This window comes from Luteococcus sp. H101, from assembly GCF_038433155.1.
GTDB lineage: Bacteria > Actinomycetota > Actinomycetes > Propionibacteriales > Propionibacteriaceae > Luteococcus.
This window is the reverse complement of sequence record NZ_JBCDMW010000019.1, coordinates 115,344-171,358: the sequence shown is the minus strand read 5'-3', so window position 1 is coordinate 171,358 and position 56,015 is coordinate 115,344. Positions and strand designations below refer to the sequence as shown.

Genomic DNA, 56,015 nt, shown 5'->3' with positions numbered 1-56,015 from the left:
ATGCTCACCATCGCCGGCGGCACGGGGATCTGGCTGTCGGGTGTGACCTTCAACACGGGCGCTGCCACCTGGGGCAATGACTTCTCCGCGATCGACCTGATCAACATGGGAAACCGGGGAGTGCGCGGGCTGACCATCACCGGCTCCACCTTCGAGAACACCCAGTTCGGGCTGCTTAGCAGCAATGCGCGGACCGGGCGGGTGGACGACGTCCTGGTCACCGGCTCGACGTTCCGCAGGAACCATGCCGATGACCTGGAGTTCAACTCGCCCAATGGGGTCATGGCCACGGTCCACGTGGTGGGCAACTCCTTCGCGGACAACCTTTCGACCAGCTCGAACAGCGGCTTCGGCGTGGGGATGGCGCGGGTGACCGGCGGATCCATCGTGGGCAACAGCTTCACCAACTACGCCATGAACCCCGTGCACATCGAGGATCGCTCCTCGGGGATCACGGTCTCCCGGAACACCATGACCAAGGTTGCGCACCGGGCGACCGGCTACGCCTCCGGGGTGATCATCCTCAGCGGCGCGCGTGCCATCACCGTGGAGAAGAACACCTTCGACACCACCAAGCAGGGCAATGGCGTCGACTGCGTCTTCCTCGGGCCGGGCAGCAGCACCGCGCCGAAGCCCAGTGGGGTGACGCTCCAGGGCAACACCTACCGGTTGACCACCAAGTCCCGGGCCCTCGGGAACTACGGCGCCACCGGGGTGGTCGTCGGGACGGGTGAACGCCGGATCCAGGGCTGAGCGGTCCTCAGACGGTTTCCAGGCCCAGGCGCTGGCGCACCTCGGTGGGCCACTGCGCCACGTCCATCCCGTGCCGCACCAGCAGGGCGATGGTGGTGCGTTCCAGCCCAAGCCCGGCGCACGACGAGTGTGCCGGGCTGCCGTCCGGCAGCGTGATGGCGAAGTTCTCGCCGAAGTGGGAGCGGTGGGCATTGCCCGACGCGATGGCGGTGGGCTTGTCGTCGTAGATGCTGACCAGCACCTCGAACTTCAGCGCCTCGCTCTGCTGTCCGACGGCCAGGATCCGGCCCGCCCGCCCGAAGAAGGGGTCGTTGGCGATCTCGGTGGACACCTCGAGCCCCAGGCCTCCCAGCAGCTCGACGAAGTTCTCGAGCCAGCGGTCCCGATGCGCCAGGGCGCCCTGAGGGTTGCCCAGGTAGACCTCCTCCTGCATCCGGAAGCAGACCATCCGCAGCGGATCGGTCTCCGGCTCGTGCCGGAAGCACCAGGAGGTGGTCTCCACCCGGGCCGGCTCGGCCAGCTCGCCGGTGAAGCGCGGGTAGACATTGTGGCAGGTGGCCGGCACCATCATCAGTCCCGACGGCTCCAGCCGGTCCGCCCACTCGCCGCCCTCCTCGTACACCTTGAGCAGCGCCCTGTGGTCCTTGTCATTGCCGGTGAAGGTGTCCACCGCCCCGGTGAGCTGCGGGAAGCTGGCCAGGTAGTCCGTCTTCAGGTAGGCGGCCCGGGGTTCCAGCGGCGGGAAGTGGATCCGTTGCACCTGTTCGTCGGGCTCCTCTAGGGCGATCATCGCCCGGGACAGGCCGGCGACGACGGCCTCGAAATCGGCGCCCCGGCCGTGCACCCCGGGGGTGCCGCTGGGGACCTGGTGACCGGCCTCCTCCAGCCGTCGGGCCAGCTCTGCCCGGGCCCGCTCTCCGCTGCCGATGCTCATGGGTGGTCCTCTCAGTCCTGCAGGCCGTCGAGGGCCGCGGCGATCCGGGCGATGCTGCCGAAGGTCTCCTTGTTCAGCAGTTCGTCGGGGAACTCGATGTCCAGCTCGTCCTCCAGGGCGAGCATCACGTTCACGCTGGCGTGCGAGGTCATCCCGGCGGCGTAGAGGTCATCGTCGACCCCGAGCGTCGCCGCCTCGCACTCCAGCCGGGCATGCTCGGCGAGGATGGTGCGGATGGTCTGTTGTGTCGTCTCCAACATGTCTTCTCCTTCGGGGGATCAGTGGGCAATGGCGAAGGCCATGGCCACGCCGTCCCGCTGGCTGGTGGACAGGTCGATCCTGGTGATGCCCTGGCTGGCGGCCCAACGCCGGGCGTGGCCATGCAGGACCACGGACATCGCGGCGTCGGGGCCGCGGACCACCTCGATGTCCCTCCAGGGCAACGGTAGCCGGGGGTCACAGCGCAGCGCCTTGAAAATGGCCTCCTTCCCGGCGAAGTGCTCGGCCAGCCGGGCCGGATCCGTCACCTCCCCGGGCCGATAGACCCGACGCAGGTAGCGCGGTCCGAAGCGGTCCAGCGCGGCGGCCACCTCGGCCACCCGCACCAGATCCACCCCCGGCCGCACCGTTCAGACCTCGGCTCGGGTCTTCTCCGGGCTCAGCCGGGCCAGCCGGAGCGAGGCCCCGGCCAGGCCGTAGACCAGCATCACGCAGCCCGCCGACTGGGGGAAGCTGAAGGCGTCGAAGAAGAACAGCGAGACCGATCCGGCCACCACCGCGGCCAGGAGGGACCGGGCGGCCAGCGCATCGGCTGGGTCCCGGAAGAGACGCTGGGCCGTTCGTGCGCTGCGGGCCGCATTGAAGATCAGGTAGAACAGCGCCAGGGTCCCGACGATTCCCGTCCCGATCAGGATCTGCAGGTAGGCATTGTCCAGGATCCAGTAGCGCGGCAGGAAGGTGTTGTAGCCGCGCCCCAGCCAGGGGTGCCGCAGGATGTACTGCCAGGCCACGCCGTAGCTGTCGGTGCGGGAGTGGACGGATGTGTCGTCGCCCGCCCCCAGGAAGAGCCCGCGCAGGGTGCCCAGCAGGCCGGGCACCGCGACGCCGGCGGCCACCAGGCCCACGGGCGCGGCCAGCAGCACCTGCAGCTGCGCGCGCCGGCTCCAGGCCGGCACCAGGATGGCCATCCCGATCACGACGCAGATGATGGCGGTGCGGGACAGCGAGACCAGGGCCGCGAAGGCCATCAGCCCCACCGGTAGCCAGCGCCACAACCGGTGCCGGACCGCGGTCTGGGCATTGGTGAAGGCGATCGGCAGGAACATGGCGATCACGGCACCGAACTCGATCGCATTGGTGGCCGAGGCGCTGGGCCGGGTGAACATCCCCCGGGTGCCCACCGTCGCCCCGGTGGGCGGGGTCAGGCCCGGGATGCTCATCCGGTCGATCAGCAGGTCATTGGTGAAGAACTGCAGGATCGCCAGCAGGGCCACCGCGGCCCCGGCAATCGACAGCCGGTTCAGCATGACCCGCCACCGGTCGATGGAGTTGATCCCGTCGTTGAGCACCAGCATCAGCCCGATCAGGCCGAGGAGGCGCAGCAGCGAGGTGTCGGCATTGGTGAGCTCGAAGCCCGGGATGAAGGTGGTCATGGCATGGCCGTAGACCAGCAACATCACCAGCGCCAGCAGGATCCCGGCCCGGCGCACCGGCGAGGGACCGCCCTGCAGGGGCTCGGCCCGGTGCAGGTGGTGCCACGTGTACCAGCCCAGGGCCAGCAGCGACAGGATGGTCGCCGGGGCGCCCAGGGTGCCCAGGGCCTCGACCACCATCGTCGCCGGAATGGCGAACAGCAGGATGACGTAGCCAGTGAAGATGGCCGTCACGTCGAGGCCGGCCCGGCTACCCCAGCCGGAGGTCCGGGCTCGAGGATGTTGGACCGCGGTGCTCACGCCCGCCTGACCGCCTTGACCCGGCGAGTCCGACGCTGGTCGAGCAGGGCGATCAGGGACAGGCCGAGCATGCCCACGACGGTGGCGCCGGCCACCGTGGCCAGGAGCTGGGTCTTGACGTCCTTCTCCGGCTCGGTGTCCTCCGTCACGTTGAGGGAGGTGATCCGCTGCAGGTCGGCGATCTTCATCTCGTCCTGCAGGGTCTTCAGGGTGCCGGGCACCATCGCGTCCAGGGCCTTCATCCCCGCCAGCGCGTCCGCCGCGCTCGCGCCCTGGGATTCCACCAGGATCAGCGGGGAGCCAGAGGTGGCGTCACCCTCGACGGTGATCTTGGCGCCGGGGGCCTTGGCCTCCAGCTGCTTGGACACCTCCGTGCTGCTGAGATGGCGCACCAGCACGTCGCGTGCATCGCCCAGCGAGGCCAGGTAGAGCAGCGGGTTGTTGGGTGCGTAGTTGCGCCGGTCCTGCTGCGCATCGAGTAGCACCGCCTTGGGCGGCAGCAGCAGCACCGAACTGTTGGCGGTGTAGCTGGGCCCCACCTGCTTGTACATGCCCACCCCCGCGGCAATGGCCAGCAGCAGCGTGGCCAGAGCCAGGTACCACCAGCGAGCGAGCGTCGTTCCGAAGTCACGCAAGTCCATCGAGACGTTGCCTTTCACGTTGTTCTTCCCCGAGCTTCAATCATGTCTTATGCAAGGGGCATGCCATAATCGCTGTGTGTTCAGCGGGCCGCCGAGTGGCCCCGTCGGTGTTGTACAACTGACCTGAACAAAGACGACACTTGGGGATCTGGATGACTTCTGTCGAATTTCTGAAGCTCTGCGTACGACGCTGGTATGTCCTGCTATTGGGCCTAGTCATGACGACAGTCATAACTCTTCAGGCCACCGGGCCGAACACGGTGTATTTCGCTCAGACTACGGTGAATGTGCTCTCGCCCGATGGTGGCAAGGAGCGCATTGTGGGCTTCCATTCGGCTGATTCAATTGCCATTGCGCACCTGTTGGCAGCCCGGGTCAATAACGGGGTCCACACCCCATTGGCGTCGGATCCCGATGCCACTCTGTATTCCATGGGAATTCTTCAGGGAACGCATGCCCAGGTCCGCAATATCGGCGGGCAGTGGCTGAGTCAGGTGGAGGAGCCCGTCGTCGAGGTCCAGGTGGTGGATCCCGACCCCCAGATGGTGCGCACGAACCTGTCAGCCGAAGTTCAGCGTCTGGGCGTGGAGCTGGCCGGCATTGAGAAGGAGCTGAAGGTTCCCGCCGGGCAGACCGTGGAACTGCAGGCCACCCCAAAGGATCCCGTGGTGCATGAGGTGGTCACGCCCCGCAGCCGCGCCATGGCCGGTTACGGGCTGGCCGGCCTGGGCTTCAGCCTGTGCGCCACCTGGGCCGCGGACCGGCTGCTCTCCCGACGCCGTCCCGCCCACTCCCCCCGTCGCCCCGCATCCGTCAACCGTGAGGACCAGACCGTATGAGCACCGCACATGTCTTCCTGACCCGCTTCAACCTGCCCAGCGAGGGTGTGGAGAGCCTGATCCGCGCCAAGGAGGGTTGGCTGCGGGAGCGGATCGAGCTGTTCGAGCGCTACACCGTGCCCTCGGTGCGCGCCCAGCTGGGCGACGACATCTCCTGGGTGGTCTACCTGGACACCGAGAGCCCGCAGTGGCTGCTGGACAAGATGTACGCCTGGCGCGACGAGGGTCTGCTCACCCCGGTGCTGGCCACCAGCGTGGGCCCGGTGGAGCTCACTCGGGACATCCAGGCAGCGGCCGGGCGCCAGAACGGCCCGGTGATCACCTCGAACCTGGACAATGATGACGGCCTGGCCATCGACTTCGTGCAGCGGCTGCGCCAGGCGCCGGTGACCCAGGAGCGGACCGCGCTGTACCTCGCGCACGGCCTGATCACCAATGGCCGTCGGTGCTTCCTGCGCGAGGACCGGACCAATGCCTTCTGCGCCGTCCGGGAGGACCTGTCCGACCTGATGACCTGCTGGTCCGACTGGCACAACCGGCTGGGGCGGCACATGGACGTCGTCGAGGTGGAGGGTGAGCCCGGCTGGCTGCAGGTGATCCACGGGGCCAATGTCAGCAACCGGGTGCGCGGCACCATGACCGATCCGGCGCGCTACCGGGCGCTGTTCCCGGGGATGCTGGACGGGGTACAGGCCCCGACCGCCACCGAGCTGGCCAGGGACCGGTTGGTCGAGGCGCCCACCCGCTGGCTGCGTGACTCGGCCCGGGGCAATGCCCGGGCCGCCCTGGTCAAGGTGCTGGGCAAGGAGCGCTTCGACGCCGTGAAGTACCACGGCGGCAAGGCCGCTCGCGGGGCCGTCACCAAGGCCAAGGACCTGCGCGCCCGCAAGGGCTGAGGGTCAGCGGGTGGTGTCGTCCCGCTCCCAGTGCAGCTCCGAGCGGTGCCGGGCGGCGGGCTCCAGCCGGTCCTGGAGCCGCGCCGCCACCGCCAGGGCGCAGTAGCAGCCGGCGTCCAACAGCTGACGAGGGCTGCCCGAGTTGGCCTTGAGCAGGGACTTCAGCGTGCTTCCCGAGGAACCCGTGGTGGATTGACCCAGCTCCTGGACCTTCTGCGACGGGCGGTAGACCCGCTTCAGGGTGCGCACCAGCGCCCGGGTGGTGCGGGGCACCTCCACCGGCACCGGATCCGCGGCCACCACGCACTTCTCCTCGGGGGAGAACAGGGCATCGACGAACAGGTCGTCGGGGGCGTCGGCCGGGAACTCGGCCCAGCGCGCGCGTCCCTCGGCGCCCACCGCGAAGACCCCGGCACCCCACAGGGCGGACAACACCTCGGGGGTGCGCATCCGGGCATCGTAGTAGGCCTTGACCGGCGCCTCGACGCCCTCGGTGCGGTAGACCAGTGGCGGCCGGGCGGCCAGCACCCGGCCGCTCTCCAGCACCCGGAAGACCTCGTTCAGGGACTCGGCCGGGGCGGCGATGTCCGCATCCAGGAAGATCCGGGGAAAGTTGTCGGCCTCCCCGGTCTGGGCCAGGTGGGCCTCCGCGGCGTTCAGCGCGGACTGCTTGGAGGCGGCCGGCATCTCCAGCGTCTCCAGCCGCAGCCGGCCGTCGAAGCCCCGCACGATCTGCTCCGTGCCGTCGGTGCAGCCATTGCAGGCCACCACAACCAGCGTGTCCGGGCGCAGGGTGCCGTCCGCCAGCGATTCCAGCGTCCGCCCGATCACCGTGGCCTCGTTGTGGGCTGGGATGATGATGCTCGCCACCTCAGGCCTCCCGATGCTCGCGGCCGGGACGGGGATCGCCCGACGGCAGCTCGCCCCAGGCGTCGCGGTGCAGCAGGTAGTGCAGCGCGGCCCGGGAGGCGGGCTTGCGGGAACGCACCGCGTGCTGGGCGGTCAGGATGCCGCGGAACAGCAGCGAGTTGAGCGGGCTGTGGTGGCCCTCGTAGTCGCGGAGCTTGTTGATCTCCATCAGGGCGGCCTGCCGGGGGGAGGAGCCGGAGGCGCCGCCGATGTGTACGCACCGGGCCTGCGGCAGATAGCGGATCCGGAAGCCGGCCTGGCGTACCCGACGGGCGAAGTCGGTCTCCTCGGAGTAGAGGAAGAAATCCTCGCGCCAGTCGCCCACCGCCGTGTCGCACTGCCGGCCGACCACCAGAGCCGCGCCGCTGGCCCAGTCCACGTCGCGTTCGCTGGAGTAGTGCTCGGGGGTGCGCAGGGTGTCGCCCAGCACCGTCGGCCGGTTGGGCCACTTGGCGCCGAAGGCGGCCTCCCCAAGCTGGGAGAGCAGCGTGGCCTCGCGCCGCAATGAGTGGAAGGCAGTGCCGTCGGAATTGGCGATGTGCGGCACGGTGACGCCGATGCTCGGGTCCGCGGCCAGCGGCTCGCACAGCCGGCGCAGGCTGCCGGCTTCCATCACCAGGTCCGGGTTGAGGATGGCGATCGCGTCGGTGTCCGGGTCCAGGTGTTCCCGGCCGACGTTCACCCCGGCGGCATAGCCGATGTTGCCACCGCCGGGCACCACCCGGGCGTCGCCGCGCGCCTGGACCCGGGCCACGGTGTCGTCGGTGGAGGAGTTGTCCACCACCAGCACCCGCAGGTCCAGCCCGTCGGCGGCGGCCGGCAACGAGTCCAGCAGGTTGTCGATCTCCCCTGCCGAGTTGTAGGTGACCACCACGGCGGTCACCACCATGGTCTGGGGGCTGGCTGACGAATTCTCCATGCGGCGTCCTCGTGGCTCGTGGGCGGGCCCGGGGGAGGGGCGGACAAATGACGTAGCCACGCAGACCTTCCCCCGAATGTCTGCGCCCAGCCTAACCGGGACGGGGTGGCACTGCGCGGTGGTTAGGGTGGAGCGAGACTTGGCGCAGCCCGTCCTGGGGCGCCTGACAGCACTGGGGGGATTGGAATGTCAGACAGGGAGTTGGTGGTCTTCTGGGCCGGCAATGCGTGGGACGGATTGCCCGCCACGGATCATCATCTGGCCAAGGCACTGGCGCAATATGTGGACGTCTGCTGGGTGGATCCGACGGTCTCGGTGCACCACAGCCGCAAGTTCCTGCCCAGTATCGAGCAGGCGGCCGAGGGGATCGACGTGCTCCGGGTCAACACCGTTCCGGGAGCCTCGCGCTCAGGGCTTCGTCAGGTGGCGGCCGCCACCCAGCGGGCCGCCCTGGCCTGGTACACGGCCCGGGGGCAACGGCCGTGGGCCACCATCTCCGCGTCGCCACGGGTGGAGCTGCCGGCCCGTGGCGCCGGGGTCACGGTGCTGCACGTCACCGACGACTGGCTGGCCGGGGCACCGATGATGGGTCTGGACGCGGCCTGGCTGGAGCGGGTGCTGCGCGCGAATGTGGCCACCGCTGACGTGGTCAGCGCCGTCTCGGTGGATCTTGCCCAGGTGCTGCAGCGGATGAAGCCGCGGCACCCGGTGGAGGTGGTGCCCAATGGCGCCACCATCGGCCAGGTGATGCCGGAACTGGAGCGCGAGCGGGTCGCGGTGCTGGTGGGGCAGCTGAACGAGCGGCTGGACGTGGACCTGATGGAGGCCATCATCCGGGCCGGGGTGCCGCTGCGGATACTGGGGCCGCGCAGTGACCGGGAACCGGAGCAGGGCCGTCGGCTGGACGCACTGCTGGCCCGCCCGGAGGTGGACTGGCGCGGCCCGGTGCCGCACGACGAGGTGGTGGGGCTGCTGGCCGGCTCGGCGGTGGGCATCACCCCCTATGCCCTGAACGACTTCAACCAGGCCAGCTTCCCGCTCAAGACCCTGGAATACCTGGCGATTGGCCTGCCGGTGGTCTCCAGCCCCCTGGACTCGCTGGAATGGTTGGGCACGGACCTGGTGGACGTCGCCGACAGCCCGGAACGCTTCGGGGAAATGGTGCGACGTCGGGCCGACCAGCCGCGGGATGCCGCGCTGGAGCAACGCCGTCGGGACTTCGCCAACCGGCACTCCTGGCAGGCCCGGGCTGAGGCCCTGCTCAGCCTGGTGGAGGCACGCTCCACCCGTCGCTGACGGTCCAGACGGGGGTGGCGACGCGCTCGGCCTCCCGCCGTTGGGTCTCCAGCAGGCGGGAGGCCCGGCACCGGTCCATCTGGTCCAGCACCAGGCGTCGGGCCAGCTCGGCGTCCAACTCGTAGAGGTGGCAGGTGGACAGCAGCCCGGAGGTGGTGTCCACCTTCACGTCGGCCAGCCGCATCCGGCGCTGGAGCGGCCCGGCCATCAGGTGCACCGACTGCACCCGGGCATGGTGCACGATCTTGGTCTCGTGCACGAAGCCGCCGTTCATCGCCACCACGACCTCGTCGGTGATCCCCCAGCGGTAGCTCTTCCAGATGAAGGGGTGCAGCCTGCGCACCCGCGGTTCGGCGCCGTGCAGCTCCACCTGGCCCAGCCGGAAGCCCGGCCACACCGCGTCGATCGCCAGCTCCACCTCCGGCCACGTGCCGGCGGGCAGCAGCACATCGCTGGCGCCCTCGTCCTCGTCGCCACCGCCATAGCCCAGCACGTCCATCTTCACCCGGTAGATCCCGAACGGCCGCCACAGCTGGTGCTGCACGATCTGCAGGCCCTGGATCCGGCTGGTGGGCAGCGTCTGGCTGACCAGGCTGGTCATCCCGCGGCTCACCTTCAGCGCCTCTCCGGAGCGGACCAGGGCGAAGTTCCACTGCTTGACCACGGTGTTGGTGATGATCCCGGCCAGGCCGGTGAGCAGCGGGATCAGGCCGACGCCGGCGCCGAACTCGCGGCTCCAGCTCACCCCCGCGATCCCGGCGATGCTCAGCACCAGGGTGACCAGGAAGCCCGACGACAGCACCGCCGCCAGCACCAGCCGCTGCGGCGGGACCCGCAGCAACACCCGCTCGTCCCGGGCCAGGTCACCGGTGGCGTTGGCGAGGGCCCGGCTGGCGGCGGACTGCTCCACCGTCACCCGCTGGCCGTGCGCCCGGGCCACCAGGTAGTCCCGCATCTGGTAGGCGCGCGCCCGAGTGAGGTATTCGATGGTCTTGCCGGCCCCGGAGCCGACGTCGATCCGCAGCTGGGCCAGCCCCAGCAGCCGGGCGGCGAAGGGCTGCACCACGTCCACCGACTGGATCTTGGTGAACGGCACCTTGTCCGAGTTGTGCTGGATGAAGTTGTGCTCGATCCGCACCTGCCGGTCATCGATCACGAACCGGGTGAAGCGCCAGCTGAAGTAGCCGACGATGCCGGTGATCACCACATAGCCCGCCAGCATGATCCCGATGAAGCCGAAACCGGCCAGGTCAAAGGGGTTCTCCCGCTTGCCCAGGTTCTCCAGGAAGTCCCGGCCCACCACGAAGACCAGACCCACCAGGGCGATCCAGCCCTTGATGATCGGGGTGGCCGGGTGGGGACGCTCCATCACCGTCTCGAGCGCTTCGTCGGTGGTGTCCGGCACCGCCACGATGGCCGAGGCTGTTGCGGCCTCGGGAAGCGGCCGGTGCTCGGTCACAGGCCAACCGCCTGCTGTTCACCTAGCTCGGTCAGCCGTTCCCGCAGCCTGTCGGCCTCGGCCACCGGCAGCCCAGGGATGGTGGCGTCGGTGCCGGCCGAGGCGGTCTCCAGGGTCACCGTGGCCAGGCCATACTTGCGCTCGATCGGGCCGGAGTTCACCGTGACCACCTGCATCCGGCCATAGGGCACGACGGTCAGCCGTCGCTGCCACAGGCCCTCCCGGAGGTAGAGATCGGTCTCACGCTCCGCATAGCCCCAGATCCGGTAGACCCGGCCCTGCCGGTGCCAGCGGTAGGCGATCCACAGCGCGGCGACGACGGCCAGCGCGGCGCCCGCCCACCAGCGGTAGCTGTAACCGAGCACCAGGCAGGCGATCACCGACTCGATGCCCCAGACCAGCAGCACCATCAGCCGCTTCATCCTCAGGTAGTTGGGGGACAGCGGCTGCCAGTGGTCGATGGGGGCGGCGAAGGGATCCACCCCTCCAATCTAGCCCGACGGTCAGCGGGTCAGGCCGAGCCGCTTGCCCAAAGACTCGTAGCCGGGGCCGTTCACCTTGACTTCGCCCATCAGCACCAGCCCGCGCAGCACCAACGTCGGGGCATCAGCGGCGGCCGGGCCGAGGCCGCGGATCTTGGTGTCACCCATGATGGTGGTGGTCTCGTCGCGCACCTGCACCCCCTCGGGGACCGTGACGGTGATGTCCCCCATGATCACCGGCACCTGGACGACGCACTCGTGTGCCTCCCAGACGGCGTCGGTCAGGTCCATCCTCAGGTCTCCCATCACCACCAAGCCGGTGGTGCGTCGACGAAGCCGCCAGTGGCCCTCCCGCCGCACGGTGCCCATGATGGTGAAGGCGCTGTCGGCCTCCGGGTTCTGGTTGTGCGGATCCACCACGACGCCGGAGCGGCCGGTGGTGGCGGGTACGGCGGGGTGGCGGGCCCCGCCGACGGGCATCAAGTCCGCGGTGATCGGGGTGAGCTGGCCGAAGGTGCGGGCCTGCCAGACCGCATCCAGCCGCTCCGAGTGTTCCTGCTGGGTGATCCGGCCTTCGGCATAGGCGGCATTGAGCACATCGGCCACCAGTTCGCGGTCGGAATCGGCACATCGCAGGTCGGACGGTTGGGCGGGCTGGGGCATGGGTGTGGTCATGCCCCGAGCCTAGGAATCGGTGGGGTCGGTCCGGAAGGCCGGGGTGAACGGATCAGGGGAGAGCCGGGGTCACCACGGCCGGAGGCGAAATGAATGGAGCGGGCGACGGGAATCGAACCCGCGTGTCCAGCTTGGGAAGCTGGCGCTCTACCATTGAGCTACGCCCGCGCGCCCCGCAAAATCTCTTGGGGCCTGGGACAGCTTAGCGCATTCAACGGGTGGCGCGCGCCACCACCGCGTCGGCCACGCGGTCGAAGACCTCCCGATTGAGCGCGGCGCCGGTGCGACGCACCCCGTCGGGCGCGACGCGGATGATCCGGTCCACCCGGGCCTCGCTGGGGCGGCCCTGCCGGTCCCAGGCGCCGGTGCCGACGTCGATCCAGTGCCGGCCGGCCCTGGCCTCCTGGGCCGCGTCGCGGTCATGGTCCTTGCTGGTCAACGGCAGGGCCAGCAACCAGTCACCGTCGCGGCCAACCAGCAGCACCGGCCGGTCCTTGCCCTGGGAATGGTCCTCCTCATAGGGAACCCAGGCCCAGACCACCTCGCCCGGGTCCGGGGTGTCCCCGGCCTGCGGGGAGTAGCTGATCTGCGGGATGCCGGTGAAGTCGCCGGGATAGCCGCCGGCGGCCGCGGGCTGCTCCCGTCGCGGCTGGGAGGGGCCGCGTCGCTGCTGCTTGCCGGAGGACTGCAGGGAGCGAGCGCCCTCCTTGAGCAGGGCGGAGGCGACGTCGGTGAGCAGGGACTTCCAAGAGAATGCCATCAGCGCCTTCTTGTCAGAGGTAACGGGGTAGCGGGCCGTAGACCACCGGCTCGTCCGGGGCCAGCGGAACCGGGTCGCCGGCGCGGAACTGTTCCCAGTGGCCGAAGTAGCGCCTCACCGGCGGCAGCCACAGCAATACGGTGCCGATCAGGCTGAGCACCGGCGCTGCCCAGGCAATCGGGTTCAGCAGGTAGCCCAGACAGCCGATGGCGACGGTGACGATGCCGGCGATCCGGGACCAGCGGTGCCCATTCCAGGCATTCAGCGCGGTCACCGCCGGGGCGGCGGTCATCGCGGCACCAATCGCGCACATCAGGGTCACCGCCACCACCGAGCGCCAGCCGCCCGGACGGGGCTGCCACAGCTGCACCAGCTTCGACGAGTGCGGAAAGGTGGCCATGTGGATTGCGGTCCACCAGGACCACGCCAACGCCGCCGCGGAGACGACGGCGGCGGCATACAGGAAGACGTCGGCCAGCACCATCACCTTGGCCCGGCGGGGCTGACCGGTGCTGGGGCTGATCGGCAGTCCGGCCACCAGTTCGCCCTGTGGCGGCAATGTGGCGATGGTGCTCATGGCGCCACCCTACCCGGCCCCGGCCTGGTCACCCCTGGGCCGGCTCCAGGGGTTCGTCCAGGTAGCGCTGCAGGGTGGGCCCCACCCAGTCGGCCAGCTGGTCCGGCGTCGCCGCCACCACCTCCGAGAGTTGCAGCACATAACGGGCCATCGCCAGCCCCATCAACTGGCTGACCATCAGCTGGCCCCGCCGCGGATCCAGCCTGCCCTCGTGGTCCGGGGTGGGCAGCTTGGCCAGGATCTCCGAGACCAGGAATTCCCGGAAGGGGCGCACCCCCTCGTCGGGGGTCATGGCGGTCTGGATGATCCCGCGGGCGGCACTCTTCTGCGCCGGGTTGTCCCACAGCTCGACGAAGACCTTGACGATGGTGTGGCCCACCTCATCCCACGGCGCCTGGGAGATCAAGGCCAGCCGGTGAGTGGGGTTGGACTCGGCCGTCATCAGACTGGCGGCGAAGACGGCCGGTTTGCCCTCGAAGTAGTGGTGCACCAGCGCCGGGTCGACGTCGGCATCCCGGGCGATGGAACGCAGCGAGACCGCGTCATAGCCCCGGGTGGCGAACAGCTTGCGGGCGCTGGCCAGGATGGTGGCTCGGGTGTCTGCCCCGGCGGGGCGCCGTCCTCGGCGGCGACGGGCGCTGGCCGGGCTGGAGGCGCTCTCCGGGCTGGCCGGCACCGGGGCGGGCACCGGGGTCACGGGCAGGGTGACGTCGGACTGGTTCTCAGGGATGTTGCTCATGATGCTCTTGCTCTGTAGAGGTGCTGGTGGGGAAGGTTCGGGGGCGGTGGGGCCGGTTCAGGTGGGGGCCAGCCGCTGGCGACCGGCCAGGATCAGCTCGTGGACCTCGTCGAAGACCTCGGGCAGGGAGTCGACCGGCCACCAGCGCACGTCGTGGGACTCGCCGCTGACCCGCGGTGGCTCCGGCGGCGCCGTGGCCAGGAAACGCACGTCGAGGTGCCGGGTGGGCCCCACCGATCCGCGGCAGGTGATTGGGTGCGCGTTCAGGTTCAGTGGTTCCGGGTGGATCTGCAGGCCGGTCAGGCCGGTCTCCTCGGTGGCCTCCCGTAGGGCGGCCTCGGCCAGCCCCGCATCCCCGGGCTCCAGATGTCCACCCGGGGCCAGCCAGGCCCCGACAATCTTGTGGTGGACCAGACAGGTGGCACTCCCGTCGGGGCTCAGCACGACGGCGGAAGCGGTCAGGTGGCCAGGCAGGCAACCGCGTTCACAGACGTCCGGGCGGGCGGCGATCAGGCCCAGATAGGCCTCGCGCAGGGCCCGCTGGTCAGCCGACGGCGGACGCCAGGCGCGCAGCATCGCCTCGGCGGCGGCGCGTAGTCCCGGTTGCATGCCCAAAACCTACCCCAAAGGGTGGGTGAAAATGACCGCGCCTACCCCATGGATACTGTGGGGGGCGTGAATCCCAAGCCCCGCTGGCAGACCGTCGTGTTCGACCTGGACGGAACCCTGTGCAACACCATCGACCTGATCCTGGCCTCCTTTGACCATGCCCACCGCGAGGTGCTGGGCGAACAGCTCGACCCGCAGGTGGCTCGCGGCTGGATCGGCCGCACCCTGCCGGACATCTACGCCGCCTGGCCGGACCAGGCCGAAGCCCTGCGCGCCAGCTACCTGGACTTCAACCTGGCCAACCTGGAGCGCCTCCAGACCAGCTTCGACGGCATTGCAGAGCTGCTCACCGAACTCCGCGAGGCCGGCGTGGTGCTGGGGATCGCCACCAGCAAGCAGCGCACCTCCGCGGACCGCAGCCTGGCCGCCTCCGGCCTCACCGGGCTGGTGCCGGTGGTCTCCTCCATGGGAGAGACCACCCATCACAAGCCACACCCGGAACCGATCCAGCACGCCCTGGCAGGGCTGGGGGCAGATTCGGCCGACGCCGTCTACGTCGGCGACGCGGTGGTGGACGTGCAGGCCGCCCAGGCCGCGGGGATCAGCCAGATCGCCGTCACCTGGGGTGCGGGGGACCGGACCGAGCTGATGTTGGCCAACCCCACGGCCACCGTGGACAGCGTCGACGAGCTGGCCCGGGTACTGCTGGGCTGACCCCTCGACACACGACGCCCCGCACCGGAGAATCGGTGCGGGGCGTCGTGGTTTCGACAGGCTCAGCCATCGTGTGACGGCTCAGCCATCGTGTCGTTGGTCAGGGCTTCATGGTGCCTTCGGCCAGGAACTTCGAGTGCCAGGACAGGGACTTGGTCAGGTCGTGCGGGGTGTGCTGACCATTGGCCACCTTCTGGGCGTGCTCGAAGTAGTCCAGCAGCGCATCCTTGTAGTCCGGGTGGGCGCAGTTCTCGATGATCTTCTTGGCCCGCTGGCGCGGGGCCAGGCCGCGCAGGTCGGCCAGACCCTGCTCGGTGATGATCACGCTGACGTCGTGCTCGGTGTGGTCGACGTGGTTGACCATCGGCACAATCGCCGAGATGTCGCCGCCCTTGGCCGTCGACGGGGAGACGAAGACGCTGAAGGCGCCGTTGCGGGTGAAGTCACCCGAACCGCCGATGCCGTTCATCATCCGCGAGCCCATCACGTGGGTGGAGTTCACGTTGCCGTACATGTCGGCCTCGATCATGCCATTGCACGCGATGACACCCATCCGGCGGATGGCTTCGGGGTGGTTGGAGACGTCCTGCGGGCGCAGGATGATCTTCTTGGCGTACTCGGAGGCGTTGTTGTTCATCTTCTCGGCGTACTCCGGGGAGAGCGAGAAGGCGGTGGCCGAGGCGACGGTCAGCTTGCCGGAGTCCAGCAGGTCAACCATGCCGTCCTGGATCACCTCGGTGTAGGAGGTGAGGTTCTCGAAGTCGCTCTCCAGCAGGCCGGCCAGCACGGCATTGGCGATGTTGCCGACGCCAGACTGCAGCGGGTTCAGGTTCTCCGGCAGACGGCCGGCCTTCACCTCGGTGTGGAAGAAGTCCAGCAGGTAGCCGGCGATCTTCTTGGAGTCGTCGTCCAGCGGCTTGAAGGGCGAGTTCCGGTCGGGGCCGCTGGTCTCGATCACCGCGACGACCTTCTCCGGGTCGATCTTGTAGACCTTCTCGCCGATCCGGTCCGACGGCTTCATGATCGGCAGCGGGGGACGGTTCGGCGGCAGGGTGGCGATGTCGTAGTAGATGTCGTGCATGCCGTAGAGGCCCTCGGACTGCCACTCGTTGACCTCGATGATGATCTTCTTGGCCAGCGTCAGGTAGGTGCGGTTCATGCCCACCGACGACGAGGGGACGACCGAGCCGTCGGCCAGCACCGAGGAGGCCTCGATCACGGCGTAGTCCAGGTCACCGAAAAAGCCGTAGGCCATCTGGTTGGCCAGGTGGCTCAGGTGGATGTCGGAGTAGAAGGCCGAGCCCTCGTTGATCTTGTTCCGCATTGCCGGGTCGGACTGGTACGGGGTGCGGAAGTTGATGCCGTCCGCAGCCGCCAGCTCGCCGTCGAGCTCGGGGGCCGTCGAGGCGCCGGTGAACGAGTCGATCCGGAAGTCGGTGCCCTTGGCGCGCTCCTCCTTGATCCGGGCGGCCAGGGCGACGGGGAATTCCTTCGGGTAGCCCGAGCCGGTGAAGCCGGCGAAGCCGATCTTGCTGCCGGGCTCGATCAGCGCAGCGGCATCCGCGGCGGACATGACCTTGCTGCGGAACTGCTCGTTGGCAATCCGTCCTGCCATCTTTCCTCCTTGAAGACGTGTACCCCGTCGCGCGGATCACTCCGCCAGCCCACCGTCACTGGTGGCAGGGGCCTGTGGGTGTCAGGTTACCGTGACAAGGCGGCTTGGTGGGAGCCTTCGGGTGCGCTTCCCATCCAGCGGCCTGATCAGGCCAGCAGCCGGATGCGGTTCCAGTTGCGGCCGATCTGCACTCCCGTCGCCCAGCTGCCACCGCGGTTCAGGTACTGGTACAGGTTTCCGTCGCTGCGCCGGGCCACCAGGTCCGAGAGCTGGTCGCCATTCAACGAACCCGGGGAGGTGACCAGCTGCATCGCTTGCCAGCCGTGCCCCAACTGCCGCAACGTGGACTTCTGGCCGGGCGGGAGGAGCTTCTCCGCCCACAGGGTGCCGTCGGCCTTGATGGCCAGCAGGTCGGCGTAGGCATCCCCGTCGAGGTTGTCGACGCTGACCGGCTTGGCGCTGGCCGGGACCGACGTGTTCCAGCTGCCGGCCCGCGCGGGGGCTGCGTCCACCGCCACCCCCTCCGACCGCCAGGTCTCCCAGCGCCAGGCCGTCCCATTGCTGGTGAGCAGGACTGGGCCGCCCAGCCCGTGCGCGGAGAAGGGGCCCAGCGCGGTCACGCTCCGGGGGAGCTGCTGGCGCGCGGGCGAGACCTGGCGGGCCGAGCCCAGCCGCCCGTCGCGCTGCACGGAGTACTCCCACAGGCTGGCGTCATCCCGCATTGCCAACAGCCGGTTGCCGGCGCCATTGCTGGTCTGCTCCAGCGTGAGCATCCGCTGCCAGCCGGTGCCCACCCGGACACCCCGCGCCAGGCCCGACGCGGTGCTGCGGTAGAAGTACAGGTCCCCGGTGCCCGCCTGGATTCCGAAGACATCTGCCCGGCCGTCGCCGGTGTGATCACCGGGGGCCGACGGGCGGGGGGCTCCGGGGCAGCCGCGGACGGCGGTGACCCCGGACCCGACCTCTCCCAGGTCCTGGTTGACCACCCGCCAGACGTGGTTCCCGGCGGTCAGCCCGGCGAAGGTCTGGTTGGTCCGGGTGGACGACGTGGGCGTGCGGGGCACCCCGTCGATCACGATGTCCACATCCCCCGGCGTGGTGGAGTTGACCACCAGGGTGCCGCAGGCTGGCGAGCTGGCCGAGTACCCGGCATTGGCCGGCAGCGGCGCCGCCAGCGCCACACCGGAGATGGCGGCCGTGGTCACGGCCACACTCACATATCGTCGCATGTCAGTCGTCCTCTCTGATGTGGCCGGGCTCGGGCTCAGGCCAGCAGCCGGATCCGGTTCCAGTTCTGGCCGATCTGGATGGCGAGGCCGAACTTGCTGCCCTGGTTGAGGTACTTGTACAGGTTGCCGTCGCTGCGACGCGAGATCAGGTCGGACAGCTTGTCTGCGTCGACGGCGCCGGGGGAGGTCACGGTCTGCATCCGGCCCCAGCCGGAGCCCACCTGCTTGGGCGCGGCGAAGACGCTGGGACCGTACTTCATCACCTTGTGGAACCACATGGTGCCGTCGGAGCGGATCGAGATCAGGTCGCCCTCGTTGTTCCCGTCGAAGTCCCGCATGGCGATCAGCTTGACGGTGCTCTGCCAGCCGGTGGTGATCTCCGCAGGCTGCGCCATGGCGCCGGCCCCCAGATCAATGCCGTAGAGGGTGTCGCCCTTGGTGGCCAGCAGCACGTGCCCACCGAAGGCGAGCATGTTGTTGGTCTGGGTGATGGTGAAGTTGGTGTAGCCCTTGAGGCCGGAGCCGATCTGGGTGCCGTTGGAGAACTTTCCGTAGCCGAGGTTGTTGTAGCGCCACACGGTGCCGTCGTCGCGCACGGCGATCAGGTAGTTGGGGGTTCCGGCGCCCTCGATCTCGTTGACCTGCTGCATGAAGACCATGCGGTTCCAGCCGTTGCCGGCCTTGATGCCGCCGGCCAGGCCGCCGGTGGTCATCCGGTAGTAGTAGAGGTCTCCGGTGCTGGCCTGGATGCCGAGGACATCCGCCTTGCGGTCCTTGTTCTGGTCGCCGTCCAAGGGGCGGGCCGGGGTCCCGGTGCACGCGGCGACGCTCACCCGGTAGGTGGCGGTGAAGGCGTCCGACTGGTCCGGGGCGGCGTCCCAGATGTAGTCGCCACCGGCGTCCACCCGGACGTCCAGCGTGGCCTTGGCGGGCACCCGGATCTCGTCACCGCTGTCCAGGCTGACCACCCAGGTGCTGGCCTGGGAGTTGGCCACGCGGATGGTGTTGCACGACGGGGAGCTCACGGTGACGGGCGTGGCCGCCTGGGCCGGGAGTGCCGAGCAGAAGGTGGCGGACAGGGCGACGGCGCCCAGGGTGGCGGCAAACTTACGGATCACGACGACCTCACTGGCTGGAGCTTCGCACGGAAGCATGCTGATGGCTACAGAGTAGGCCAGTCGACATGATTTGGACCACGGGGTCCGCAAGTGTTCAGGCGAGCAACCGGATCTTGTTCCAGTTCTGGCCGCTCTGGAAGGTGCAGCACAGGCTCAGGGCAGTGAAAGGAAGGCGCGCACCGCGTCCAGCCGGGGGAAGCTGATGGTGGCATCGCCCTGGGTGGCGGCCACCGGCTTGGCGCAGAAGGCGACGCCCAGGCCGGCCTCGGCCAGCATGTCCAGGTCATTGGCCCCATCGCCGATGGCGACCACCTCGTCGGCCTGACAGTCGGCCAGTTCGGCACAGCGCAGCAGGTGACGACGCTTCGCGGCCCGGTCCACCACCTCGCCGCGGGTCAGGCCGGTCAGCTGGCCGTCGCGCACCTCGAACCGGTTGGCGCTGACGTGGTTGATCCCCAGGTGGGCCACCAGCGGCTCCACCACCTCGGTGAAGCCGCCCGAGACCAGCCCCACCTGTCCGCCCGCGGCCTGCACCGCGGCAATCAGCTCCAGGGCCCCCGGGGTGAAGGAGATGGACTCGCGCACCTCGTCCAGCACCGTGACCGGCAGCCCGGCCAGGGTCGCCACCCGGGCCCGCAGGGACTCCGCAAAATCCAGTTCCCCCTGCATCGCGCGCTCCGTGATGGCGGCCACCTGCTCCCCGGTGCCGGCCCGGGCGGCCACCTCGTCGATCACCTCGGCGGTGATCAGGGTGGAGTCGACGTCCATCATCAACAGCTTCGGGGCCCGGGTGGCCAGCGGGCCATGCACGACGGCGGAGTCCACGCCCTGCCGGGTGGCGGCCCCCCGGACCAGGGAGCGGGTGCGGAGCAGGTCATTCACCTCACCCAGGGCGCTGACCACATGACCCCACTCGGCCCGTTCGTCGCGCTGCTCGCGCAGGTCATGCAACTGCTCCAGGGCGAGCGCGGTCAGGGCCTCGGGAATGGGCTCGGCGGCGGTCAGGACGATGCGTGCGGTCTTTGACACGGCACCAGACTAGGCGGGCCAGGCCCCGATCCGGCGCACGGTTCCATCCATGGCCATCAGACGGGCTGCGACGTTCTGGGATTCCAGCCACCGCAGCGCGTGATGACCGCGCACGATGCTGGCGGTGGCCAGCACATTGGCCAGGGTGGCGCTGGGCGCCACGACGGTGACGTTGCGCCAGACCAGGGGCGCCGGGGTCAGGGTGCGCGGTGTGGAAAGGTGCGCAGTGTGGAAAGCCGACTGCGCAACCGGTAATTGTCGGGGCAGCAGCTCCAGCAACTGCACCGACAATCAACCGCTGCGCAGTGGGGGTGAGGGCGGCTTTGGGCGGGAGGGGGCACGATCTCCCAGCCGGGAGAGGTCACGGGCGGCGCGATCTCGGCGTCGGAGACCCAGCAGTCTCAGGCGGTCAGGCAGAGAGCCAGGACGGCCAGGCTGAGCAGTACCTCCAGCATGCCCACCTGCCCCGGCCGGATGTTGCGTCCCCGGCGCGGGCCGAACCACGGCAGCGCCCACGCCCGCACCGTCCCGACGGCGAAGAATGCGGCCCACCACGGGCTGGCCGCCCCCAGCCGCCAGACCAGGGCGGACAACGCCACCCAGGCCAGGTGCCAACCGATCGAGGCCCGCACCCAGCCCGGCTTGTTGCGCTCCCGGATCAGGGTCTTCACCACGAAGACGGTGCCGAAGAAGTAGCCGAACAGCCCGATGGCCAGCCATGACGTCGACGTGAGGCCGGCCCGCCAGACGGCCTGCGGGGTGGTGAAGGGCAGGATCCACGCCAACAGGCAGGCGGCCGACACCGTGCACAGGCCGGACAGCAGCGCCCGGTCATGGCGACGGCTGGTCAGCCACAGCGCGGTGCCCAGCAGCGGTAGGTAGACCGGGAACCACCACAGCAATGGGAGCCCGCCCAGCGCCAGGGTGGCCAGACCGGCGACGGCGGACACCCCGCCATAGGTCAGCACCGCGGGCAGGAAGTTGTGTCGCCGCCGCGTCGCCGCCTTGAGCCACAGGCCGCAGGCGTTGAAGCAGAAGTAGCCCACCAGCCAGGTGGCGGCCAGCGGCAGGGCCCAGCCGGGCAGGCCGTCGCGGGCACGCACCACCAGCCCCACCACCAGCGGGACCACGAGCATGGCCCACGCCCCGTGCTGCTGCGGGATCCATCCTGCCTTGCTCGCCATGGGTCAGAGTTTAGCCCGGCATGAACCGTGGATATCCAAGCTGGGTCAGCGGGCGATGGTGCGGGTCAGGGTGTACTTGGGATTCTGCTCGATCACCCGGGTCTGGCCCACCAGTTCGTTCAGCCGTGCCCGCCAGGGCAGGTGGGAGTTGTAGACGCACCACAGCTCGCCACCGGGGCGCAGCACCCGGGCTGCGTCAGCGAACATCTCCAGCGCCGGGCCGGACTCCTTGGCATTGCCGATGTGGAAGGGCGGGTTGGTGACGATCAGGTCCAGCGAGTCGTCGTCGAACTCGGTCAGGCCGTCACGCCACAGCACCTGCACCCGCGCGCGGTTGGTCTCGGCGGTCAGCCGGGTGGCCTCGACGGCGGCCTGGGAGACGTCCGAGGCCAGCACCGTGGCCTCCGGGAACCGACGGGCCAGCAGCGTGGCCAGCACGCCGTTGCCGCAACCCAGGTCCAGCACGTCGCGCACCTGGCCGCCGGAGGCGGTGCGCTCCTTGCCCAGCTGCTTGAGGTGGTCGGTCAGCAGCTTGCTGCCCGGGTCCAGTTTGGCGCCGGCGAAGGTGGCGCCGTGGGCCCACAGCTCCACCCCCAGGTCGGCGTGCTTCTTGCTGCGCGGCCAGGTGTCGTCGGCCGGGTAGGGCAGCCGCGCGTGCAGCACCCGGGACTTCTGCCGTCCCAGCGACGCGTTGACGCTGCCGAAGTGCGCCAGCAGCACCTCGTTCATGCTCAGGGTCATGTGCTTGACCCGGCCACCGGCAACGACCCGCACCTCGGGCAGGGCCAGGTTGGCCACCAGCTCCGCGTACTCGTCCAGCGCGCCCAACCCCTTGGGCAGCCGCAGCCAGACCAGGTCACAGCCGGTCAGTGCCTCCGCCAGGTCGTCGGCCACCACGTCGGCCGGCAGCTCCCGGTGCTCCCGCAGGTCGTCGCACCACGCCACCACCTCCTCGGCCGCCTCCCGGGCCCGCTCCACCAGCGCGGGGGCGTTCAGCAGCAGCACCTTGGCGGCGCGGGCCCCCTCCAGCACGGTCTGCGACTCGTCGGCAATCAGGTCATCCACGGGATCGGTCTCAAGCACGTCGCCCATCCTTCCAGTCCGACGGCAGTTTGGCCGCATCGCCACCCGACCCCCGGCTGGGGGAAGCACGCGGGGCTTGGTAGGTTCAGGGGCATGGCAATGGAGCCGCTGCAGATCCACGTGATCGCCGACTCGACGGGAGAGACGGCGGCCAGGCTCGCGCGCGCCGCCCAGGCGCAGTTCACCGAGACCTCGTTCACGATTGTCCGCCACCCGCGGATCAGTACCCCCGAGGCGCTGATTGCCGTCTTCGACCAGCTGCGGGCCGCCGTGGCCGACGAGCCAGCGCTGCGCCGGGTGGTGCTGTTCACCCTGGTCAACGAGCACATGCGGGAGCTGGTCACCACCGCCTGCGAGGAGCTGCAGATCCCGTCGGCGGACCTGTTGAGCGGCACGCTGGAGGCCTTCGAGCAGGCGACGGGTGCGGAAGCGGAGGAGGTGGTCCGCCGGCCCGTGGGGGTGGAGGCCGACTACTTCGAGCGGATCAGCGCCATGGAATTCGCGGTGCGCAATGACGACGGTGCCATGCCGGAGGCGCTGCGGGACTGCGACATCTGCCTGGTGGGGGCATCCCGCTCCGGCAAGACCCCGCTGAGCATCTACCTGGGCTATCTGGGCTACAAGACCGTCAACGTCCCCTTGGTGCCGGGGATCGCACCGCCCACCGAATTGCTGGGGCTGGACCGCTGGCGGATTGTCGGGCTGACCATCGACGCCGAACGGCTGCTGCAGATCCGCAACCGCCGGGTGCGCGGGTTGGGTGGTTTCGGCACCAAGGACGGCTATGCCGACCTGGTGAAGATCTACGACGAGCTGGACGAGATCGGCAAGGTGCAGCGCCGCCTGGGCTGCCCGGTGATCGACACCACGGGGCTGGCCCTGGAGGAGGCCGCCGCCCGGGTGATCGACATCGTCGACGAGCGTGCCAAACGCGTCGGGGCGGCCTTGCGTCGCCCTGCCGGAAGCCTGAAGATCAGGCCCTGAGACCACCCCGCGGTGATGACGCCGTGGGGACAACTGAACAATCGGCTGGGAAGACACCCCGTCCGGGTCCACCGCCACGGCGGCACGTTGAAGGAACCAAAGGAGATTCCACACATGACTGAGAAGTACATCTACGACCTTTCCGAGGGCGATGCGACGATGCGCAATCTGCTCGGCGGCAAGGGCGCGGGCGTGGCCGAGATGAGCCGGGTTGGCGTTCCGGTGCCCGACGCGTTCACGGTGACCACCACCGCCAGCGTCGAGACCATGAAGCGCAATGGTGAATGGCCCGAGGGCCTGGCCGAGCAGGTGGCCGAGGGGCTCAAGCGGCTGGAGGAGCGTACCGGCCGCGTGCTGGGCGGCAAGGACAAGCCCCTGCTGCTGTCCGTGCGCTCCGGCGCAGTCGTCTCCATGCCCGGCATGATGGACACGATCCTGAACCTGGGCATCAGCGACGAGACCGTGCCCGCCATCGCCGCGGAGACAGGCAACGAGCGCTTCGCCTGGGACTGCTACCGCCGCTTCATCCAGATGTATGGCGAGGTGGTGGAGGGCGTCGACGCCCACGCCTACGAGGACGCGCTGACCGCCATGAAGGAGCGCAAGGGCGTCGATCAGGACACCGACCTGAGCGCCGAGGACCTGAAGGAACTCGTCGAGCAGTTCAAGCAGATCAGCAATGAGGCGCTGGGGGGCGAGTGGACCAGCGACCCGGTGGAGCAGCTCAACCGCGCCATCAACGCCGTCTTCAAGAGCTGGCTCAACCCGCGTGCCGACGTCTACCGCAAGGCCAATGGCATCTCCGCCGATTTCGGCACCGCCGTGAACGTGATGCAGATGGTCTTCGGCAACCGCGGCGAGACGTCGGCCACCGGCGTGTGCTTCACCCGCAACCCGTCGACCGGCGCCAACGAGCTCTACGGTGAATTCCTCACCAATGCCCAGGGTGAGGACGTGGTGGCGGGCATCCGCACCCCGCGCCCCCTGGCCGAGATGGAGGAGGTGCTGCCCGAGGCCTACGCCCAGCTCATCGACACGATGAAGAAGATGGAGGCGCACTACCAGGACATGCAGGACATGGAGTTCACCATCGAGAATGGCAAGCTCTACCTGCTGCAGACCCGTAACGGCAAGCGCACCGCCGCGGCCGCGCTGAAGGTGGCCTCCGACCTGGTGGCCGAGGGCATGATCGACAAGACCGAGGCGATCAAGCGGATCGAGCCCCAGCAGCTGGACCAGCTGCTGCACCCCGCCATTGACCCGAAGCACGGCAAGACCGCCATCGCCAAGGGCCTGCCGGCCTCGCCCGGCGCCGCCGTCGGTGAGCTGGTCTTCGACGCCGACACCGCCGCCGAGCGTGGTGGCAAGGGCGAGCCGGTGGTGCTGGTCCGCTTCGAGACCACCCCCGATGACATCCATGGCGTGCTGGTCTGCCAGGGCATCCTGACCGCCCATGGCGGCATGACCTCGCACGCGGCCGTGGTGGCCCGCGGCATGGGCAAGCCCTGCGTCGCCGGCGCCGCCGGGATCAAGATCGACCCCGTCGCCAAGACCCTGACCATCGGTGAGCAGGTGTTCAAGGAGGGCGACGTGCTCACCCTCAACGGCTCCACCGGTGAGGTCTTCGGGGAGGCGCTCGAGCTGATCCCGCCGCAGATCAACGAGGACTTCAAGAACGTCGTCTCCTGGGCCGACGAGGTGCGCACCATGGGTGTGCGGGCCAATGCGGAGAACTTCGAGGATGCCAGCAAGGCCCGCGAGCTGGGCGCCGAGGGCATCGGCCTGTGTCGCACCGAGCACATGTTCTTCGGCGCGGACCGGCTGCCGGCCGTGCGGGAGATGATCACCGCCGAGAACTCCGAGCAGCGAGCCGCGGCCCTGGAGAAGATCCTGCCGATGCAGCAGGCCGACTTCGAGCAGGTCTTCACCGCCATGAAGGGCCTGCCGGTGACCGTGCGGCTGCTGGACCCGCCGCTGCACGAGTTCCTGCCCAACCTGGTGGAGCAGAGCCTGCTGGTGCAGAAGCTGGAGCTGACCGATGCCCCGGCCGCCGAGCTGGAGGAGGCCCGCAAGGTGCTGGCCCAGGTCAAGAAGCTGCACGAGCAGAACCCCATGCTCGGCACCCGCGGCTGCCGGTTGGCCATGCTCTACCCGGAGATCCCGGACATGCAGGCCCGGGCCATCATCCGCGCGGCGCTGGCCGTGCTGGAACGCGAGGGCGAGACCATCGGGATCGAGATCATGATCCCGCTGGTGGCGCTCCCCACCGAGCTGAAGACCCAGCGGGCCATCGTCGAGGCGGCCGTCAAGGACGAGTTCGAGAAGGCCGGCAAGGAGCTGCCGTACACGATCGGCACCATGATCGAGCTGCCGCGCGCGGCCATGGTGGCCGACCAGATTGCCGAGCACGCCGACTTCTACTCCTTCGGCACCAATGACCTGACCCAGACCACCATCGGCATCAGCCGGGATGACGCGGAGAACGGCTTCCTCACCACCTACGTGATGGACGAGGTGCTGCCGAAGAATCCCTTCGAGTCGATCGACGTCGACGGTGTCGGCGAGGTGGTCCGGATCGGCGTCACCAAGGGCCGTTCCGCCAAGGCGGACCTGAAGTGCGGCGTCTGCGGTGAGCACGGCGGGGATCCGGATTCGATCCAGTTCTTCCAGGAGGTCGGGCTGAACTACGTGTCCTGCTCGCCCTTCCGGGTGCCGGTCGCCCGCTTCGCCGCGGCCAAGGCGGCCTTGGCGCAGCAGCAGTAGCATCCTGGTCCCCGAGCCTGTCGACGGGACCAGCCCGGCAGCCCCGCCTCCCACCCGGGAGGCGGGGCCGCCGTCGTCTCCGGGGCATTCGCACGTACGCGGCTGTGGCAGGGTGGAGGAAAGAACTCCCAGCCGGAAGGATCCCTGCCATGGACAGCGACGCGCGCGCCGTCGAGTTGGCCGACGAGCACGCCCTGCACGTGGTCCGGATCCGGGTTGAGGGGGAGTTGCCGGCCGAGCTTCGCACCCGGTTGGTGGCCGAGGGGCTGGCCGAGGTGCAAGCCTTGTTGGCGGCTGAGGGCCGTCCGGTCTGGTGGGTCGAGGTGGAGGCGGAAGTCGCCCACGTCGTTGCCGACGGCCTGGCGATGGACATGAAGGCCGAGCTGATCCGGTTGGAGGACGAGCACGTGCTGGGTCCGTGGTGGAACCTGGACCTGGTCACCGTGCTGGAGGACGGTTCGACGGGTGCCTGGCACCGCTCCCCGATGCGGCCCGAGCCCCGAACCGCCCCCAGCCGGGAGGTGCTGGAGCGGGCCCTCACGGGCTACGACTGGAGCGTGTGACGGGCCTCGACCAGCTCGGCCGTCGTGGTCGCGTCAGCGCCCAGCCCGAGCCGGTCGAGGGGTCAGACCTGGCTCCGGTGGAAGTTCACGTGGGAGCGCGACGGGGTGGGGCCCCGCTGGCCCTGGTAGTGCGAACCGGCCGCGTCGGACCCGTAGGGGTGCTCGGCGGGGGAGCTGAGCTGGAAGAAGCACAGCTGGCCGATCTTCATCCCTGGGTGGAGCATGATCGGCAGGGTGGCCATGTTGGACAGCTCCAGGGTGACGTGACCGTCGAAGCCGGGGTCGATGAAACCGGCCGTCGAGTGGGTCAACAGGCCCAAGCGTCCCAGCGAGCTCTTGCCCTCCAACCGGGCCGCCACGTCATCGCCCAGCGCGACGCGTTCCCACGTCGCCCCCAGCACGAACTCGCCCGGGTGCAGCACGAAGGGCTCGTCGCCGTCGCAGACCACCTCCCGGGTGAGCTCCGGCTGCTCGGCGGCCGGGTCGATCACGGGATAGCGGTGGTTCTCGAAGACCCGGAAGACCCGGTCCAGACGCACGTCGACGCTGGACGGCTGCACCATGTCCGGGTGCCAGGGGTCGAGCCGGATCCGGCCCCGCTCGACCCCCGCCCGGATGTCGCGATCACTCAGCAGCATGCGGTCACTCGGTGGGCAGCCACACGCGCATCGGGCTGGAGCCGCGGTTGGCCCAGCTCTGGTAGGGCACCAGGGTGGTCTGGCGCACCTCGGGATCGACGGCCACCATGGTGCGCGAGTACAGCGCCTGCGGCTTGCGACGGAAGTTGGCCGGCACCGTGATCCGGGGCAGTTCCCCGTTCTCCGGCTTCTCCACCGTGGCGGTGGTGTGGAAGACCAGGTTCTCCAGCTGCGGGTTGTCCACACCCTCGGCGCAGTAGACCACTGGGCCGCGCAGCAGCGCACGGCAGCCGCGCACCGCATCCACCCGCGGGTGGGCATAGACGAAGCGCGGGTCCATCTGGAAGTCCAGCACGGCCTCGAAGCCCTCGGTCAGCTTCTGGTCGAAGTAGCCGTCCACCACCAGCGCATTGCGGCCGTTGTAGAGGTGCTTCTCACACCAGCCCGGCACCCGCATCCGCAGCCGGGCGCCCGGGGCGGGGGTGCCCTCCAGCCGGATGGTGATGTGGCCGCTGTTGGGGTAGTCGGTCTCGATCACCAGCTGGCCCTCACCGATCTGGGAGGGCAGCTCGATGGTGCCGGACATCCACTGCTGGATGCTCAACGTCTTGTCCGCGACGGTGGCCACGAAGGCCCCCATGCTGGCGGCCAGCCGAACGATGCTGGTGGGGCCGGTGGCGTGGTTCAGCCACGGCGCCCGCTCGATCCGGTTGTTGTCCTCGTCGCGCTGACGGGAACGCACCTGCAGCGGGTTGGAGCTGAAGAAGGTGGTGCCGTCGGTTCCCACCGCGGCCGGCAGGGCGTTGTGGAAGATCTTCTCGATCGCGTCGGCGTAGCGGGCGTGGCCGGTCAGCAGCAGCAGCCGGTGGTTCACCTGCACGTCGGCGATGCTGGCGGTGGTCTCCGCGTAGGCACGGGAGGCCGGCAGCTCGTAGGGGGCGCCGAAACTCTCGTCGAAGTGCCGCGAGCCCAGGCCGCCGGTGATGTAGAGCTTGGTCAGGTGGGCCGACTCCCAGCGGGCGATCAGCGCCTTCTTCAGCTCCGGGTCACCGGTGGCGGACAGCACGTCGGCCACCGAGGAGTCCAGGTACTGCTGCCGGGCGGCATGGCCCAGGGACTCGACGGCCTCCCGCACCGGCTCGTGGTCCTGGAAGAAGATCGGCCCCAGTACGCCGCTGCGCAGCAGGCCCTGGCCGCGCCGGTCCAGGATCGCCTTGGCGGTCTCCAGGTAGGGGTCGTGCTCCGTCTCGTGCCACAACTCCACCAGTGCACCCTCGATGCCGGCGTGGCCGTCGTAGCCCTGCTGGTCCGGGCCGAAGTTCTTGACCACCAGATCGGCCCACTTGCGCGCGATCCGCATGATCTTCTCGCCCCGGCCTGTCCGGTTCAGGGCAATGGCGGCCTTCACCAGGTGGGAGCCGGTGAACAGCTCCATCCCCATCGCGGCGTCGCTGAAGTGCTCGTAGCCGGCCATCGACTGGCCCCACGAGTTCAGGTAGCCGTCGTCGGCCTGGACGTCGGCCAGCAGCTGGATGGTCTCTTCCAGGAAGCCGTCGAACTCGGTGGTGCCGGTGCGGGCGATTTCCCAGGCGATCGCCTCCAGCACCATGTGCACCTCGGCGTCGGAATTGGTGTTTCCGATGTGCTGGTGCTCCACGCCGTCGCGGACATTGCGCAGGTTGGCCCACGAACGCTCCTGCAGCTGTGCAATCACGTGCGGCAGGGTGGCGGCGGCATTGCGCGCCTGGAATCGACCCATCCAGCCCTCGTCGCTGGGGTGCACGCTGGTGAGTGCGACGGGCGCCTGGGCGGCGCTGAACAGGGCCGGGGTGGCTTGGTGCGGCATGGGTGCTTCCTCCATGGCGTCAGCGACGCCGGTTCGCAGAGTGGAAACTTCTACCCCCACCCTATGAGAACTGCGGCGCCGATGGTGCCCCAAGGCCGGGTCTTTCCGTCCGGCGGTACCCTCAGGCCGGGGCGCCGGCCAGGATCTGCTCGGTGGCCGAGACCCCCAGCCGGGTGGCGCCGGCCTGGATCATCTCCACGGCGCTGTCCCAGTCCCGGATCCCGCCCGACGCCTTGACCCCCAGCCGGCCGCCCACGGTCCGGGCCATCAGCTCGACGGCATGCACCGTGGCGCCACCCGATGGGTGGAAGCCGGTGGAGGTCTTCACGAAGTCCGCGCCCGCGGCCTCGGCCGCCTGACAGGCGGCGATGACCTGGTCATCGGTCAGCGCACCGGACTCGATGATCACCTTCAGCACCTTGGGGCTGGGCACCTCGGCCTTGACCGCGGCGATCTCGGCCTGCACCGCCTCGGAATTGCCCGCCTTGAGCAGGCCGATGTCGATCACCATGTCCACCTCGTCGGCGCCATTGGCCACCGCCTCCCTGGCCTCGGCGGCCTTCAGCTGGGCGGTGTGCTTGCCCGACGGGAAGCCGCACACGGTGGCCAGCTTCACTCCACCAAGCTCCGGCAGCCCGGGGAGCATGTTGGGCGAGATGCAGATGGAGTAGGTGCCCAACTCCTGGGCCTGGGCCAGCAGGGCGGCCACGTCGGCGGGGGTGGCGTCGGTCTTGAGCAGGGTGTGGTCGATCATCTGGGCGACGGCGCCCGCGGTGAGGTCAGTCATGGTCCCCAGCCTAGGCGGTCTTGCCGGAGACGTCGTGGTGCATCAGGCGGCGCAGCACCACGAAGCGGAAGGCCGTCGCCACCGCGCTGGCCAGGGCCAGCACCAGCACCTCCATCGCCTTGCCGCCGGGGCGGCCGGCGGCGTGCAGCAGCCACAGCGAGCCGGAGGTCAGGCCGGTGGCCACCCCGAAGGCCAGCAGGCCGCCGATGTGGTCCCGCAGCATCCCCTTGCGGCTGGTGACCCCGAAGGTCAGGCGTCGGTTCACCGCGGTGTTGGCGACGGCGGTGACCAGGTTGGCCACCAGATTGGCGGCCTGCGGACCCATCCCCAGCCGGAGCAGCAGGTACAGGCCGAAGTAGGCACCCGTCGAGGCGGCCCCGACGGCGGCGAAGCGCACCATGTGCCCGAACAGGGCATTGGTGCCCGGGGCTGCGGGGGCGCGGTGAAGCGCCTCGCGGACCTGGCCCAGCGGGATGGCGCCGGTGGCCAGCCCGCGCATCAGCCGCGCCACCCCCTTCAGGTCCTCGGTGGCGGTGCTGACGATGTGCACCGTGGTGCCCGGGTCGTCGACCCAGTCCACCGGCACCTCGTGGGTGCGCAGGCCCGCGCGCTGGGCCAGTACCAGCATCTCGGTGTCGAAGAACCAGGCATTGTCCTCCACCAGCGGCAGCAGTTCCTGGGCCACGTCGCGGCGGATGGCCTTGAAGCCGCACTGGGCGTCGGAGAAGTTGGCCCGCAGGCTGGTGCGCAGGATCAGATTGTAGGAGCGGCTGATGAACTCCCGCTTGGGGCCGCGCACCACCCGGGCGCCGGGCGCCAGCCGGGAGCCGATCGCCAGGTCCGAATGCCCGCTGACCAGCGGGGAGACCAGCGGCAGCAGGGCCCGCAGGTCCGTGGAGAGGTCCACGTCCATGTACACCTGGATGTCGGCGGTGCTGGCCAGCCAGACCTGGCGCAGGGCCCGGCCCCGGCCCTTCTGGTCCAGGTGGACGGCGTGCACGTGCGGCAGCTGGCGGGTCAGCCGGGCGGCGATGGCCCAGGTGTCGTCGGTCGACGCGTTGTCCGCGATGGTGATCTGCCAAGCGTGCGGGAAGTCGCTGGTCAGGTAGTGGTGCAGCCGGCGGATGGAGCGCTCCAGGTCCTCGGCCTCGTTGTAGACCGGGATCACGACGTCCACGCTGGCGGTGCGGGGCAGCCTGCCGGTGCCCGGCGTCGGGGTGGTGTCCAGGATCTTGCCGGGGTTGTCGTCGGCGGTGGTCTTCTCGGGTGCGATGGTCATGGTCTTCGCCTTCATGTGGTGGGTCCTGCCGCCCCTGGCTCGGGGGCGGCTTGGTGGGCTGCTGCCCGGATGTCTCAACACTCCTGTTTGGCCTTGTGGCGGCCCTGTTCCATGCCTGTGGTGAGGCTGTGGGAAGTTGGCGCGGGGACGGGCTCGCGGGGGCGAACACAACAAATGCGGCAGGTCAGTTGTCCAAGTGCCCCAGAAGGGGTCTGGTCAACTGACCTGCCGCATTTGTTGTGGTGGCCCGGGGGAGCCCCGCCGGGAGGAGGGCTCAGCCGGCCGTCAGGTCATAGACGGTGGTGCCGTCGATGCTCTGGGCGGTGAAGTTCTGGGCCACCCAGGCCGCGATCTCGCTGGCATCCGAGGCGCCACTGGAGGCACTGCCGGGCATCCCGGTGGAGCCGGAGCCGATGAACCAGTGCACCTGACCAGCGGCAACCATCGCCTTGAACTGCGCCAGCGTGGGCGCCGGATCCGTGCCGTTGAAACCGCCCAGGGCGATCACCGGGGATCCGGTGGCCAGCTGGTAGCTGGCGGCGTTCTGGGCGCCGACGGTGGCCGCCACCCAGGTGTAGCTGCCGGAGCCCTGGGTGAGCAGGGTCTTGAGTTCGTCGCTGACGGTGGCGCCGCCGAGCATGCCGCCCATGCCTCCGCCGCCACCCGGGCCGCCGCCACCGGGGCCGCCGGTCTGGGCCGTCTGGGTGGAGCCGGTCTGGATGGAGCCGGTCTGGGTGTTACCAGCGGGGGCAGTTCCTGTGGGTGCCTGCCCGGTGGCGCCGCCGGGCGGGGTGCCACCGCCCATTCGGCCACCCCCGCCGCCACCCATGCCGCCGCTGACCGGGCCGGCGGTGACGATGGAGCCGGTGTGCGCGGTCTGCGCGGTGTTGACCGAGTAGGACGCCGGTCCGGCCAGGGCCGCGACGACGGCCAGCACCAGGCTGGTCTTCGTGACGGCCTCGGGCAGCTTGTCGACGAACAGCAGGCCCAGGGCCGCCAGCGTCGCGGCGACGGCGATGAAGCCGCCCAGGGTGGTCCAGGAACCACCGGCGCGCATCATTAGCCGGACCGCCCAGACACCCGTCGCACAGCTGGCCAGGGCCAGGCCGACGCGGGCCAGCAGCAGGTCCCGTCGCTGCCACAGGATGGCGGTGCCCAGTGCCACCGCACCGGCGATGCCGGGGGCCAGTGCCACCACGTAGTAGTCGTGGTAGATGCCGGACATGGCGCTGAAGACCGCGGCGGTGACCAGCAGCCAGCCCAGCCAGACCACCAGTCCGGCCGAGGCCTGGGTGGCGGGGGTGGTGTTGAACCCGTCGGGGGAGCGACGCGGGTTGAGGTTGGCCCAGGCCGTGCGGCCCAGCACCGCCCAGGCAAACACGCCCAGCAGGAGGGCGGCCGGAACCAGCCAGCTGATCATCCCGCCGGAAATCGACTGGAAGATCCGGAGGACGCCCACGCCGGAGCTGGAGCCACCGTTGCCCAGGCCGCCGGTCTCCTCGCCGGTGATCCGGCCCAGGCCGTTGTAGCCGAAGGCCAGCTCCAGCAGCGAGTTGTTCTGCGAGCCGCCCATGTAGGGCCGCCAGGAACTTGGCACCAGCTCGAACAGGGCGACATACCAGCCGAAGCTCGCGATCATCGCGCCCAGGGCCAGGAAGAGGTCGGTGATCTTGCGCTTCCACGTGGTGGGCGCGGCCACCGCGTAGGCGACGACGAAGGCCGGCAGCACCAGGAAGGCCTGCAGCATCTTGGTGAGGAAGCCCAGCCCGATCATCGCCCCGGCCAGGGCCAGGTGCTTGCGGGAGGCGGTCTGGCTGGCGCGAACCACGAACCAGGCGGCGGCCACCTCCAGGAAGACCAGCAGCGCATCGGGATTGTTGAACCGAAACATCAGGGTGGCGGCCGGGGTGAGCGCCAGGGTGGCGGCGCCGCCCAGCGCGGCCCAGTGGGCCAGGGTGCTGTGGGTCAACGACCCGTCGGCGCGCCCGGCCAGGCTGCGTCGCACGGTGGCATACAGCACCGCGACCGACGCGACGCCCAGCAGCGCCTCCGGCAGCAGGATGCTCCAGGAGCTCAGCCCGAAGAGCCGTACCGAGAGCCCCATCAGCCACAGCGCCGCCGGCGGCTTGTCCACCGTGATGGCATTTCCGGCGTCCAGGGAGCCGAAGAACCAGGCCTTCCAGGACTCGCCCCCGGCCTGGGCCGCGGCGGAGTAGAAGGAGTTGGCATAGCCGGATTCGGACAGGCCAATCAGGTAGAGCGCCGCGGTGGCCAACAGCAGCACGGCCAGGCTGGCGCGATGCAACACCGACGGCCGCTCGCTCCTAGCGGCGCCCCCGGCACGGGACAGCCGGGCGGTGGCGCCGGGGCGGGGTGGGGATTCCTCGGCGCGGGTGCGCCGCAGGACGTTCTGGGCAAGGGTGGTGGAAGTCATGGCGCCAGTCAACGGCGCGGCACTGTGCCGGCTGTGTGCCCAGTCTGTGGGGCGGCTGTGCGGCTGGCTTTCCGGGAAACCACCTTTCCGGAGTTGATCTTGGTCGTCGACCCCGGGCAGCGCATAGTCTGTCCTGCGTGACTGATCCGGAATCCGAGCTCGAGCAACCCCTGGCGCGTCCCCGACGCGGGATGATCGAGCCGGACGATCCGGGCGTCGAGGACCATGCGGGCGGCCAATCGGACCCGGACCACGCCTTCCGTCGCCCCGGCAGCCCCGCGAGCCCCACCAGCCCGGCGCGTCCCGCCACGTCCTCGTCGGCCAGTCGGTTGCGGTCGCCCGCCTCGGGCGGAGCCACGGCCGCGCCGGTGACCGAGGAGATCGACGACGGCCCGCGCCGTCCGCCGTGGGTGTGGCTGGCGGCGCCGGTGGTGCTGGCCCTGGGCCTGGGTGGCTGGTGGCTGGCTGGCCGCTCCGACGAGGAACCCGTCGCGCAGCCCACACCGACGCCCAGCCAGAGCATCGAGCCGCTGCAGCCCAAGGCCCCGGAGCAGCCGTCGGTGATCGAGGCGCCGGGCAAGGGCACCGTCGATTCCGTCAAGAAGCAGCTGATCGCCGACGGGTTCACCTGTGAGTCCGAGGCCAAGAAGCGGATGGACTCCTGGGTGTGTACGCACTACACCAGCAACCCGGCGATGACCGCCTACCTGGGCGGGGCCAGCGGCCACCGGCTGGGCCGGGTCTCGTTGAATGTGCAGGACGGCAAGGGTGGCAAGAATCCGACGGCGCTGGCGATCCAGGGCTGGCTGGCCGAGCAGTTCATCGGGGACAAGGCCCGTACCCAGACCGTGCTGAAGGCGGTCCGGGCGGGCAATGAGGACTCCTACGCGACGGCCACTAACGAAGAGGTCAACGCGCGGGGCAGCGCGGACGGCTCCATCGTGCTCTTCGTCGACGGGTGGGTGCCGGACCAGGTGCAGCCAGAGAAGCTGCTCCAGGCCAAGCCACTGGGCCAGGCGCTGACCCAGCGCGGCTATTCCTGCACCGGGGAGGCGGAGGTGAAGTGCACCCGCACCGCCGACGGCTACCGGTACAGCCTGGACTACCGGCCGGAGGGCATGGAGGTGAGCTACCTGAAGCTCCGGACCGAGGCCACCGCCAAGCAGCCCGTGCTCAAGGCCGCGGCCGACGAAGTGCAGGCCGTCACGTCGCTCTTCCAGCAGGGCCGGCAGATCCAGACCTGGTTGGCGGCCCACCAGCGCAGCGCCGCCGGTGCGACCGGCTATCAGGATGGGCTGGCGCTGGACTGGTATCCCGGCTCCTCCCAGCCCGGGGGAGCGGCGGCGGTCTTCTACCTGCGCCAGGCCTGCTGGACCGATACCGTGGAGACCTGCTGAGGTTCAGGGGCCAGGGCTCAACGGCTCGGCCAATGCGGGATCCTGCTGTACAACCAGCACGATTTCTCCTGTACAAGTAGCAGCAATCCTGCTGTGCAATCAGCAGGGGCTCACGCCAGCGGGACCATCAGGCCAGCAACGACGCTGGACCACCGACCAGGCACAGCTCATGGAAAATCGAGGCCCGCAGCAATTCTTGTATTGTGAAGAGTTAATCCCATCGCCTCGGGGATTCGCATCAAATCGTGTCTTGATATCTGGATGTGACGGTGTATTCGATGAGTTCATCGAATAAACGCCTGATTGGGGACCGCCGGATAGATGCAGGAGACATTCATCGAGATGCGTTTCAGCCGCAACTCGGTGCTGTGTGGAAACGGGGCTGGTCCGTTGTTCATCGATCACTTCTGGGATTTCTGCGACCGGAAGTACACCACCGGTTGCCCCGACGGCTTCCGTGCCAAGCCACAGTGACAGCTGACGCACGGCATACTGGCTGATCCAGTCAAACAAGCGGGATGGTCAGGGTGAAGCAGGTGTGGCCGGGCTGGGAGTCCAGCCGGGCGGAGCCGCCGTGGGCCTCCATCACCGCCGCGACGATGGCCAGGCCCAGGCCCGTCGAGCCCTCCTGGTTGTGGGCGCGGGCAGTGTCGGCGCGGGCGAAACGCTCGAAGGCGGTGTCCTTGATGGACTCGTCGACGCCGGGGCCGTCGTCGATCACCATGATCACGGCATTGCCGGAGTCGGTGCTGACCCGGGTCTCGACGTGCGTGCCGGCGGGGGTGTGCTTGCGGGCATTGGCCAGCAGGTTGGCCACCACCTGGTGCAGCTTCAGGGCATCCGCCCGGGCCACGACGGGCTGCTCCGGCAGGTCGACGCTCCACTCGTGGGTGGGGCCGGCCACCTGCGCGTCGCTGACGGCATTGAGCACCACCTCCACGACGTCGGTCTCCGTCAGGTCCAGCGACGGATCATTGTCAAGCCGCGCCAGCAACAGCATGTCCTCCACCAGCCGACTCATCCGGGTGCTCTCCGCCTCGATCCGGCCCATCGCGAAGGCGGTGTCCTGCGGCATCTCGTCGCGGGACCGACGGGTCAGCTCCGAATAGCCACGGATGGCGGCCAACGGATTGCGCAGCTCGTGGGAGGCGTCGGCGACGAACTGGCGCACCTTGGTCTCCGACTCCTGCCGGGTGGCCAGCGCGCCCTCGACATTCTCCAGCATGTGGTTGAAGGCATAGCCCACCCGGCCCACCTCATTGGCGGGGTCGGCGTCGGCGTCGGCAACCCGCTGGGGGAGCGCCACCTCGCCCCGGTCCAGGGCCAGGTTGGAGACCTCGGTGGCGGTGGCGGCCAGCCGGTTGAGCGGCTTGAGGGCGCTGCTGACCAGGGCGCGCGCCAGCAGGATGGCGCCCACCAGGGCCGCGGCGGTCAGCGCCAGCTCGGTGATCACCAGCTGCTTCAGGGAATGGTTCACCACGTCCAGCGGCAGGGCGATGATCTGGGTGCCGTAGGGGGTGGGCCGGCTGGCCGCACGGTAGTCCTTGTCCAACCCGTCAAGGTGGATGGTCTTCGGCTCCGTGGAGGAGAAGGAGCTGAGTTGCTGGGCGACGGTGGTGGCGAGTTGTTCCGAGTCGTCGATGAGGATGCGACCCTGGTCACCCGAGGGGGAGACCATCATGATGATCTGGCCCACCTCGGTGCCCGGCGGCATCCGGTCACCGAAGTTCTTGCGATCGGTGTCGTAGTAGCGGTCCGGGCTCTGCATCGCGGTCGCCAACTTGGCGTCCACATTGGCGATCAACTGGTGCCGCACCGCGACGGTGGAGGCCGTGCCCAGCAGCAGCGCCAGCAGCATCACCAGCCCGGCGACCCGCAGCACCAGCTTGCGGGACAGGGTGCCCTTGCCCATCGGGTTCAGATCCATCGGCGCCAGCGCCTCGGACCGGGACGCGGGCACCGCCAGCTCGCTCATTCGGCGGCGGGGCGCAGCACGTAGCCCGCGCCGCGCATGGTGTGGATCATCGGCGCACGGTCGTGGTCGATCTTCTTGCGCAGGTAGCTGATGTACAGCTCGACGACATTGGCCTGGCCACCGAAGTCGTAGTTCCACACCCGGTCCAGGATCTGCGCCTTGGAGAGCACCCGCTTGGGATTGCGCATCAGGTAGCGCAGCAGCTCGAACTCGGTGGCGGTCAGGTTGATCTCGTCGCCACCGCGCCTCACCTCGTGCGAGTCCTCGTCCAGCGTCAGGTCACCAACCACCAGCAGCGAGTCGTTCTGCGGGGCGGTGGCACCACTGCGGCGCAGCAGGGCGCGCAGCCGGGCAATCACCTCCTCCAGGCTGAAGGGCTTGGTGACGTAGTCATCGCCACCGGCGGTCAGGCCACCGATCCGGTCCGCGACGGCATCCTTCGCCGTCAGGAAGATCACGGGCACGTCGGGCTGGTCGGTGCGGATCCGGCGCATCACCTCCAGCCCGTCGAAGTCCGGCAGCATCATGTCCAGCACGATCGCGTCCGGGCGCACCTCGCGGGCGGTCTTCACGGCGGCGGTGCCGCTGGCGGCCGTCGAGACCTCCCAGCCCTCGTAGCGCATCGCCATGCTGAGCAGCTCGGTGAGGCTCGGCTCGTCGTCGACGGTGAGCACCCGGATGGGGGAGCCGTCGGGGCGGGTGAGCTGTTCGGAGTTCGGATCGAATCGTGCCATGTGCCCTACCTTCCCCCATGAAAACCGTGGCTGGCTGTGACAACCCTGTGTGGACTCTGTGAGCGGATCACGATGGTCAGGGAACCTCGCGCACCACTCGTCGTTCCGGATCCTCCCGGTGGCGACGGAAGATGAAGGAGTCCAGCCCGGCCCGGCCGGAACCGTAGGTGAACAGCAGCAGTGCCAGCAGGGCCAGCAGAAGATTGTTCTCGAAGCCATCGGCGTGCGGCAACAGCCCATTGCGCCACTTGATCCACACGATCACCAACAGCTGCTGCACCATCAGCGCCAGCGCCACCAGCGGCACCAGCACCCCGAAGAAGAGCATCACCCCGCCCAGCAGCTCCAGCACCACGCTGCCCCAGGCCATCAGGTAGGGCTGCGGCACGTGGTGCGCCTGCAGGTGCTGGATCTCGGCCGGCATCCCCACCACGCTCCACCGGTGCCAGGCATGGGTCAGCAGCAGGAAGCCCAGCACCAGCCGAACCACCAGCAGGCTGGTGTGCTGCCAGAAACTGACAAAGGATTTCATGGCTGGTCCTCTCCGCGACGCCGGGGCCGGTCTGCCCCCCACCCTATGGGGGCCCGACGGTTGTGCAGTGGCGCCGCGGCGGCTTGGATGGATTCATGAGCACCGCCTTCACCTTTGCCACCGCCGGCTCCCTCCGCTTCGGGGTCGGTGTCGCCGGCCAGCTGGGCGAGGTGGTGGAATCCCTCGGCAGCCGGGTGCTGTTGGTCACCGGCAACAGCCCCGAGCGCTACCAGCACCTGCACGGGGATCTCGGTGTGGTGGCCGGCTACCGGGTGGGCCACGAGCCCACCATGGTCGACGCGCGCCAGGCCACCCAGCTGGCTCGTGAGGCCAGCGCCGACGTGGTGGTGGCGATCGGCGGCGGTTCCGCGATTGACCTGGCCAAGGCCGTCGGCATCCTGCTGGTCAGCGGCGGTGACCCGCTGGACCACGCGGAGGTGATCGGCAAGGGACAGCCGCTGCCCAACCACAGCGTGCCGGTGGTGGCGCTGCCCACCACGGCCGGGACGGGTTCCGAGGTCACCGCCAATGCCGTGCTGGCCTCGCCCGATGACCAGGTGAAGGTGAGCCTACGCAGCCCGGCGATGCTGCCCCGGGCTGCCCTGGTGGATCCCGAACTCACCCTGGCCTGCCCGGCGCAGGTGACCGCCGCGTCGGGGATGGATGCCCTGACCCAGTGCCTGGAGCCGTTCACCTCACCGTTCGCGACGCCACTGACCGACGGCTTCTGCCGTACCGGCGTCGAGGCCGCCGCCCGCAGCCTGCGGGACGCCTACCGGGAGCCGAAGAACATCGCGGCCCGCACCGACATGGCGTTGTGCTCACTGATGGGCGGGCTGGCGTTGGCCAATGCCAAGCTGGGCGCGGTGCACGGCCTGGCCGGGCCGCTGGGCGGGATGATCGGCGCCCCGCATGGTGCGATCTGCGCCGCGCTGCTGCCCGGGATCACCGCCGCCAATGTGGCCGCCATCTCCGAGCGGGACCCTCAGAACCCCGCCCTGGGACGTTACCGGGAGATGGCCCGGCTGGTCACGGGGGTCGACGAGGTGGAGGCCCTGGTGGGCTGGCTGTCCGAGACCGTCCGGGTGCTGGAGATCGGTGGCCTGGCCGAGCTCGGCCTGACGGAGGACCGGATCGATGAGGCCTGTGACAAGGCCTTCCGTAGCTCCTCCATGAAAGGCAACCCGATTGCGCTGACCCGCGAGGAACTGGCCTTCGTGGTCCGCGGGTCCCTGTGATGCTGGTCCTGCTGCCACCCAGCGAGGGCAAGGCCACCACCCGTCGCGGCCGCCCGATGGACCTGGCAGCCCTCAGCCTGCCCGAGCTCACCGGGGCCCGACGCCAGGTGTTGGACGCCCTGGCGACGGTCAGCGCCCAGCCGGACGCGCTGACGGTGTTGAAGGTGGGCGCCAGCCTGGCCGACGACGTCGAGGCCAACACCCGGCTGCTGACCGCGCCCGCGCTGCGCGCCCGGGAGCTGTACACCGGGGTGCTCTACGACGCGCTGGACCTGAAGTCCTTGCCCGCCGCGGATTCCCGACGCGCCACCGGCCGGCTGCTGGTGATGAGCGCCGCCCACGGGGCGGTGCGGCTGAATGACCGGGTGAGCCCCTACCGGCTGGCGATGGACGTGGACCTGCCCGGTGTGGGCCCGCTGACCCGGTTCTGGGCGCCCCGGCTGGCGGAGGTGCTGCCCGCCCAGGTGGGCTCCGGGATTGTGGTGGACTGCCGCTCCACCAGCTACCGCGCCGCCTGGAAGCCGACCCCCGAGCTGGCCGAACGCTGGGTGGTGGTGGACGTCCCCGGCGCCTCGCACTGGGCCAAGCACACCCGCGGGCTGGTGGCCCGTCGGCTCTGCCAGACCGACGTGGTGAAGCGGGTCACAGACCTGCCGGCGGCGCTGGGGGAGGGCTTCGACGTGGAACTGGTGCTGCCGAAGCGCCCCGGCAAGCCTTGGGCAGCGCTGGTCACCGCCCGCTGATCAGGTCAGGGGTGATGGTCCATTGGCTTGTCGAGGTAGGCGATGAGCTGGGACCGCTTGTGGATGCCAAGCTTGGCGTAGATGTGCTGGATGTGAGTGTTTACCGTGTGCGGCGACAGCACGAGCTTCTCCGCCGCGGCAGACGCCGTGTAACCGTGCCCCAGAAGCATCATGACTTCCCGTTCGCGCGTCGAAAGCTTGAACTCCTCGGCGATCTGCATCACCAGGACATCGCGCTCCGACAGGGTCTGGGGCTTGCGCGTCAGTTCCTCGATCACATACTCCTGCCGCACCAACGTCATCAGGGCCCCCACGAGCCCCGCCACCATCACCGCAAAGGTGGGTGCGACGAGCACATCGTGCCAACGGGGCAGGTGCTCATACGCGATGGCCGTGGCGTCTCCCCCGGCGATTCCCAGACGGATGGCAGCACCGGAAAGCCCGAAGGCCGATGCCCCGGTTGTGTAGCCGCGCCAGGCCAGCACCCCGGTGTACATGGTGAGGAAGATCTCGAACAGTGAGGTGACCGCCACCGCCACCAGGAAGGCCGGTGCCTGCCCTCGCTGATCGGCCAGACAGAGTAGGCACGCGACGATCACAAACCACAGGAGCCATGGATAGATGCGAAATTCTGAGTTCGCCGGCCATACGTACTGCTGCAGCAGGGCCAGTACAAGCAGCAGGGTCGCCCCCAGTAGTACTCCCTGTTCATAGGCAGGCGATATGTCGTCGAAAGCACTCCACGGGACGATCGCCACTGTGTAGTAGCACACGAATGAACCCAGGAACGAGATGGCGAGCACCGTCAATCGAGCCCGATTTCCTTGCGAGGCGGTCTCCGACGGGAGCTTTCTGGGGGGTGGGGCGGCGGGTAGTCGGTGTGCCCAGCCATTCAGGAGCAGCGAACAAATCAACGGAATGAGTGCGGTCACGCTGGCTGCCGCCCAAGGATTCAGCAGGCTGACGGTGCCAACACCTCCCAGCATGACCAGACCGTGGACGACACCCACATGCCGTAGCGAGAAGTGCGCATTCTGTTGATAGAGGCACTCGCCCCACCAGACCCACAGCATCGCTCCCGATACCCCGACAACCAGCGCGCTGGCCAACGTGGCCCAGAAGGGGATCCACGAAATACCTGCACACTCGACAAGGATGGTGGCAGCACTTGAGACCACTCCGGTGGTCACAATGTTTCCGGGAGTCAATTGAAGATGACCGCTGGAGGCGGAGCGGAAGACCTGAACGGCACAGGTCACGCCGAAGGAGAAGAGCGCAAGCAGCCAGGAATAGGTGACCCGCGTATCCAACAGTCGGGCCCATGGGAAGGCGCTGGGTACGAACCACAGACAGTAGTGCCAGGTGAGCACCAGTGAAAGGCCCACATACTTCAGGCGCGGGTCGTACAACGAAGTCGTCCCGACGCGCAACGGCCCCATCGCCATCATTGCCTTGCCCTCCATGTGATCTCGTGCGGGAGTCTAGGGCCGCTTGGCTCACCACCCCCATCACGATCCTCACACATGCCCATGACCAGCCCTCTCACTAGTTCCTGGGGATGTCATCGGATGAACTTCATCAATGACTTCATCATGACCATCAGGGGATGCCAGATGTCGGCCTGGCCCGTCAGGGTGGAGTCAAGGCGGGCCTCACGAGGTCTGCCGTCATCACTGCTCAAGGAGTGTTCAATGGCGAACCCGCAAGGCGAGAAGACACTCGCCGATCTCAGCTCAGCCCGACGGTGGACGATCCTGATTCTGGCCAGCATCGGAAGTTCAATCATCTACGCGCCGGCCTACCTGAAGGCCGTCTTCTATGATCCGCTGCTGAAGGCTCTCAACGTCTCCAACACCGAGCTGGGCGCAGTCTTTGGCGCTTACGCGATGACGGCCCTCATTTGCTATCTGCCGTCCGGGATCGTGGCAGACAAGGTGAGGATGCGTACCCTCTCGACGGTTGGATTCGTCTCCACCGCCATCCTCACGGCCATCTACGCCACCCTTCCCAGCCTCAAGGTTCTCTACGTCGTCTTCATCCTGATGGGCGTCACGACGATTCTGATCTGGTGGGGTGTGCGCTACAAGTTGGTGCGGCTGGTTTCCAGCGAAGAAGAATATCCGAAGTGGATTGGCCTCTCCTATGGTTTCTATGGGGTGGCTGGCCTGCTGATCGGCCTGATCTCAACTGCCATTGTTGCCGCGGTCGGAAGCAATCTTCGCCTCGGGGTCTCTGTCTACCTCTACTTCCTCGCCGGCTTGATCTTCCTGCTTGGTGTCGCGTCGTGGCTGTGCATTCCCAAATTCGCTGGTGAGATGAGCGATTCCGGCAGCTTCAGCCTCAAGGAATTCGGGCTCGCTCTGCGCGATCCGGTGGTCTGGATGGCCGCCATCACGCTGTTCTTCGTCTACTTCTTCTACACCGGCGTCACCTACACCACTCCGTACATGACCGGCGTGCTGGGCGTCTCGTTGGCGGCCGCCACGGTCGTGGCCAACGTGCGCAACTATGGCATCACGCTGCTCTCCGGCCCCATCTTTGGCCAGATCGCCGCCCGCTTCCGCCCGTCAGTGACGATCGCCGCCGGGTCTCTGGTCTTCGTCGGAGCCCTTCTGGCCCTCATGTTCCTCCCGGCTGGTGGCAGTGTGATGGTGATCGCCTGCATCCTGGTGGTGCTGCTCGGCTTCATCGCCAATGGTGCTTTCGGTGTCGTCTCCGCCCAGCTGACCGAGGGCAAGGTGCCCCTGACCTACTTCGGTGCCGCCACGGGCATGCTGTCGATCATTGGCTTCCTGCCAGACACCTTCTCCAGCACCTGGTTCGGTGCCATCATGGACGCCCACACCAACTCGGCGGGAACCGTCACCCGAGCGGCCTACCAGCAGATCTTCTGGATCCTGATCGTCACCGCCGTGCTCGCGGTGATCTCATCGCTGGTGCTCTACTGGTACATCCGACGCACCTCCCGGCAGCAGGCTGCTGGCGTGTTGGGTGAGTGAGTTTCGCGTCATGCAGAGTCAGGGTGCTCTTCCAGTGATGGATCTGGTCAGTCCCACCATGCGCAAGGTCGTCAAGGCATCTGCGCGGCTGGCGCCGCCGCAGGGCATCGGGGCCAGCGTACAAGAGCTGCGCGCGGCCTACTGTGAAGAACGCCGTTTCTGGAACGAGGGTGGGGCGGTCATGGCGTCGAGCCACGACGAGATGATCCAGACCCGGCACGGGGCGGTGCTGTTGCGGCATCACCGTCCCACTGCGAGCCAGGACCTTCCCGTTGTCCTCTACATTCATGGCGGCGGTTGGGTGCTGGGCTGTCTCGACACGCATGACCGCATCATGCGGAGCCTGGCCGCCGAGGCGGGTGCGGTCGTGGTGGGGATCGACTATTCGTTGTCTCCCGAGGCACGATTCCCGGTCGCCATCGAACAGTGCGTGGATGCCATCAAAGAGTTGGTGGCCGCTGGACACCGCCCGATCGCCCTCGCTGGGGACAGTGCTGGCGCCACCATGGCGCTGGCCGCCACCCTTGCCCTGCGTGAGGAGGCCGGGGTGGATGCCGTGGGCCTGGTGAGTGGGCTGTTGCTCTACTACGGCATGTACGGGCTGCGCGACTCGACCTCGCGTCGCCTCTTCGGTGGGCCGTGGGACGGCATGTCCGCCGATGACCTCGCCTACTACGAAGGCAGCTACCTGACCTGCCCGGAAGAGGTCTCCAGCCCGCTGGTCGACCTGTTGTCGGCCGACCTCACGCATGGCATTCCCCCTTGTCACCTGGTGGCAGCCCAGTTCGATCCGCTGCGCGATGACTCACATGCCTTGGCAGCAATCCTGCAGCAGCGAGGGGTTCGTTGCAGCCTCCGGGAGTCACCGGGTGTCCTGCACGGCTTCCTGCACTACGCGCGACTGCTGCCCGAAGCGCGGACCGCCCTCGCCAGTGGTGCTGCCTTCCTGACAGACCTCTTCAACTCCGACAAACCGTCGAGCCACAACACCTAGGAGAATCACGATGGACTTCAAGCTCAATGACGAACAGCTGTTGCTGGTCCAAAACGTCCGGGAGCTCATGGAACGGGAGAACTGGGAGCCCTACTTTGCCCAGTGCGATCGTGACCACGAATATCCCGAGCGTTGGGTCAAGGCCCTGTGTGACCTCGGCTTCGACCTGATCATGCTTCCCGAGGAGCATGGCGGTCTGGACATGGGGCTCGTCACCCTCACGGCGGTCTACGAGGAGCTGGGTCGCTGGGGTGCACCCACCTACGTGCTCTACCAGCTCCCCTGCTTCGACACGATCCTGCGCGAGGGAACCCCCGAGCAGATTGAGAAGGTGCTCGCCTATGTCGGTACCGGCAAGCAGATCTGGAACTCAGCGTGCACCGAGCCCGGCGCCGGCTCTGACGTCGGCAGCTTGCAGACCAACTACACGCGTCGTGACGGAAAGATCTACCTGAACGGTCACAAGACCTTCATCACCTCTTCCCGGCATGTCCCCTTCTTGGTGGTGATGGCGCGCAATGCCGACCAGCCCGACCAGTTCACGGAGTTCTTCCTTGACATGAGTCTGCCCGGCATCCGGGTGGAGCCGTTGGAGAAGCTGGGCCTGCGGATGGACAGCTGCTCCGACGTCTACTTCGACGATGTCGAACTCTCCGAGTCCGACATCTTTGGCGCCGAAGGCAATGGCTTCCGTCGCGGTATCAAGGACTTCGACTTCGAACGCTTCCTGGTGGCGGCCAGCGACTATGCCGTGGCCATCTCGGCCTTCGAGGACGCCGCCCGCTACGCCAACGCGCGGATCCAGTTCGGCAAGCCCATCGGCCGATTCCAGCTGAACCAGCTCAAGTTCACGGAGATGGCAATCAAGCTCAATGCGATGAAGAACATGGTCTACGAGGCCGCCTGGCATCACGACAACGATGAGATGACCTCGACGATGGCCGCCATGTGCAAGTACTACTGCGTCAACGCTGCCTTCGAGGTCGTCGACGACGCGATGCAGGTGATGGCCGGCATCGGTGTTGCAGGTGACCACCGCATCCAGCGCATCTGGCGGGACCTTCGTGTTGATCGGGTCAGCGGCGGGACCGACGAGATGATGATCCTCACCGTGGCCAAGGGCGTCCTGCGCCAGTTCGCAAAGTGAGGCAGCCATGACCACCACGAAGAAACCCTCCTTTGGCGTTCTCGATGATGTGAAGGTTGTCTACGCCGCGATGGAGCTGGCTGTCCCGCGTGCTGCCGGCCTGATGGGGGAATGGGGTGCCGATGTCACCTGGCTGGAGAACACCGCGGCCGGTGACACCATCCGCGACACTCGAAACATCAAGCAGGCCGAACGACGTAACCAGCGCAGCGTTGCCCTCGACTACTTCTGCGAGGAAGGTCGCGAGGTTCTGCTGCGGATGCTCAAGGATGCCGATGTCTTCATCGAGTCGAGCAAGGGCGGTACCTGGGCCCGTAAGGGCATCACCGACGAGGTGCTGTGGGAGGCCAATCCGCGGTTGGTGATCGTCCACGTCTCGGGCTACGGCCAGACGGGGGTGCCCGAGCGCTCCTCGCGTGCGGCATACGACCTGACGGTGATGGCCTACTCCGGGTACATGGCCCAGAACGGCTCACCTGACCAGCCGATCAACCCGGGCCCCTATGCGGGTGACTACATCAACAGCCTGATGATCGCCAGCGCCACGCTGGCGGCGCTGCACAAGGTGAATCGCACCGGCCAGGGCGAGTCCATCGACGTCGCGATGTACGAGACCCTGCTGGCCATTGGGCAGTACTACCTGGTGGATTACCTGAACGACGGTGTCATCTGGCCCCGCCCTGGCGCCCGGAACCAAAATCTCTGCGCGATTGGTGAATACCGCTGTGCCGACGGCTTCATCGGGCTTTGCGTGTATGGCGTCCAGCAGAACAAGTACCTGCTCGAGACCATCGGACTCGGTGAGTTGTGGGGTACGCCGGACTATCCGGAGGACTGCAGCGCCCTGTGGCTGTCCAGCCCGAAGGCCGAACTCATCGAGCAGAAGCTCGAGGAGTATCTGGCCACTCGCAAGACCCTTGACGTCGAGGCCGACTTCTCTGCTCATCGGATTGCAGCCCAGAAGGTCAACGAGTTCCCTGACCTGCTGGCCGAAGAGCACCTGCGCCGCCGTGGCGTCTGGAGTGAATGGCAGACCAACGACGGCGAGACCTTCAAGGGCTTGGGAATCTTCCCCCACTTCACCCGAAATCCCGGCCAGATGTGGCGTCCCATGCCGGACCACGGTCAGGACACGGCAGAGGCTCTCCATGCCCTGGGGTACACCGCCGAACAGATCGAGCAGCTGAGCCGATCCGGCGTCATCAAGCAAGCCAACTAGGAAAGGAACGACCATGCGCATCATTGCATGCTTCAAGGCAACACCCGACGATGCGGACATCAGCATCGGCCGGGACGGCTCCCTCGACCTGTCCCGCGCCAGCTGGAAGATTGGCAGCTACGATCTCAACGCCATCGAGGCAGCCCGGCAGCTGGCAGACCAGCTCGGCGGCGAGGTCATTGGCCTCACGGTGGGTGGCGCCCAGCTCGACAACACGAAGCTGCGCAAGGACGCACTGTCGCGCGGCCTGGACCAGTTGACCATCGTCACAGGGGATACCGAGGGCGACAGCTTCCAGACGGCAAGCCTGCTGGCTGCCGCCATTCGTGAGCTTGGCGCGGTCGACCTCGTGCTGCTCGGCGCCGGCAGCTCCGACCGCTACGCACAGCAGGTTGGCAACATTCTGGGAGGTCTGCTTGGCCTGCCGACCCTCAACGCTGTTGACCATGTGGAACCCGCCGAGGGGGGTCTGCGCGTTGAGCGGGCGCTGGAAAGCCAGACCCAGATACTGGCTGTCGATCTGCCCGCCGTCCTCTCGGTGACATCCGGGATCAACACCCCCCGTATCCCCGGCATGCGGGACATTCTGGCCGCCGGAAAGAAGCCCGTCACGATGACCAGTGCAGAGCCCCCCGCGGCTTCCACTCGGCTGGTGTCGGTCACGGCCCCGCAACAACAGGCACGTCAGCAGAAGGTCATCGAGGGCGAGCCGGCCGAGGTTGCTGCTCAGCTCGCCGCCTTCATCACGTCTCTCTGAAGGGAAGAACATGGATAACATCTGGATCGTCAACCACGACATGCAACGCGGCAATGGGCTGGCCAGTGCGGTCAGAAGCCTGTCCGCGACCGTCAACGCCATCAGCGTGGGGGCTGGTCCCCTCAGCTCTGCCGACCTCACCCTGATGATGGACGTGGACGGCTCGGTGCCCGCTGAGTCGTACGCCGGCAGCGTTGCCGATGCCCTGGCGGCACGTGGTGCTCAGTGCATCGTCTTCCAGGACGGCACGCAGGATCGGCTGCTGGCCGGTCTGGTTGCGGCCCGTCTGGGGGTCAGTGCCGTCGTCGCCGCCGAACTGCCAACTGAGCCGTCCACGGTCAACCGGCTTGCCCATGGTGGTCTCGCCATTGCCACGGAGCAGGTGGTGGCCGAGACCACGGTGCTGGTGGTTTCCAGCCTGCCGGCCATCGAACAGCCGTCGGCTGGAGTCGGAGCGACGGAAGCTTTGGCGGGCACACCCCTGCAGGGCGTGCGGATCATCGAAGAGCGGCCCACCGCCGGCAGCACCGTCGATCTGGGCGCGGCTCGCCGCGTAGTGGGCGTCGGACGTGGCTTCGCAAGTCAGGACGACCTTGCCTTGGCCCAGGGCGTTGCCGACAAGCTCGGTGCCGAGCTGGCCTGCACCCGGCCCATTGCCGAAGGGGTCGGGTGGATGCCCCCTGAGCGTTACCTCGGTGTGTCCGGCGCGGCCATCAAGCCCGACCTCTACCTCGCGATCGGTCTGTCCGGTCAGGTCCAGCACATGGTGGGTGTGAACCAGTCAAAGGTGATCGTCGCCATCAACAAGGACAAGAACGCGCCGATCTTCAGCCACGTGGACTTCGGGATTGTCGGCGACCTGTACCAGGTGCTGCCCGAGTTGGCCAAGCAGCTGTAGCCGGGCCGAGTGAGGAGCAGGACGGTGAGTACCATCGCGTCGGGCACGACCACGGCATCGCTGTGGGAATGGTCACGCACGGCCCATGGCCAGCGAACCTTCCTCGTCCACCTGGACGAGCAAGGCAACCGCATCGAACTCAGCTATGCCGAGATGGCCGCACGGATCCACCGGTGCGCCCATGCCTTCGTCGAGCTGGGTGTCGGTTTCGGTGACACCGTCCTGCTCCAGTTGCGCAACACCCCCACCATGCTGGCCACCTTGTTCGGGCTGGCGGAGATCGGCGCCATTGCGGTACCCCTCGGTATGGGTGCCAGCGCCGCCGAGATCAATCGAGCCATCCGACGCACCTCATGTGCCTGGATTGTCGTGGAGGCGGACCGGCTTGAATGTCATCGGACCGCTCTCGTCGGCCAGCCCGATGTGCGGGCTGTTCTGGTGGCCGGAGCACCCTCTGCCCAGCCATCCATGCCCTGTCCGACCCTGGCTCTCGACACGTTGGTGGAGGGCCAGGCCGACAGTCCAGTGCAGGCGCCGCTCAATTCGGAGACGGTTACCGAGATCCTCTACACCTCTGGTTCCACCGCCGCGCCCAAGGGGGTGCTCATCACCCAGGGAAATCTGGTCTTCTCGGGCCAGTACGGAGTCTGGCAGACGTCGCTCCGCCCCGATGACCGATTGCTCACCACGATGCCGGCCTGCCATTCGAACTTCCAGCTGGCCGCTCTGACACCGGTGCTGGTGGCTGGGGCCACCCTCGTGATGGTCGAGCGCTATTCGGCGCACAGCTACTGGGAGACGGTGCGCACAGAGAGGGCCACCGTCATCCAACTCATCTCGATGATGGCCCGCACAATGCTCCTCCAACCTCCGAATCCACTGGACGCGCAGCACAGCGTGCGTGAGGTGCAGTACTTCATCGCGATCAGCGACGAGGAGAAGGCCGCCTTCGAGCAGCGCTTCGGGCTGCACCTGATGAACTGCTATGGGTCAACTGAGTCGATTGGCTGGGCCCTGACTGACCCACCGGTGGGTGAGCGTCGCTGGCCTTCGGTGGGCAGGCCCGGGCTGGGTTATCAGGTGGGTATCTTCGACGAGGATGGCCACCAGCTGGACCCCCACCAAGTGGGTGAGATCCGGATCAAGGGGATTCCAGGCCACAGCCTCACCATTGGCTACCACGATGACCCCCGGACCACTCGCCAGGCCCTGAGCCCCGATGGCTGGCTGTGTACGGGCGACCAGGGCTATTGCGACGAGGATGGCTGGTTCTACTTTGTGGACCGCCGAATCGACATGATCAAACGAGCTGGTGAGAACATTTCGGCCACCGAGGTGGAGACAGTTCTAAGCGCGCATCCGTTGATCGCCGAGGCTGCGGTGGTGGCCCTTCCCGACTCGTTGCGTGACGCCACCGTGAAGGCCTTCGTCCGCCCCGTGCCGGGTGCGATTCTCACGGCAAGGCAGGTGATCGACCACTGTGCTGAACACCTCAACAGCTACAAGGTCCCCGAACTCGTGGAGCTGGTGGACCACTTCCCCCGTACCGAGTCGATGAAGATCGCGAAGGCGGAGCTCTCGCGCCTGTCACTGAGCCCCTGCAAGAAAACGAATCAACCGTTCGAAAGGAATATCTGATGGGAAAGATCAACACTGCCATGGTCGGCCAGACCTTTGGCCCCTTCGTGCGCGACTACACCTTCCGCGACCTGGAACTGTTCGCGTTGGGCTGCGGCGCCGGTATCGACGGCAAGAACGACCTAGTCTACCTCAATGAGCACGATGAGCGTGATCCGCAGCTGAAGGTGCTGCCCATGTTCGGTGCCATGCCCATCGTCGACTCCGAGGTGACCCGCACCATCGACTATGGGTACAACTACGCCGGGTCCCTGCACTGGGGCTTCGACTTGCGCTTCCACAAGCCCATCACGAAGATGGCCGACCGGTTGGAGACGAAGGTGCGGCTGGAAGGGTTGTTCGATCGTGGTGAAGGTCGCGGCCTGCTGGCCCAGCACATCGGGGACACGTACGACTCCGAAGGAAATCTGCTGTTCACCAACGAGTCCTGGGACTGCCTGATCTATGACGGTGGCTGGGGCGGCCCGGCGGCACCGAAGGATGTCGTCGACATGCCGGACCGGGCGCCCGACGCGGAGGTCATTGAGACCATCCCGACGAACCAGGCTCTGATCTACCGACTCTCCGGGGATTTCCATCCACAGCACATCGACTGGGAGTACGCCGCAGCCAACGGCGAACCGCGACCAATCTTGCACGCCATCAGCTATGCGGGAGTCGTCATGCGGCACTTCATCTCCACCTTCATCCCCGACCAGCCCGAACGCCTGACCCGCTTCAAGACCCGGATCACTTCACCGGTGCACCCCGGCACCACCCTCACCACCCAGCTGTGGCAGGTGGGCGAGAACGAGGCCCGCTTCAAGTTGGTCGACACCAACAGTCCAGAGGCAAAGCCGCACCTCAACTGGGGGATCATCGAGTGGAAGTAACTGCCATGGCCCGAACGGGTGCCCCCCGGATCGACGACGTGCCCATGAATCATTTCCTGCGCAAGATCATTGTTTTCAGCAGCGGGGGAGCCTTCCTGGACGGTTACGTCCTGTCGATCATCGGGGTGGCGCTCGTCCAGGCCACCATCCAGTTGCACCTCAGTGACTTCCAGGTGGCAGCCACTGGGGCAGCCGCGCTGGCGGGAATCTTCTTCGGTTCTCTGGCTGGTGGGTACTTCACCGACCGTTTCGGCCGACGGGTGATGTTCATCATCGACATATCGGCCATCGGCCTGGCCTCCGCGCTGGCTCTCGTGATCGACGCCGGATGGCAGCTGCTGGTTCTGCGGTTGCTGCTCGGCTTCTTCATCGGCGCCGACTACCCGATCGCGACATCGTTGATCGCCGAGTTCACGCCGATCTCACACCGCAGCGTCGGCATGGGGCTCGTAGCCGGGGCTTGGTATCTGGGCGCCACGGTGGCTGCCTTCATCGGCTGGCTTCTCTATGACGTAACACGGGGCTGGCGCTGGATGCTGGCGTCGGCGGTCATCCCATGCGTTGGGCTGCTCGTCGGACGGCATGACATCCCGGAGTCGCCACGCTGGCTGGCCCAACGAGGACAGCTGCACCAGGCGCATGAGGTGGCCGTCCAGGTCTTCGGTGCCGATGTCAACCTCGATGACGAGCAAAGTCCCGATCGACGCGGGCTGGGGACAATCCTCCGCGGTGGCTACTTGGTGCGAGTGCTCTACCTTGGGGTACTCGTGCTCTGTCAGGTGGTGCCGATGTATGCCATCTACACCTTCGGCCCGCGCATCATGGGTGCCCTGGGGCTGGAACATGGGCGCTCGGGGGTGTTGGGCGAGGCTGTTGTCAGCTTCCTTTTCCTGGTCGGAACGTATCCAGCGATCAAATGGCTCGACTCCATCGGCCGGCGCCCCCTGCTCATCGGTTCACTGGGCATGATGACCGTGGGGTTGATGGTGCTGGGCATCTGGGCCCACGCCCCAATTCTCGTGGTGCTGCTCGGTTTCGGCACCTATGCCTTCTTCTCCGGCGGGCCCGGAATCCTGCAATGGCTCTACCCCAATGAGCTGTTCCCCACGGAAGTGCGGGCCACCGCGGTGGGCATTGCCATCGCCATCAGCCGGATCGGGGTGGTGTTCTCCACCTACGGCCTGCCGCTCTTCCTGCAGCGCTGGGGCATCGGGCCGACCATGTGTGTCGGCGCCGGCCTATTGCTGCTCGCCCTCGTCCTCTCGCTGGGTCTGGCCCCCGAAACCCGGGGTCGCCCGCTGGAGCAGACCAGTTCCCTGGATCACCCCACCCGCCCGTCACCGACGGGCACATCTCCGATGGAAGGAAAACACCATGGCTGACTTCGATGCGATCGTCGTTGGCTCAGGATGCGCCGGTCCTGTGGCCGCACACGAGCTGGCCAAGGCCGGCAAGAACGTCCTGGTCATCGAACGTGGCAACACCTGTGGCGCGAAAAATGTCTCGGGTGGACGCCTCTACACGCATGCCCTGCGAGCCGTCTTCCCCGACTACAAGACCGACGCACCGCTGGAGCGGCGCATCGTCCGCGAACGCATCACCATGCTGGCCCACGATGCAGCCACCACCGTGGACTACACCGACGAGCTGATGCGCAAGGAGCAGTACGAGTCCTGGTCGGTGCTGCGAGCACGCTTCGATCCTTGGCTGGCCGCGCGGGCCGAAGCGGCCGGGGCGGAATACATCAACGGCATCGCCGTCGAGTCACTGATCAAGGAGGGTGACCGAGTCGTGGGCGTACGCGCCGGTGGTGACGAGATCACCGCCGACGTGGTGCTGTTGTGCGATGGCGTGGGTTCCCTGCTGACGTCGTCGGCCGTCGGCGCACGCGCTTTGCAGTCCCGGCACGTGGCGGTAGGGGTGAAGGAGGTGATCGCGCTGCCTGAACGTGTCATTTCAGACCGTTCGATGTGTGCCGACGAAGACGGAATGGCCTGGATGTTCGTCGGGGATGCGTCCAAGGGCCATGTCGGCGGTGGCTTCCTGTACACCAACCGGGAGAGCATCTCGGTGGGCATCGTGGCCCCCATCTCGGACCTCTACGAATCCGAGACTCCCATCTACCAGCTTCTGGAGGACTTCAAGCGGCACCCGGACGTGGCTCCGGTCCTGGCCGGCGGCGAGGTGGTGGAACACTCTGGACACATGGTGGCCGAGGGGGGCTTTGACGCGATGCCTCCCCTGATTGGAGACGGTGTGCTGCTGGCCGGTGAGTCGGCCCTCATGTGCATCAACGCGGGTTACACGGTGCGGGGCATGGACTTGGCCATCGCGGCGGGCATGCACGCCGGACGAGCGGCTGCCGAAGCCCTGGAACAGGGTGACACCTCCGCCGCCGGGCTGGCCGGCTACCGAGCGGCTTTGGAGAACTCCTTCGTCCTCAAGGACCTGCGGACCCTGCGGCACTTCCCAAATTTCATGGAGACGACGCCGCGGGTCTTCGACAGCTACCCGGACATGGTGCGCGACGTCATGCGCTCGGTCTTCCTGGCCGACGGAACACCAGTGAAGCCGCTACGCAAGCAACTGGCCCCCATCATCCGGCGGATGGGGCTTCGTCATCTGGCAATGGATCTCGGCAAGGGAATGAGGGCACTGTGAAACACATCGAACCGATCACGGTCAACGTGGACGCCTACCTGGCGTCGAACAAGTACAACGTCGACGAGGACCACCCACACATCGTGATGGTGGACGAGCCCAGTGACGAGGAGTTCGACAAACTCGTGTTGGTCTGTCCAGCAGCCTTGTACAAGCGCGACGCCGAAGGCAACAAGACCTTTGACCACGCGGGCTGCCTGGAATGTGGAACCTGCCGGGTCGTGAGCCTCGGCAAGGCCTTGTCCCGCTGGGAGTTTCCGCAGCCGACAATGGGAGTCGAGTATCGCCATGGCTAGAGGAGGGTGAGGCGTCGGAAGCGTCAGATCAGGGCCTGACCCGCGACCAGCCCCATCTCCACCACGATCTTGACCAGCAGGCAGAACAGGAAGCCGTCGTAGCCGCTCAGCCGACGGACCCGAACTGGGCCACGGCCCAGGATCTCGGCCCACACATAGGCCAGCAGACCCGCATCCAGCGGGAGCCCGGGCATCAGCAAGATCCAGAACCAGAACCAGCGGGTTCCCCGTCGGGCGGCACCGGCGATCACCAGACCGAACTCCATCACCCCCAGCGCCATAGCGGGCAGGTATTCCCAGGTGACGTAGGTGTTGTGCATGGGGTCGCGGTGTTCGCTGAACTGGAGGTAGGCGAGCTCCAGCCCCGTGGGTCTGGGTTCGCCGTAGCTGATGTCTGGGTCCGCGTGTTTGGCCGCGACTGGCGCCACTTCCGCCAGCGGGATCCAGTGGTGGCGGTGCAGCGCATCCGTCCACTCCAGGTACTCACCCGTATCCGAGGACGCATCCGTTCCCCCCTGGAAACTGGTGCCCAGCAACTGGCCCAGCACTCCGTCGGGCTGCTCCTGCTGTCGCGTGGTGGAGGTCACCCGATGCCCCGTGATCGCTGCCTCCGCCTCCGCGACGGTGGCTCGCTGGGGCACAGCCCAGAGAGTGCCCAGGATGCTCAGCAGCCACAGGGTGAGCAGCAGGGTGGTGATGATCTTCTCCCCACGGCCCAGTTGCCCGAAACCGATCCCTGAGCGGGATGCGGTGCGGGGCTGGCTGGTATGGGGTGAAGCGGGTGTGGCCATGCTCCAGTGTGCTGCGGACAAGGGCCAAGGGCCAACCCGGGAAAGAAGGCTGCCGGCCAGAGGAGTTCTGGCCGGCAGCGTGGCTTCGTCGCGTGCGAGTGGTCAGCGGGGGCCGTCGGTGCGCACCTCGATGGTCTTGAGATCCTTGGAGACCTCCACCATCACCTCGCTGCCAGCCTTGGTGCCGCGCACGTCATAGGAACCGTCGGGGTCCTTCTGCACGCTCTCCACGGTCACCGCGGCGTCCTTGGCCTTGACGGCGGCCGTGACCTCGGCGGTCTCGTCCGCGGTGGCTGCGGTGTGCTGATGGCCGCCCTTGCCGTCACGCTCACCCACGGTGTGGGCGGTGATGGTCTTGAGGTCCTTGCTGACCTCATAGCCGGTGCGGTTGCCGCTCTTGGTGCCCATCACGTGGTAGTTGCCGTCGGTGTCCTTCATGACGTGGTCGACGGCGAAGGCGGAGTCCTTGGCCTTGATGGCGTTGGTGACCTTGGTGAGTTCGTCGCCGGTCACCTCGGTGCCCCGCATCCCGTGCCCTCCGCGGCCCCCCTGCTCACCGCCACCACCTTGGCCATGACCGGCCGGGGCGCCGTAGCCGGAGCCATTGGTGGGGGTGGTGGTCTCGGCATTCGCGTTCAGGGCCGCGGTGGCGCCACCGGCAACGATCAGGCCGGCGACCGCGACGCTGGCAAAGGTTGCGGCCTTCTTCTTGTCGGGCATGGTTCACTCCTGGTTCTGACCGGCAGTCCTTCTGCCGGGCAGCAACCACCATGGCGACGTGGGCTGGGGCGCCCCTGTCGCAGACCTGTCAGCAGGCTGTGGATCGGGCGGGCGCGGGATCAGCCGTGCGCCTGTTCCACCAGGGCGAATGGCTCCGACGGGTCCGTGTCCCGACGGTGATAGAGCACCAGGGCCGCCAGCATCGCACCGAAGCTGGTGCCGGCCGCCAGGCCGATGGCCACATAGGTGGACCCGAGCAGCAGCCAGGTGGCGTCCACCGGATTCTCGTCGGTGATGGCGAAGACGCCGCGGTAGAGCATCACGCCGGGCATCAGCGCGGCGACGGCGGTGGAGGTGAGGGCCACCAGGGGAGTGTGCAACCAGTGCACCAGCATTCGCGCGACGAATCCCACCACCAAGGCGGCGATTGCAACGCGCGCCGGGTGGGAGCCCGTCGCCCAGCCGGCCGCCAGGTAACTGGTCCACAGCAGCAGCCCCAGCGCCGTGGTGATGGCCAGGGCCTTGGCGCGCATCGTGAAGCGGACTCCGAAGGCCAACGCCACCAGGGCGGAGCAGACCAGCTGTGACAGGTGGTTGGGGTTCTGGCTGGCGCCGGGCTCCAGCTGGGTGGTGACTCCGAGGACGCGTGCGAGCCACAGCGTCGTCACCAGCCCCAACACGATGCCGCCGGTGGTGAC

The 56,015-nt window shown here is 68.0% G+C and carries 56 protein-coding genes and 1 tRNA gene (2 of these 57 cut by a window edge); 23 read left to right on the top strand and 34 right to left on the bottom strand.

Features of this window, described 5'->3' with window-relative positions:
• On the top strand, window positions 1-753 hold the end of the coding sequence (locus tag AAEX60_RS07590; RefSeq protein WP_342102371.1) for a carbohydrate-binding domain-containing protein. The gene continues 912 nt to the left of window position 1, outside the view; only the last 753 of its 1,665 coding nucleotides appear in the window; its start codon lies off the left edge, out of view; its stop codon occupies window positions 751-753.
• A gap of 7 nt (window positions 754-760) precedes the next feature.
• Here AAEX60_RS07590 and AAEX60_RS07585 read toward each other — a convergent pair whose 3' ends face one another.
• Genes AAEX60_RS07585 through AAEX60_RS07565 form a run of 5 tightly spaced genes read right to left on the bottom strand, consistent with a single transcriptional unit; the run spans window position 761 to window position 4,280 of the window.
• Window positions 761-1,687, bottom strand: coding sequence for a hypothetical protein (locus tag AAEX60_RS07585; RefSeq protein ID WP_342102370.1), 927 nt, complete (start codon window positions 1,685-1,687; stop codon window positions 761-763).
• Between the two features lie 11 nt (window positions 1,688-1,698).
• Complete coding sequence (locus tag AAEX60_RS07580) at window positions 1,699-1,947, bottom strand: acyl carrier protein (RefSeq protein WP_342102368.1); 249 nt, start codon at window positions 1,945-1,947, stop codon at window positions 1,699-1,701.
• Between the two features lie 18 nt (window positions 1,948-1,965).
• Window positions 1,966-2,313 carry a holo-ACP synthase gene (locus AAEX60_RS07575; RefSeq protein WP_342102366.1) on the bottom strand — a complete coding sequence of 116 codons (348 nt, stop codon included), beginning with the start codon at window positions 2,311-2,313 and terminating at the stop codon, window positions 1,966-1,968.
• A gap of 3 nt (window positions 2,314-2,316) precedes the next feature.
• Window positions 2,317-3,639 carry an O-antigen ligase family protein gene (locus AAEX60_RS07570; protein ID WP_342102364.1) on the bottom strand — a complete coding sequence of 441 codons (1,323 nt, stop codon included), beginning with the start codon at window positions 3,637-3,639 and terminating at the stop codon, window positions 2,317-2,319.
• Window positions 3,636-4,280, bottom strand: coding sequence for a hypothetical protein (locus AAEX60_RS07565; protein ID WP_342102362.1), 645 nt, complete (start codon window positions 4,278-4,280; stop codon window positions 3,636-3,638). The genes AAEX60_RS07570 and AAEX60_RS07565 overlap by 4 nt, the downstream gene beginning before the upstream one ends.
• A 431-nt stretch (window positions 4,281-4,711) precedes the next feature.
• On the opposite strand from AAEX60_RS07565, the gene AAEX60_RS07560 reads away from it, so the two are divergent.
• Complete coding sequence (locus AAEX60_RS07560) at window positions 4,712-5,119, top strand: hypothetical protein (protein ID WP_342102361.1); 408 nt, start codon at window positions 4,712-4,714, stop codon at window positions 5,117-5,119.
• On the top strand, window positions 5,116-6,015 hold the full coding sequence (locus tag AAEX60_RS07555) for a glycosyltransferase (protein WP_342102360.1): 900 nt from the start codon (window positions 5,116-5,118) through the stop codon (window positions 6,013-6,015). The genes AAEX60_RS07560 and AAEX60_RS07555 overlap by 4 nt, the downstream gene beginning before the upstream one ends.
• Before the next feature lie 3 nt (window positions 6,016-6,018).
• Here the strand turns inward: AAEX60_RS07555 and AAEX60_RS07550 are convergent, their stop codons facing one another.
• Complete coding sequence (locus AAEX60_RS07550; protein ID WP_342102359.1) at window positions 6,019-6,885, bottom strand: glycosyltransferase; 867 nt, start codon at window positions 6,883-6,885, stop codon at window positions 6,019-6,021.
• Window position 6,886: 1 nt separating this feature from the next.
• Window positions 6,887-7,843 (bottom strand): glycosyltransferase family 2 protein, encoded by a 957-nt coding sequence (locus AAEX60_RS07545; protein WP_342102358.1) that lies wholly within the window; start codon window positions 7,841-7,843, stop codon window positions 6,887-6,889.
• A gap of 186 nt (window positions 7,844-8,029) precedes the next feature.
• Here AAEX60_RS07545 and AAEX60_RS07540 point away from each other — a divergent pair, with 186 nt between their 5' ends.
• A complete protein-coding gene (locus AAEX60_RS07540; RefSeq protein ID WP_342102357.1) occupies window positions 8,030-9,139 on the top strand; it encodes a glycosyltransferase family protein in 1,110 nt (369 codons plus the stop codon).
• On the opposite strand, the gene AAEX60_RS07535 is transcribed toward AAEX60_RS07540, so the two are convergent.
• From AAEX60_RS07535 to AAEX60_RS07500, 8 genes are all read right to left on the bottom strand, one after another.
• Window positions 9,105-10,598: a PH domain-containing protein gene (locus AAEX60_RS07535; RefSeq protein ID WP_342102356.1), complete on the bottom strand. Its 1,494-nt coding sequence runs from the start codon at window positions 10,596-10,598 to the stop codon at window positions 9,105-9,107. The genes AAEX60_RS07540 and AAEX60_RS07535 overlap by 35 nt on opposite strands.
• Window positions 10,595-11,080 (bottom strand): PH domain-containing protein, encoded by a 486-nt coding sequence (locus AAEX60_RS07530; RefSeq protein ID WP_342102354.1) that lies wholly within the window; start codon window positions 11,078-11,080, stop codon window positions 10,595-10,597. Before AAEX60_RS07530 ends, AAEX60_RS07535 begins: the two co-directional genes overlap by 4 nt.
• Before the next feature lie 21 nt (window positions 11,081-11,101).
• On the bottom strand, window positions 11,102-11,755 hold the full coding sequence (locus AAEX60_RS07525; protein ID WP_342102353.1) for a DUF1707 SHOCT-like domain-containing protein: 654 nt from the start codon (window positions 11,753-11,755) through the stop codon (window positions 11,102-11,104).
• Between the two features lie 94 nt (window positions 11,756-11,849).
• Window positions 11,850-11,923 (bottom strand) — tRNA-Gly (locus AAEX60_RS07520).
• Between the two features lie 43 nt (window positions 11,924-11,966).
• Complete coding sequence (locus tag AAEX60_RS07515) at window positions 11,967-12,515, bottom strand: type II toxin-antitoxin system PemK/MazF family toxin (protein ID WP_342102352.1); 549 nt, start codon at window positions 12,513-12,515, stop codon at window positions 11,967-11,969.
• Between the two features lie 13 nt (window positions 12,516-12,528).
• On the bottom strand, window positions 12,529-13,092 hold the full coding sequence (locus AAEX60_RS07510; protein ID WP_342102350.1) for a hypothetical protein: 564 nt from the start codon (window positions 13,090-13,092) through the stop codon (window positions 12,529-12,531).
• Window positions 13,093-13,120: 28 nt separating this feature from the next.
• On the bottom strand, window positions 13,121-13,831 hold the full coding sequence (locus AAEX60_RS07505) for a TetR/AcrR family transcriptional regulator (RefSeq protein WP_342102349.1): 711 nt from the start codon (window positions 13,829-13,831) through the stop codon (window positions 13,121-13,123).
• A gap of 57 nt (window positions 13,832-13,888) precedes the next feature.
• A complete protein-coding gene (locus AAEX60_RS07500) occupies window positions 13,889-14,440 on the bottom strand; it encodes an NUDIX hydrolase (RefSeq protein ID WP_342102347.1) in 552 nt (183 codons plus the stop codon).
• Between the two features lie 66 nt (window positions 14,441-14,506).
• Between AAEX60_RS07500 and AAEX60_RS07495 the strand changes: the two genes are divergently transcribed.
• Entirely contained in the window at window positions 14,507-15,154 is a 648-nt protein-coding gene (locus tag AAEX60_RS07495) for an HAD family hydrolase (RefSeq protein ID WP_342102346.1), read from the top strand.
• Between the two features lie 100 nt (window positions 15,155-15,254).
• Here the strand turns inward: AAEX60_RS07495 and AAEX60_RS07490 are convergent, their stop codons facing one another.
• The 7 genes from AAEX60_RS07490 to AAEX60_RS07460 form a co-directional block, all read right to left on the bottom strand.
• Window positions 15,255-16,769: an acetyl-CoA hydrolase/transferase family protein gene (locus AAEX60_RS07490; RefSeq protein ID WP_342102345.1), complete on the bottom strand. Its 1,515-nt coding sequence runs from the start codon at window positions 16,767-16,769 to the stop codon at window positions 15,255-15,257.
• 146 nt (window positions 16,770-16,915) lie between these two features.
• Entirely contained in the window at window positions 16,916-17,998 is a 1,083-nt protein-coding gene (locus AAEX60_RS07485; RefSeq protein ID WP_342102343.1) for a hypothetical protein, read from the bottom strand.
• 35 nt (window positions 17,999-18,033) lie between these two features.
• Window positions 18,034-19,116 (bottom strand): hypothetical protein, encoded by a 1,083-nt coding sequence (locus AAEX60_RS07480; RefSeq protein WP_342102341.1) that lies wholly within the window; start codon window positions 19,114-19,116, stop codon window positions 18,034-18,036.
• Window positions 19,117-19,269: 153 nt separating this feature from the next.
• The gene (serB, locus tag AAEX60_RS07475) at window positions 19,270-20,145 is read right to left on the bottom strand and encodes a phosphoserine phosphatase SerB (RefSeq protein WP_342102340.1); all 876 of its coding nucleotides are present in this window, start codon (window positions 20,143-20,145) and stop codon (window positions 19,270-19,272) included.
• 9 nt (window positions 20,146-20,154) lie between these two features.
• The gene (locus tag AAEX60_RS07470) at window positions 20,155-20,430 is read right to left on the bottom strand and encodes an FAD:protein FMN transferase (RefSeq protein WP_342102339.1); all 276 of its coding nucleotides are present in this window, start codon (window positions 20,428-20,430) and stop codon (window positions 20,155-20,157) included.
• A gap of 116 nt (window positions 20,431-20,546) precedes the next feature.
• Window positions 20,547-21,329: a YwiC-like family protein gene (locus AAEX60_RS07465; RefSeq protein ID WP_342102337.1), complete on the bottom strand. Its 783-nt coding sequence runs from the start codon at window positions 21,327-21,329 to the stop codon at window positions 20,547-20,549.
• A 45-nt stretch (window positions 21,330-21,374) separates the two neighbouring features.
• Entirely contained in the window at window positions 21,375-22,412 is a 1,038-nt protein-coding gene (locus AAEX60_RS07460) for a class I SAM-dependent methyltransferase (RefSeq protein ID WP_342102335.1), read from the bottom strand.
• Between the two features lie 93 nt (window positions 22,413-22,505).
• Between AAEX60_RS07460 and AAEX60_RS07455 the strand changes: the two genes are divergently transcribed.
• The 3 genes from AAEX60_RS07455 (at window position 22,506) to AAEX60_RS07445 (ending at window position 26,722) form a co-directional block, all read left to right on the top strand.
• Window positions 22,506-23,396, top strand: coding sequence for a pyruvate, water dikinase regulatory protein (locus AAEX60_RS07455; protein ID WP_342102333.1), 891 nt, complete (start codon window positions 22,506-22,508; stop codon window positions 23,394-23,396).
• Between the two features lie 114 nt (window positions 23,397-23,510).
• Window positions 23,511-26,159 carry a pyruvate, phosphate dikinase gene (ppdK, locus tag AAEX60_RS07450; RefSeq protein WP_342102332.1) on the top strand — a complete coding sequence of 883 codons (2,649 nt, stop codon included), beginning with the start codon at window positions 23,511-23,513 and terminating at the stop codon, window positions 26,157-26,159.
• A gap of 149 nt (window positions 26,160-26,308) precedes the next feature.
• Entirely contained in the window at window positions 26,309-26,722 is a 414-nt protein-coding gene (locus AAEX60_RS07445) for a hypothetical protein (RefSeq protein WP_342102331.1), read from the top strand.
• Window positions 26,723-26,784: 62 nt separating this feature from the next.
• Here AAEX60_RS07445 and dcd read toward each other — a convergent pair whose 3' ends face one another.
• From dcd to AAEX60_RS07420, 5 genes are all read right to left on the bottom strand, one after another.
• Complete coding sequence (gene dcd, locus AAEX60_RS07440; protein ID WP_342102329.1) at window positions 26,785-27,360, bottom strand: dCTP deaminase; 576 nt, start codon at window positions 27,358-27,360, stop codon at window positions 26,785-26,787.
• Between the two features lie 4 nt (window positions 27,361-27,364).
• Window positions 27,365-29,206, bottom strand: a complete 1,842-nt coding sequence (locus AAEX60_RS07435; RefSeq protein WP_342102327.1) for a glycoside hydrolase family 127 protein — start codon at window positions 29,204-29,206, stop codon at window positions 27,365-27,367.
• A gap of 121 nt (window positions 29,207-29,327) precedes the next feature.
• On the bottom strand, window positions 29,328-29,993 hold the full coding sequence (gene deoC / locus AAEX60_RS07430; protein WP_342102325.1) for a deoxyribose-phosphate aldolase: 666 nt from the start codon (window positions 29,991-29,993) through the stop codon (window positions 29,328-29,330).
• Window positions 29,994-30,003: 10 nt separating this feature from the next.
• Window positions 30,004-31,272, bottom strand: coding sequence for a bifunctional glycosyltransferase family 2/GtrA family protein (locus AAEX60_RS07425; protein ID WP_342102321.1), 1,269 nt, complete (start codon window positions 31,270-31,272; stop codon window positions 30,004-30,006).
• 274 nt (window positions 31,273-31,546) lie between these two features.
• On the bottom strand, window positions 31,547-33,706 hold the full coding sequence (locus AAEX60_RS07420; protein ID WP_342102320.1) for a glycosyltransferase family 39 protein: 2,160 nt from the start codon (window positions 33,704-33,706) through the stop codon (window positions 31,547-31,549).
• Between the two features lie 137 nt (window positions 33,707-33,843).
• Between AAEX60_RS07420 and AAEX60_RS07415 the strand changes: the two genes are divergently transcribed.
• Both AAEX60_RS07415 and AAEX60_RS07410 read left to right on the top strand, forming a co-directional pair.
• Window positions 33,844-35,103 (top strand): hypothetical protein, encoded by a 1,260-nt coding sequence (locus AAEX60_RS07415; protein ID WP_342102318.1) that lies wholly within the window; start codon window positions 33,844-33,846, stop codon window positions 35,101-35,103.
• 321 nt (window positions 35,104-35,424) lie between these two features.
• Complete coding sequence (locus tag AAEX60_RS07410; RefSeq protein WP_342102316.1) at window positions 35,425-35,577, top strand: hypothetical protein; 153 nt, start codon at window positions 35,425-35,427, stop codon at window positions 35,575-35,577.
• 31 nt (window positions 35,578-35,608) lie between these two features.
• Here AAEX60_RS07410 and AAEX60_RS07405 read toward each other — a convergent pair whose 3' ends face one another.
• The 3 genes from AAEX60_RS07405 to AAEX60_RS07395 form a co-directional block, all read right to left on the bottom strand.
• The gene (locus AAEX60_RS07405; protein ID WP_342102313.1) at window positions 35,609-37,078 is read right to left on the bottom strand and encodes a sensor histidine kinase; all 1,470 of its coding nucleotides are present in this window, start codon (window positions 37,076-37,078) and stop codon (window positions 35,609-35,611) included.
• Window positions 37,075-37,812 carry a response regulator transcription factor gene (locus AAEX60_RS07400; protein ID WP_342102312.1) on the bottom strand — a complete coding sequence of 246 codons (738 nt, stop codon included), beginning with the start codon at window positions 37,810-37,812 and terminating at the stop codon, window positions 37,075-37,077. Before AAEX60_RS07400 ends, AAEX60_RS07405 begins: the two co-directional genes overlap by 4 nt.
• A 76-nt stretch (window positions 37,813-37,888) precedes the next feature.
• Window positions 37,889-38,344, bottom strand: coding sequence for a DoxX family protein (locus AAEX60_RS07395; RefSeq protein WP_342102310.1), 456 nt, complete (start codon window positions 38,342-38,344; stop codon window positions 37,889-37,891).
• A gap of 95 nt (window positions 38,345-38,439) precedes the next feature.
• Here AAEX60_RS07395 and AAEX60_RS07390 point away from each other — a divergent pair, with 95 nt between their 5' ends.
• Window positions 38,440-39,582, top strand: a complete 1,143-nt coding sequence (locus tag AAEX60_RS07390) for an iron-containing alcohol dehydrogenase (RefSeq protein ID WP_342102309.1) — start codon at window positions 38,440-38,442, stop codon at window positions 39,580-39,582.
• Window positions 39,582-40,325, top strand: coding sequence for a YaaA family protein (locus AAEX60_RS07385; RefSeq protein WP_342102308.1), 744 nt, complete (start codon window positions 39,582-39,584; stop codon window positions 40,323-40,325). Before AAEX60_RS07390 ends, AAEX60_RS07385 begins: the two co-directional genes overlap by 1 nt.
• Window positions 40,326-40,330: 5 nt before the next feature.
• Here AAEX60_RS07385 and AAEX60_RS07380 read toward each other — a convergent pair whose 3' ends face one another.
• Window positions 40,331-41,788 carry a helix-turn-helix transcriptional regulator gene (locus AAEX60_RS07380; RefSeq protein ID WP_342102307.1) on the bottom strand — a complete coding sequence of 486 codons (1,458 nt, stop codon included), beginning with the start codon at window positions 41,786-41,788 and terminating at the stop codon, window positions 40,331-40,333.
• Window positions 41,789-41,893: 105 nt separating this feature from the next.
• On the opposite strand from AAEX60_RS07380, the gene AAEX60_RS07375 reads away from it, so the two are divergent.
• From AAEX60_RS07375 to AAEX60_RS07325, 11 genes are read left to right on the top strand one after another with little or no spacing between them, the layout of a single operon-like run.
• Entirely contained in the window at window positions 41,894-43,324 is a 1,431-nt protein-coding gene (locus AAEX60_RS07375; protein ID WP_342102304.1) for an MFS transporter, read from the top strand.
• 37 nt (window positions 43,325-43,361) lie between these two features.
• The gene (locus AAEX60_RS07370) at window positions 43,362-44,318 is read left to right on the top strand and encodes an alpha/beta hydrolase fold domain-containing protein (protein ID WP_342102302.1); all 957 of its coding nucleotides are present in this window, start codon (window positions 43,362-43,364) and stop codon (window positions 44,316-44,318) included.
• Window positions 44,319-44,328: 10 nt separating this feature from the next.
• Window positions 44,329-45,465, top strand: coding sequence for a crotonobetainyl-CoA dehydrogenase (caiA, locus tag AAEX60_RS07365; protein WP_342102299.1), 1,137 nt, complete (start codon window positions 44,329-44,331; stop codon window positions 45,463-45,465).
• 7 nt (window positions 45,466-45,472) lie between these two features.
• Complete coding sequence (gene caiB / locus AAEX60_RS07360; protein WP_342102297.1) at window positions 45,473-46,684, top strand: L-carnitine CoA-transferase; 1,212 nt, start codon at window positions 45,473-45,475, stop codon at window positions 46,682-46,684.
• Window positions 46,685-46,697: 13 nt separating this feature from the next.
• Window positions 46,698-47,441: a putative electron transfer flavoprotein FixA gene (gene fixA, locus AAEX60_RS07355; protein ID WP_342102296.1), complete on the top strand. Its 744-nt coding sequence runs from the start codon at window positions 46,698-46,700 to the stop codon at window positions 47,439-47,441.
• A complete protein-coding gene (locus AAEX60_RS07350; protein ID WP_342102295.1) occupies window positions 47,404-48,339 on the top strand; it encodes an electron transfer flavoprotein subunit alpha/FixB family protein in 936 nt (311 codons plus the stop codon). The genes fixA and AAEX60_RS07350 overlap by 38 nt, the downstream gene beginning before the upstream one ends.
• Before the next feature lie 24 nt (window positions 48,340-48,363).
• Window positions 48,364-49,977 carry an AMP-binding protein gene (locus AAEX60_RS07345; protein ID WP_342102294.1) on the top strand — a complete coding sequence of 538 codons (1,614 nt, stop codon included), beginning with the start codon at window positions 48,364-48,366 and terminating at the stop codon, window positions 49,975-49,977.
• Entirely contained in the window at window positions 49,977-50,849 is an 873-nt protein-coding gene (locus AAEX60_RS07340) for a MaoC/PaaZ C-terminal domain-containing protein (protein ID WP_342102292.1), read from the top strand. Before AAEX60_RS07345 ends, AAEX60_RS07340 begins: the two co-directional genes overlap by 1 nt.
• Window positions 50,750-52,231 carry an MFS transporter gene (locus tag AAEX60_RS07335; protein WP_342102288.1) on the top strand — a complete coding sequence of 494 codons (1,482 nt, stop codon included), beginning with the start codon at window positions 50,750-50,752 and terminating at the stop codon, window positions 52,229-52,231. Before AAEX60_RS07340 ends, AAEX60_RS07335 begins: the two co-directional genes overlap by 100 nt.
• The gene (locus AAEX60_RS07330) at window positions 52,224-53,510 is read left to right on the top strand and encodes an FAD-dependent oxidoreductase (RefSeq protein WP_342102285.1); all 1,287 of its coding nucleotides are present in this window, start codon (window positions 52,224-52,226) and stop codon (window positions 53,508-53,510) included. Before AAEX60_RS07335 ends, AAEX60_RS07330 begins: the two co-directional genes overlap by 8 nt.
• Window positions 53,507-53,806 (top strand): ferredoxin family protein, encoded by a 300-nt coding sequence (locus tag AAEX60_RS07325; protein ID WP_342102283.1) that lies wholly within the window; start codon window positions 53,507-53,509, stop codon window positions 53,804-53,806. Before AAEX60_RS07330 ends, AAEX60_RS07325 begins: the two co-directional genes overlap by 4 nt.
• A 23-nt stretch (window positions 53,807-53,829) precedes the next feature.
• Here AAEX60_RS07325 and AAEX60_RS07320 read toward each other — a convergent pair whose 3' ends face one another.
• From AAEX60_RS07320 to AAEX60_RS07310, 3 genes are all read right to left on the bottom strand, one after another.
• Complete coding sequence (locus AAEX60_RS07320; protein ID WP_342102280.1) at window positions 53,830-54,597, bottom strand: hypothetical protein; 768 nt, start codon at window positions 54,595-54,597, stop codon at window positions 53,830-53,832.
• Window positions 54,598-54,699: 102 nt separating this feature from the next.
• Window positions 54,700-55,317: a hypothetical protein gene (locus AAEX60_RS07315; protein ID WP_342102279.1), complete on the bottom strand. Its 618-nt coding sequence runs from the start codon at window positions 55,315-55,317 to the stop codon at window positions 54,700-54,702.
• 119 nt (window positions 55,318-55,436) lie between these two features.
• Window positions 55,437-56,015: the end of a threonine/serine ThrE exporter family protein gene (locus tag AAEX60_RS07310; RefSeq protein ID WP_342102278.1), read on the bottom strand. 819 nt of this gene lie beyond the right edge of the window; only the last 579 of its 1,398 coding nucleotides appear in the window; the start codon falls outside the window, past its right edge — the gene reads right to left on this strand; the stop codon is at window positions 55,437-55,439.

Coding starts and splice junctions, on each gene's coding strand:
- AAEX60_RS07485 (WP_342102343.1), bottom strand. CDS start 17,998: ATGCGACGATATGTGAGTGTGGCCGTGACCACGGCCGCCATCTCCGGT.
- AAEX60_RS07555 (WP_342102360.1), top strand. CDS start 5,116: ATGAGCACCGCACATGTCTTCCTGACCCGCTTCAACCTGCCCAGCGAG.
- AAEX60_RS07385 (WP_342102308.1), top strand. CDS start 39,582: ATGCTGGTCCTGCTGCCACCCAGCGAGGGCAAGGCCACCACCCGTCGC.
- AAEX60_RS07375 (WP_342102304.1), top strand. CDS start 41,894: ATGAACTTCATCAATGACTTCATCATGACCATCAGGGGATGCCAGATG.
- AAEX60_RS07515 (WP_342102352.1), bottom strand. CDS start 12,515: ATGGCATTCTCTTGGAAGTCCCTGCTCACCGACGTCGCCTCCGCCCTG.
- AAEX60_RS07545 (WP_342102358.1), bottom strand. CDS start 7,843: ATGGAGAATTCGTCAGCCAGCCCCCAGACCATGGTGGTGACCGCCGTG.
- AAEX60_RS07425 (WP_342102321.1), bottom strand. CDS start 31,272: ATGACCATCGCACCCGAGAAGACCACCGCCGACGACAACCCCGGCAAG.
- AAEX60_RS07500 (WP_342102347.1), bottom strand. CDS start 14,440: ATGCAACCGGGACTACGCGCCGCCGCCGAGGCGATGCTGCGCGCCTGG.
- dcd (WP_342102329.1), bottom strand. CDS start 27,360: ATGCTGCTGAGTGATCGCGACATCCGGGCGGGGGTCGAGCGGGGCCGG.
- AAEX60_RS07395 (WP_342102310.1), bottom strand. CDS start 38,344: ATGAAATCCTTTGTCAGTTTCTGGCAGCACACCAGCCTGCTGGTGGTT.
- AAEX60_RS07490 (WP_342102345.1), bottom strand. CDS start 16,769: ATGGCAGGACGGATTGCCAACGAGCAGTTCCGCAGCAAGGTCATGTCC.
- AAEX60_RS07380 (WP_342102307.1), bottom strand. CDS start 41,788: ATGGAGGGCAAGGCAATGATGGCGATGGGGCCGTTGCGCGTCGGGACG.
- ppdK (WP_342102332.1), top strand. CDS start 23,511: ATGACTGAGAAGTACATCTACGACCTTTCCGAGGGCGATGCGACGATG.
- AAEX60_RS07435 (WP_342102327.1), bottom strand. CDS start 29,206: ATGCCGCACCAAGCCACCCCGGCCCTGTTCAGCGCCGCCCAGGCGCCC.
- AAEX60_RS07445 (WP_342102331.1), top strand. CDS start 26,309: ATGGACAGCGACGCGCGCGCCGTCGAGTTGGCCGACGAGCACGCCCTG.
- AAEX60_RS07510 (WP_342102350.1), bottom strand. CDS start 13,092: ATGAGCACCATCGCCACATTGCCGCCACAGGGCGAACTGGTGGCCGGA.
- AAEX60_RS07565 (WP_342102362.1), bottom strand. CDS start 4,280: ATGGACTTGCGTGACTTCGGAACGACGCTCGCTCGCTGGTGGTACCTG.
- caiA (WP_342102299.1), top strand. CDS start 44,329: ATGGACTTCAAGCTCAATGACGAACAGCTGTTGCTGGTCCAAAACGTC.
- deoC (WP_342102325.1), bottom strand. CDS start 29,993: ATGACTGACCTCACCGCGGGCGCCGTCGCCCAGATGATCGACCACACC.
- AAEX60_RS07320 (WP_342102280.1), bottom strand. CDS start 54,597: ATGGCCACACCCGCTTCACCCCATACCAGCCAGCCCCGCACCGCATCC.
- AAEX60_RS07560 (WP_342102361.1), top strand. CDS start 4,712: ATGGGAATTCTTCAGGGAACGCATGCCCAGGTCCGCAATATCGGCGGG.
- fixA (WP_342102296.1), top strand. CDS start 46,698: ATGCGCATCATTGCATGCTTCAAGGCAACACCCGACGATGCGGACATC.
- AAEX60_RS07465 (WP_342102337.1), bottom strand. CDS start 21,329: ATGGCGAGCAAGGCAGGATGGATCCCGCAGCAGCACGGGGCGTGGGCC.
- caiB (WP_342102297.1), top strand. CDS start 45,473: ATGACCACCACGAAGAAACCCTCCTTTGGCGTTCTCGATGATGTGAAG.
- AAEX60_RS07505 (WP_342102349.1), bottom strand. CDS start 13,831: ATGAGCAACATCCCTGAGAACCAGTCCGACGTCACCCTGCCCGTGACC.
- AAEX60_RS07420 (WP_342102320.1), bottom strand. CDS start 33,706: ATGACTTCCACCACCCTTGCCCAGAACGTCCTGCGGCGCACCCGCGCC.
- AAEX60_RS07405 (WP_342102313.1), bottom strand. CDS start 37,078: ATGAGCGAGCTGGCGGTGCCCGCGTCCCGGTCCGAGGCGCTGGCGCCG.
- AAEX60_RS07410 (WP_342102316.1), top strand. CDS start 35,425: ATGCAGGAGACATTCATCGAGATGCGTTTCAGCCGCAACTCGGTGCTG.
- AAEX60_RS07455 (WP_342102333.1), top strand. CDS start 22,506: ATGGCAATGGAGCCGCTGCAGATCCACGTGATCGCCGACTCGACGGGA.
- AAEX60_RS07400 (WP_342102312.1), bottom strand. CDS start 37,812: ATGGCACGATTCGATCCGAACTCCGAACAGCTCACCCGCCCCGACGGC.
- AAEX60_RS07330 (WP_342102285.1), top strand. CDS start 52,224: ATGGCTGACTTCGATGCGATCGTCGTTGGCTCAGGATGCGCCGGTCCT.
- AAEX60_RS07525 (WP_342102353.1), bottom strand. CDS start 11,755: ATGACCACACCCATGCCCCAGCCCGCCCAACCGTCCGACCTGCGATGT.
- AAEX60_RS07370 (WP_342102302.1), top strand. CDS start 43,362: ATGGATCTGGTCAGTCCCACCATGCGCAAGGTCGTCAAGGCATCTGCG.
- AAEX60_RS07340 (WP_342102292.1), top strand. CDS start 49,977: ATGGGAAAGATCAACACTGCCATGGTCGGCCAGACCTTTGGCCCCTTC.
- AAEX60_RS07540 (WP_342102357.1), top strand. CDS start 8,030: ATGTCAGACAGGGAGTTGGTGGTCTTCTGGGCCGGCAATGCGTGGGAC.
- AAEX60_RS07390 (WP_342102309.1), top strand. CDS start 38,440: ATGAGCACCGCCTTCACCTTTGCCACCGCCGGCTCCCTCCGCTTCGGG.
- AAEX60_RS07315 (WP_342102279.1), bottom strand. CDS start 55,317: ATGCCCGACAAGAAGAAGGCCGCAACCTTTGCCAGCGTCGCGGTCGCC.
- AAEX60_RS07585 (WP_342102370.1), bottom strand. CDS start 1,687: ATGAGCATCGGCAGCGGAGAGCGGGCCCGGGCAGAGCTGGCCCGACGG.
- AAEX60_RS07580 (WP_342102368.1), bottom strand. CDS start 1,947: ATGTTGGAGACGACACAACAGACCATCCGCACCATCCTCGCCGAGCAT.